Annotated in this window: 54 protein-coding genes; 30 read left to right on the top strand and 24 right to left on the bottom strand. The window is 41.8% G+C overall.

The genetic code is table 11. The features are described from left to right. Window positions 1-924: 924 nt before the first annotated feature. The 3 genes from AAEO56_RS00005 to rho all read right to left on the bottom strand — a co-directional run bounded on the left by AAEO56_RS00005 (window position 925) and on the right by rho (window position 3,961). Window positions 925-1,203, bottom strand: a complete 279-nt coding sequence (locus tag AAEO56_RS00005; RefSeq protein WP_341694950.1) for a hypothetical protein — start codon at window positions 1,201-1,203, stop codon at window positions 925-927. Window positions 1,204-1,663: 460 nt separating this feature from the next. Further along, window positions 1,664-1,948 carry a hypothetical protein gene (locus tag AAEO56_RS00010; RefSeq protein WP_341694951.1) on the bottom strand — a complete coding sequence of 95 codons (285 nt, stop codon included), beginning with the start codon at window positions 1,946-1,948 and terminating at the stop codon, window positions 1,664-1,666. A gap of 111 nt (window positions 1,949-2,059) precedes the next feature. Next, complete coding sequence (rho, locus tag AAEO56_RS00015; RefSeq protein WP_341694952.1) at window positions 2,060-3,961, bottom strand: transcription termination factor Rho; 1,902 nt, start codon at window positions 3,959-3,961, stop codon at window positions 2,060-2,062. A 186-nt stretch (window positions 3,962-4,147) separates the two neighbouring features. On the opposite strand from rho, the gene AAEO56_RS00020 reads away from it, so the two are divergent. The 3 genes from AAEO56_RS00020 to AAEO56_RS00030 all read left to right on the top strand — a co-directional run bounded on the left by AAEO56_RS00020 (window position 4,148) and on the right by AAEO56_RS00030 (window position 5,948). Then, window positions 4,148-4,570, top strand: coding sequence for a DUF4293 domain-containing protein (locus AAEO56_RS00020; RefSeq protein WP_341694953.1), 423 nt, complete (start codon window positions 4,148-4,150; stop codon window positions 4,568-4,570). Between the two features lie 132 nt (window positions 4,571-4,702). Then, window positions 4,703-5,338 (top strand): hypothetical protein, encoded by a 636-nt coding sequence (locus AAEO56_RS00025; protein WP_341694954.1) that lies wholly within the window; start codon window positions 4,703-4,705, stop codon window positions 5,336-5,338. 1 nt (window position 5,339) lies between these two features. Beyond that, entirely contained in the window at window positions 5,340-5,948 is a 609-nt protein-coding gene (locus tag AAEO56_RS00030) for a hypothetical protein (protein ID WP_341694955.1), read from the top strand. Here the strand turns inward: AAEO56_RS00030 and AAEO56_RS00035 are convergent. Then, the gene (locus AAEO56_RS00035; RefSeq protein ID WP_341694956.1) at window positions 5,945-6,439 is read right to left on the bottom strand and encodes a metallophosphoesterase family protein; all 495 of its coding nucleotides are present in this window, start codon (window positions 6,437-6,439) and stop codon (window positions 5,945-5,947) included. The two genes, AAEO56_RS00030 and AAEO56_RS00035, sit on opposite strands and share 4 nt — an antisense overlap. Before the next feature lie 167 nt (window positions 6,440-6,606). Continuing rightward, window positions 6,607-6,867 (bottom strand): CPCC family cysteine-rich protein, encoded by a 261-nt coding sequence (locus tag AAEO56_RS00040; protein ID WP_341694957.1) that lies wholly within the window; start codon window positions 6,865-6,867, stop codon window positions 6,607-6,609. A gap of 113 nt (window positions 6,868-6,980) precedes the next feature. Between AAEO56_RS00040 and truA the strand changes: the two genes are divergently transcribed. From truA to AAEO56_RS00095, 11 genes are all read left to right on the top strand, one after another. Beyond that, the gene (truA, locus tag AAEO56_RS00045) at window positions 6,981-7,715 is read left to right on the top strand and encodes a tRNA pseudouridine(38-40) synthase TruA (RefSeq protein ID WP_341694958.1); all 735 of its coding nucleotides are present in this window, start codon (window positions 6,981-6,983) and stop codon (window positions 7,713-7,715) included. Window positions 7,716-7,730: 15 nt separating this feature from the next. Continuing rightward, window positions 7,731-9,482, top strand: coding sequence for an ABC transporter ATP-binding protein (locus AAEO56_RS00050; protein ID WP_341694959.1), 1,752 nt, complete (start codon window positions 7,731-7,733; stop codon window positions 9,480-9,482). A gap of 127 nt (window positions 9,483-9,609) precedes the next feature. After that, complete coding sequence (locus AAEO56_RS00055) at window positions 9,610-9,906, top strand: hypothetical protein (protein WP_341694960.1); 297 nt, start codon at window positions 9,610-9,612, stop codon at window positions 9,904-9,906. A 109-nt stretch (window positions 9,907-10,015) separates the two neighbouring features. Beyond that, complete coding sequence (locus tag AAEO56_RS00060) at window positions 10,016-10,690, top strand: hypothetical protein (protein ID WP_341694961.1); 675 nt, start codon at window positions 10,016-10,018, stop codon at window positions 10,688-10,690. 133 nt (window positions 10,691-10,823) lie between these two features. Then, window positions 10,824-12,212 (top strand): dihydrolipoyl dehydrogenase, encoded by a 1,389-nt coding sequence (gene lpdA / locus AAEO56_RS00065; RefSeq protein WP_341694962.1) that lies wholly within the window; start codon window positions 10,824-10,826, stop codon window positions 12,210-12,212. 139 nt (window positions 12,213-12,351) lie between these two features. Further along, window positions 12,352-12,627: a hypothetical protein gene (locus AAEO56_RS00070; protein ID WP_341694963.1), complete on the top strand. Its 276-nt coding sequence runs from the start codon at window positions 12,352-12,354 to the stop codon at window positions 12,625-12,627. A 182-nt stretch (window positions 12,628-12,809) separates the two neighbouring features. Beyond that, on the top strand, window positions 12,810-13,385 hold the full coding sequence (locus tag AAEO56_RS00075) for a hypothetical protein (RefSeq protein ID WP_341694964.1): 576 nt from the start codon (window positions 12,810-12,812) through the stop codon (window positions 13,383-13,385). An 88-nt stretch (window positions 13,386-13,473) separates the two neighbouring features. Next, the gene (locus AAEO56_RS00080) at window positions 13,474-15,024 is read left to right on the top strand and encodes a serine hydrolase (RefSeq protein WP_341694965.1); all 1,551 of its coding nucleotides are present in this window, start codon (window positions 13,474-13,476) and stop codon (window positions 15,022-15,024) included. A gap of 218 nt (window positions 15,025-15,242) precedes the next feature. Further along, on the top strand, window positions 15,243-16,064 hold the full coding sequence (locus tag AAEO56_RS00085) for a class I SAM-dependent methyltransferase (protein WP_341694966.1): 822 nt from the start codon (window positions 15,243-15,245) through the stop codon (window positions 16,062-16,064). A gap of 112 nt (window positions 16,065-16,176) precedes the next feature. Then, on the top strand, window positions 16,177-16,713 hold the full coding sequence (locus AAEO56_RS00090) for a nuclear transport factor 2 family protein (protein ID WP_341694967.1): 537 nt from the start codon (window positions 16,177-16,179) through the stop codon (window positions 16,711-16,713). Between the two features lie 77 nt (window positions 16,714-16,790). Beyond that, window positions 16,791-16,985 carry a hypothetical protein gene (locus AAEO56_RS00095; RefSeq protein ID WP_341694968.1) on the top strand — a complete coding sequence of 65 codons (195 nt, stop codon included), beginning with the start codon at window positions 16,791-16,793 and terminating at the stop codon, window positions 16,983-16,985. 55 nt (window positions 16,986-17,040) lie between these two features. Here the strand turns inward: AAEO56_RS00095 and AAEO56_RS00100 are convergent, their stop codons facing one another. Continuing rightward, complete coding sequence (locus AAEO56_RS00100; RefSeq protein ID WP_341694969.1) at window positions 17,041-17,655, bottom strand: porin family protein; 615 nt, start codon at window positions 17,653-17,655, stop codon at window positions 17,041-17,043. 66 nt (window positions 17,656-17,721) lie between these two features. Further along, on the bottom strand, window positions 17,722-18,861 hold the full coding sequence (locus AAEO56_RS00105) for a cysteine desulfurase family protein (RefSeq protein WP_341694970.1): 1,140 nt from the start codon (window positions 18,859-18,861) through the stop codon (window positions 17,722-17,724). A 108-nt stretch (window positions 18,862-18,969) separates the two neighbouring features. Between AAEO56_RS00105 and AAEO56_RS00110 the strand changes: the two genes are divergently transcribed. Beyond that, window positions 18,970-19,968, top strand: coding sequence for a hypothetical protein (locus AAEO56_RS00110; protein WP_341694971.1), 999 nt, complete (start codon window positions 18,970-18,972; stop codon window positions 19,966-19,968). A 59-nt stretch (window positions 19,969-20,027) separates the two neighbouring features. On the opposite strand, the gene AAEO56_RS00115 is transcribed toward AAEO56_RS00110, so the two are convergent. Together AAEO56_RS00115 and AAEO56_RS00120 are read right to left on the bottom strand one after the other, a co-directional pair. Beyond that, the gene (locus tag AAEO56_RS00115) at window positions 20,028-20,588 is read right to left on the bottom strand and encodes a Smr/MutS family protein (RefSeq protein ID WP_341694972.1); all 561 of its coding nucleotides are present in this window, start codon (window positions 20,586-20,588) and stop codon (window positions 20,028-20,030) included. Further along, window positions 20,575-20,772, bottom strand: a complete 198-nt coding sequence (locus AAEO56_RS00120) for a hypothetical protein (RefSeq protein WP_341694973.1) — start codon at window positions 20,770-20,772, stop codon at window positions 20,575-20,577. Before AAEO56_RS00120 ends, AAEO56_RS00115 begins: the two co-directional genes overlap by 14 nt. A gap of 263 nt (window positions 20,773-21,035) precedes the next feature. On the opposite strand from AAEO56_RS00120, the gene AAEO56_RS00125 reads away from it, so the two are divergent. Further along, window positions 21,036-22,028, top strand: coding sequence for a hypothetical protein (locus AAEO56_RS00125; RefSeq protein WP_341694974.1), 993 nt, complete (start codon window positions 21,036-21,038; stop codon window positions 22,026-22,028). 643 nt (window positions 22,029-22,671) lie between these two features. Here the strand turns inward: AAEO56_RS00125 and AAEO56_RS00130 are convergent. The 4 genes from AAEO56_RS00130 to AAEO56_RS00145 form a co-directional block, all read right to left on the bottom strand. Continuing rightward, complete coding sequence (locus tag AAEO56_RS00130) at window positions 22,672-23,139, bottom strand: hypothetical protein (protein ID WP_341694975.1); 468 nt, start codon at window positions 23,137-23,139, stop codon at window positions 22,672-22,674. Between the two features lie 25 nt (window positions 23,140-23,164). Next, the gene (gene rocD / locus AAEO56_RS00135; RefSeq protein ID WP_341694976.1) at window positions 23,165-24,409 is read right to left on the bottom strand and encodes an ornithine--oxo-acid transaminase; all 1,245 of its coding nucleotides are present in this window, start codon (window positions 24,407-24,409) and stop codon (window positions 23,165-23,167) included. 166 nt (window positions 24,410-24,575) lie between these two features. Next, complete coding sequence (locus tag AAEO56_RS00140; protein WP_341694977.1) at window positions 24,576-25,547, bottom strand: helix-turn-helix transcriptional regulator; 972 nt, start codon at window positions 25,545-25,547, stop codon at window positions 24,576-24,578. Between the two features lie 235 nt (window positions 25,548-25,782). After that, window positions 25,783-26,199 carry an OsmC family peroxiredoxin gene (locus AAEO56_RS00145; RefSeq protein ID WP_341694978.1) on the bottom strand — a complete coding sequence of 139 codons (417 nt, stop codon included), beginning with the start codon at window positions 26,197-26,199 and terminating at the stop codon, window positions 25,783-25,785. 146 nt (window positions 26,200-26,345) lie between these two features. Between AAEO56_RS00145 and AAEO56_RS00150 the strand changes: the two genes are divergently transcribed. Beyond that, complete coding sequence (locus tag AAEO56_RS00150; RefSeq protein ID WP_341694979.1) at window positions 26,346-27,248, top strand: S41 family peptidase; 903 nt, start codon at window positions 26,346-26,348, stop codon at window positions 27,246-27,248. A 1-nt stretch (window position 27,249) separates the two neighbouring features. Here the strand turns inward: AAEO56_RS00150 and AAEO56_RS00155 are convergent, their stop codons facing one another. Next, window positions 27,250-27,804, bottom strand: a complete 555-nt coding sequence (locus AAEO56_RS00155; RefSeq protein WP_341694980.1) for a DUF1697 domain-containing protein — start codon at window positions 27,802-27,804, stop codon at window positions 27,250-27,252. 2 nt (window positions 27,805-27,806) lie between these two features. Then, window positions 27,807-28,658 (bottom strand): tetratricopeptide repeat protein, encoded by an 852-nt coding sequence (locus AAEO56_RS00160; RefSeq protein WP_341694981.1) that lies wholly within the window; start codon window positions 28,656-28,658, stop codon window positions 27,807-27,809. A gap of 110 nt (window positions 28,659-28,768) precedes the next feature. Here AAEO56_RS00160 and rlmD point away from each other — a divergent pair, with 110 nt between their 5' ends. The 5 genes from rlmD (at window position 28,769) to AAEO56_RS00185 (ending at window position 33,194) form a co-directional block, all read left to right on the top strand. After that, complete coding sequence (gene rlmD, locus AAEO56_RS00165; protein WP_341694982.1) at window positions 28,769-30,184, top strand: 23S rRNA (uracil(1939)-C(5))-methyltransferase RlmD; 1,416 nt, start codon at window positions 28,769-28,771, stop codon at window positions 30,182-30,184. A 19-nt stretch (window positions 30,185-30,203) separates the two neighbouring features. Beyond that, a complete protein-coding gene (locus AAEO56_RS00170; RefSeq protein WP_341694983.1) occupies window positions 30,204-30,755 on the top strand; it encodes a DUF6452 family protein in 552 nt (183 codons plus the stop codon). Continuing rightward, complete coding sequence (locus AAEO56_RS00175; RefSeq protein WP_341694984.1) at window positions 30,727-31,452, top strand: DUF6048 family protein; 726 nt, start codon at window positions 30,727-30,729, stop codon at window positions 31,450-31,452. Before AAEO56_RS00170 ends, AAEO56_RS00175 begins: the two co-directional genes overlap by 29 nt. Before the next feature lie 207 nt (window positions 31,453-31,659). Further along, a complete protein-coding gene (locus AAEO56_RS00180; RefSeq protein ID WP_341694985.1) occupies window positions 31,660-32,730 on the top strand; it encodes a hypothetical protein in 1,071 nt (356 codons plus the stop codon). A gap of 146 nt (window positions 32,731-32,876) precedes the next feature. Beyond that, entirely contained in the window at window positions 32,877-33,194 is a 318-nt protein-coding gene (locus tag AAEO56_RS00185) for a hypothetical protein (RefSeq protein ID WP_341694986.1), read from the top strand. A gap of 174 nt (window positions 33,195-33,368) precedes the next feature. On the opposite strand, the gene AAEO56_RS00190 is transcribed toward AAEO56_RS00185, so the two are convergent. Both AAEO56_RS00190 and AAEO56_RS00195 read right to left on the bottom strand, forming a co-directional pair. Then, window positions 33,369-35,774, bottom strand: coding sequence for a T9SS type A sorting domain-containing protein (locus tag AAEO56_RS00190; protein ID WP_341694987.1), 2,406 nt, complete (start codon window positions 35,772-35,774; stop codon window positions 33,369-33,371). Window positions 35,775-35,915: 141 nt separating this feature from the next. After that, window positions 35,916-36,557 carry a DUF4294 domain-containing protein gene (locus tag AAEO56_RS00195; RefSeq protein ID WP_341694988.1) on the bottom strand — a complete coding sequence of 214 codons (642 nt, stop codon included), beginning with the start codon at window positions 36,555-36,557 and terminating at the stop codon, window positions 35,916-35,918. An 80-nt stretch (window positions 36,558-36,637) separates the two neighbouring features. Between AAEO56_RS00195 and AAEO56_RS00200 the strand changes: the two genes are divergently transcribed. Next, window positions 36,638-37,726 carry a M42 family metallopeptidase gene (locus tag AAEO56_RS00200; protein WP_341694989.1) on the top strand — a complete coding sequence of 363 codons (1,089 nt, stop codon included), beginning with the start codon at window positions 36,638-36,640 and terminating at the stop codon, window positions 37,724-37,726. Window positions 37,727-38,062: 336 nt separating this feature from the next. Here AAEO56_RS00200 and AAEO56_RS00205 read toward each other — a convergent pair whose 3' ends face one another. From AAEO56_RS00205 to AAEO56_RS00220, 4 genes are all read right to left on the bottom strand, one after another. Further along, window positions 38,063-38,452 carry an ankyrin repeat domain-containing protein gene (locus AAEO56_RS00205; protein WP_341694990.1) on the bottom strand — a complete coding sequence of 130 codons (390 nt, stop codon included), beginning with the start codon at window positions 38,450-38,452 and terminating at the stop codon, window positions 38,063-38,065. 212 nt (window positions 38,453-38,664) lie between these two features. Further along, on the bottom strand, window positions 38,665-39,618 hold the full coding sequence (locus AAEO56_RS00210; protein ID WP_341694991.1) for a phosphoribosylaminoimidazolesuccinocarboxamide synthase: 954 nt from the start codon (window positions 39,616-39,618) through the stop codon (window positions 38,665-38,667). A gap of 47 nt (window positions 39,619-39,665) precedes the next feature. Beyond that, window positions 39,666-40,094 (bottom strand): hypothetical protein, encoded by a 429-nt coding sequence (locus AAEO56_RS00215; protein WP_341694992.1) that lies wholly within the window; start codon window positions 40,092-40,094, stop codon window positions 39,666-39,668. A 153-nt stretch (window positions 40,095-40,247) separates the two neighbouring features. Further along, complete coding sequence (locus AAEO56_RS00220; protein WP_341694993.1) at window positions 40,248-41,195, bottom strand: PhoH family protein; 948 nt, start codon at window positions 41,193-41,195, stop codon at window positions 40,248-40,250. Window positions 41,196-41,299: 104 nt separating this feature from the next. Here AAEO56_RS00220 and AAEO56_RS00225 point away from each other — a divergent pair, with 104 nt between their 5' ends. From AAEO56_RS00225 to dnaN, 6 genes are all read left to right on the top strand, one after another. Next, window positions 41,300-42,130, top strand: coding sequence for an SAM hydrolase/SAM-dependent halogenase family protein (locus AAEO56_RS00225; RefSeq protein WP_341694994.1), 831 nt, complete (start codon window positions 41,300-41,302; stop codon window positions 42,128-42,130). Window positions 42,131-42,362: 232 nt separating this feature from the next. Next, complete coding sequence (locus AAEO56_RS00230) at window positions 42,363-42,659, top strand: putative quinol monooxygenase (RefSeq protein WP_341694995.1); 297 nt, start codon at window positions 42,363-42,365, stop codon at window positions 42,657-42,659. A 10-nt stretch (window positions 42,660-42,669) separates the two neighbouring features. Beyond that, window positions 42,670-43,500 carry a class I SAM-dependent methyltransferase gene (locus AAEO56_RS00235; protein ID WP_341694996.1) on the top strand — a complete coding sequence of 277 codons (831 nt, stop codon included), beginning with the start codon at window positions 42,670-42,672 and terminating at the stop codon, window positions 43,498-43,500. Continuing rightward, window positions 43,497-44,222 carry a gliding motility-associated ABC transporter permease subunit GldF gene (gldF, locus tag AAEO56_RS00240; protein WP_341694997.1) on the top strand — a complete coding sequence of 242 codons (726 nt, stop codon included), beginning with the start codon at window positions 43,497-43,499 and terminating at the stop codon, window positions 44,220-44,222. Before AAEO56_RS00235 ends, gldF begins: the two co-directional genes overlap by 4 nt. Beyond that, window positions 44,222-46,048 carry a gliding motility-associated ABC transporter substrate-binding protein GldG gene (gldG, locus tag AAEO56_RS00245; protein ID WP_341694998.1) on the top strand — a complete coding sequence of 609 codons (1,827 nt, stop codon included), beginning with the start codon at window positions 44,222-44,224 and terminating at the stop codon, window positions 46,046-46,048. The genes gldF and gldG overlap by 1 nt, the downstream gene beginning before the upstream one ends. Before the next feature lie 92 nt (window positions 46,049-46,140). After that, on the top strand, window positions 46,141-47,259 hold the full coding sequence (gene dnaN, locus AAEO56_RS00250; RefSeq protein ID WP_341694999.1) for a DNA polymerase III subunit beta: 1,119 nt from the start codon (window positions 46,141-46,143) through the stop codon (window positions 47,257-47,259). Between the two features lie 362 nt (window positions 47,260-47,621). Here the strand turns inward: dnaN and AAEO56_RS00255 are convergent, their stop codons facing one another. Further along, complete coding sequence (locus AAEO56_RS00255) at window positions 47,622-49,415, bottom strand: MutS-related protein (protein ID WP_341695000.1); 1,794 nt, start codon at window positions 49,413-49,415, stop codon at window positions 47,622-47,624. Between the two features lie 53 nt (window positions 49,416-49,468). Then, window positions 49,469-50,305: a universal stress protein gene (locus tag AAEO56_RS00260; protein ID WP_341695001.1), complete on the bottom strand. Its 837-nt coding sequence runs from the start codon at window positions 50,303-50,305 to the stop codon at window positions 49,469-49,471. A gap of 193 nt (window positions 50,306-50,498) precedes the next feature. Between AAEO56_RS00260 and mnmE the strand changes: the two genes are divergently transcribed. After that, window positions 50,499-51,896: a tRNA uridine-5-carboxymethylaminomethyl(34) synthesis GTPase MnmE gene (gene mnmE, locus AAEO56_RS00265; protein WP_341695002.1), complete on the top strand. Its 1,398-nt coding sequence runs from the start codon at window positions 50,499-50,501 to the stop codon at window positions 51,894-51,896. A gap of 59 nt (window positions 51,897-51,955) precedes the next feature. On the opposite strand, the gene AAEO56_RS00270 is transcribed toward mnmE, so the two are convergent. Beyond that, window positions 51,956-57,472: a choice-of-anchor Q domain-containing protein gene (locus tag AAEO56_RS00270; protein ID WP_341695003.1), complete on the bottom strand. Its 5,517-nt coding sequence runs from the start codon at window positions 57,470-57,472 to the stop codon at window positions 51,956-51,958. Window positions 57,473-57,671: the final 199 nt, after the last annotated feature.

Genomic DNA, 57,671 nt, shown 5'->3' on the forward strand with positions numbered 1-57,671 from the left:
TTTATTTTCGCTTCCCTTCTTTGCCTTGCGACTCTCTCGGTAAGCGGCTGCAAAAGTACAACTTCTTTTTATTCCCGCAAGCTTTTTGAAAACTTTTTTTAATTTATTTTCTCCGGCTTATTTTTCAGTATTTTCAGAACTTGTTTTGCTTCCCTGTCCTCTCGGTTAGGGAGGGCAAAGATAATTTCTTTTTCCCTTACAATCCAAATCTTTTTTTACTTTTTTTAAGCTTTCTTTTTTAACAATTACTCTCCTATATAATAGTAAAGCTCCCGTTTTAAAAGGTAATTTGCGGTTTCAATATGTAAAGAACTGTGCCGTTATTGCGGGTGCAAAAGTAAGCACCTTTTTCGCTTTTCCAAACTTTTAATCACCTTTTTTTGCATTTATTTCTTAACGTTTACTTAACTTGTTGACGCTTCGCTTTTTGAAGATGAAAGTTTTTTTGAAGTTTTTTGGAGGCCGCTTATATAAGGAAGCTATTACACGAAGATTCGCAAAGAAGACGCAAAGATGCGCAAAGGTTTTGCTATTATACATAAGTTAAGATCACAGAGGTTTTTTGTACCTGCGGTGCAAACGGAGAAGTCCTCTCCCCCGACCCCTCTCCAAAGGAGAGGGAGTGAGGACGGTGCTCATCATATATATAAGGATGACGCAAATGGAGTCTGAATAGTCCTCTCCCCCGGCCCCTCTCCCAAGGAGAGGGGAGCGAGACGTGCTTACTCGGATGAAAACTGTAGCGGTAATTATTTACAGGACATTACAAATATGCGGATAGATAACCCCCTAGCCCTGATAGAAGCGGCATCCCCCGCTTATTTTCGGCGGGGATAGAGCGGATAGCAGGAATTGCCATGGCTGAAAATGAAACGCCCTTTGGCTCCTTATATATATAGTAAGGATCGATAGCATATTATAAAATCATATCTTGCTGAAATCCTCAATACATTTTTTAGCATATAGCTTTGTAATGGTCAGGATTCTTTTCTTTGCTTCGCTGTCTTTTTCAAGATTATACTTTTTAAGGAAAGCCATAGCGGTTCCTTCGAATTCTTTTTGAAGATCGTTTATAAAACTTTCCAGGCGTGCCCCTCCGGCAGATATATAGATATCACTATTGAATCTATTGAGAAAATCCTGATGTACCTCATTGCACGAAATTGTCAACTGCTCTTCTAATTCTTTATAATCGAAACTCATTAGTACTATTTAATTTTGAAAATTTAAAAGCGTAAAATAAATAAATTGATTCAATATGAAGTTATGATATTTAACTTAAAATTAATAAAATTTTTCGTTCAAATTCAGGGATATTACAACTATTATAATTTTTAAAACTGATTAACAGAAAGATAGAATTTGAATCAATAATAAAATTATATAAGTGCGCTTACATGGGTAGTTTTAAAATAAAAAATGAGAGGTAGATTCGGTACGATTATCGGTTAAATATGGATGGGAAACTGTATCATAATCGTAAAAATGGCGGTACCGGTTTTTATATCAAACTAGCGCCTATAAATGCCCCCAAAAATAAAGCTGTTCAAAAAGCTTTCCCGCCAATTTCGCATCAAATATATTATAAATTAATGTATGTTTAACCTTAAGCTGCTATTAAAAATTATTTTAACACACTTAAGTATAAACCGCATAAACTTAATTATTTTGTAGCTATTTTTCCGTAATCATCAATACACCTTTTGGCATACGTTTTTGCGATTGCGCGTATTGCATGCAATGCGCCAGGATCTGAGCTGACCTTATTTTCACGTATAAACAACATTTCGACAGCATCAAACTCTTTTTGTATAAGCTCAAAAAAAGTTAGGAGCTTTTCCGGGCCGTGAGACTGATAGTCCGATTTATACATGGATGATAAATTAGTCACGACATCTTTACAGGCGCAGTCAAACCTGTTCTCAATATCTGTATAATCAATTTCCATAAGTCATATTCGTTAACTTTAAAGATATTCAATAATTTGTAAAATAAGAGCCCTATCCGGGCTCCTATTCTATAATTTAAGTTTATAAAAAACTATATATAAACATCTGCCCTAATCGTTCATAGAAATAAGAAACTCTTCATTATTCCTGGTTTTCTTGAAACGTTCGTTGATAAAATCCATTGCCTCAACAGGATTCATATCCGCAAGATATTTTCTCATGATCCACATACGCTGGATGGTTTTTTCATCAAGCAGCAAATCGTCTCTACGCGTACTTGATGAAGTAAGATCGATAGCAGGGAAAATACGTTTGTTGGCAATTTTTCTGTCCAACTGCAACTCCATGTTACCGGTACCTTTAAATTCTTCAAAGATAACCTCATCCATTTTAGAGCCGGTATCCGTAAGCGCTGTTGCAATGATACTAAGCGATCCGCCGCCTTCAATGTTACGGGCAGCGCCAAAGAATCGTTTTGGTTTTTGAAGTGCATTGGCATCAACACCACCGCTCAATACTTTACCTGATGCGGGCTGAACCGTGTTGTAAGCCCTTGCAAGACGTGTAATTGAGTCCAGCAATATAACCACATCGTGGCCACATTCTACAAGGCGCTTGGCCTTTTCAAGCACTATATTCGCCACTTTTACGTGACGGTCAGCAGGCTCATCGAAGGTAGAAGCAATAACTTCTCCCCTCACACTACGCTGCATATCGGTAACCTCTTCCGGCCTTTCGTCTATAAGCAGTACAATAAGGTACACTTCAGGATGGTTTGCCGCGATAGAGTTGGCAATATCCTTAAGAAGCATTGTTTTTCCTGTTTTAGGCTGCGCCACAATCATACCCCTCTGCCCTTTTCCTATTGGTGAAAACAGGTCGATGATCCTTGTGGATATAGTACTCTGCCTGTCGGCAAGGTTAAATTTCTCTTCCGGGAAAAGTGGTGTAAGGTGCTCGAAAGACACCCTGTCACGCACCACCTGTGGGTCATGCCCGTTTATTTTGTTCACTTTTACAAGCGGGAAATATTTCTCGCCTTCTTTTGGAGGGCGGACAACACCTTTAACAGTGTCGCCTGTCTTTAAGCCAAAAAGCCTCACCTGGGAGTTTGACAGGTAAATATCATCCGGCGATGCGAGGTAATTATAATCCGATGAGCGCAGGAAGCCATAACCGTCGGGCATCATTTCAAGTACGCCTTCACTTTCTATTATACCTTCAAATTCATAGTCCGGCTCACGGAAATTCTGTTTTTTATTTTGCACGGGGGCTGTCCTTTCAGGAGCAGGCCTGTCGTTGGCAGGTTTTATTACTGCAGGCTGGTCATCTGTATTTTGATTACCATTATTCTGCCTTCCTTTATAGCTTGGATGGTTCGGGTTGTTGGCATTGGCCCTTTCTATCTGCGCCAGCCTTTCCTCTTCCGTAAGTTGTCTTTTTGCCCTATTCTCTGCCGACTCCGGTTTAGGCCTGCTCTCTTTAGCAGGAATAATAACTTTTTTAGCCGTTTCATCCTGGGCGGCTACCGTTTTTGCCTGAGGTTTAACAGGTTTTTCAGCAACAGCATCAGCATCAGGCTTAGCCACCTCTGTTTCCTTAATTATATGGGGTTTGGGCTGAAACTCTTTTTTCTCTTCAACTGGCTTTTCGCTGGCCGCCGGTGTTTCGGGCTCATTGGCTACGGGCAATTCTTCGGCCACTACAGGCTGCGGAGCTTCGTTTACAGGCTTTGCTTTCGGCCTGATAACTTCTTTCGTGTCATCAGGATTTTTGGCTATCCTTAACCTCTTGCCTTTTTCGGCAGGTTCAGCAGGGGTTTCTTTATCTTCTACAGGAGAAGCTTCTTCAAAAAGGGGCTTTATAATGGCAGGGTTTGCAGCCTGGTGGTCTAAAATCTGATAGACAAGCTCATCTTTTTTTAAACCTCTATATTTATTAATTTTTGCTTTTTTTGCAATTTCCTGAAGCTCAGGAAGCTTCATTTCTTTCAATTCGGAAATATCAAACATGAATAATCTTTGGGTTAAATTAAATATCGTAAATCAAAATGCAGGTAAGGAGATTTCTTTGGGAATGGCATACTTCGCAGAATGAAGTATTTATGATTTTGTAGTGCAATATTACAAATTTATTTTTACTATGCAATAGTATTTTTTTAAAAAGAAAACATATTTTTGTGCTGCGAATAAACAAGTATGTTACAAAGAATACAAACCATATACCTGATAATAGCTTTAATTGCCACCGGCGTGCTGCCCTTTGTTTTTCCGTTATGGACTACAAAGAACGGTGAGCATTATTACTTCATAAAGAACCTGGCTTATGTAGCCCTTTTCGGAATGAGTACGACACTTACAGTTATCAGCATACTTACATTTAAGAAGAGGAAAAAACAGTTTGTCATGGGCAGGCTGAACATAATATTAAATTTAATTTTATTAGGGTTATTTGTTTATCAGTCACTAAATGTATCCGGAGAAACCGATCCTGCGTTGGTCGTTTCAGAGAAGGGTATTGGGATCATCCTCCCGATTGTTTCTATCGTTTTTTTAAGCCTCGCCAATAAGGCTATCAAGAAGGATGAAGATCTCGTAAAATCAGTAGACAGATTGCGATAAACCTTAACTTAGTTTATTAGTGCGTAAGAATCCGGGTCCATATAGCCCGGATTTTTTATTTATATTGTTTTTCATCGCCATAGAAGCAACCCTATACGTTTTTTGGTATCTTAGTATTACAAACCAACTGTTATGAAAAAACTACTACTGGTAATAACCATTGCCGGGCTACTTGCAGGATGCGGCATTGATTATGACGGCACAACCAAACTAATCTTTAAGGGCCGCGTTACTACACCTGAAGGAACGCCCCTGGAAGGAATAAAGATCAGCACTTTTATATCCAATAGCTATCACACCGATGAGATAGGCTATGATTATACTGACAGCAACGGGTACTATCTTATGATATTCCCGAAAGCCCATGAAAAGGTAAATGTAGAAGTAGACATAAATTCTGCCGGCGAGGATAGTGCGCTTTCCAGGACCCAAATCTTTAATATCGGGCTCGATGAAGTGAATGACTATACCATCGATTTCGGCGCGCAGCCCCTTTACGAAAATGAAGGTTCGGTACTGTTGCACATTGACCTGCCCGAAAATTCAGCCTCAATATTAAAAATAGGCCTCACCGGACTCGTGGATAACCACAGGGTGGATCACAATTTTTCTGAGCTCCCAGAAGACCCAAACGAATGGGCGCACGACCAGGACTATCTTGTTGCACCTAACCAGGTAATAACATTGCAATACTTACTGCAAGACGGAACACTACATGAGGTGCAGATACCCATCGGTGAAGAAGAATTAACCTATACCCTGCAATAACATGAAGAAGCTATTGATACTACTTGCTATGTCGGCATGCTGTTCGGCATGGGCACAGGATACACTGATGAAACCGATGGAGCGTAAAAAACCGGAAGGCAGAAAAGAATATTTCAGGATGTACCTGGTGCGGCCAAATGGTATTGGCAACAATGTCCTGGCAAAAGCTAATGACGGACAAGGGGGATTGGGCCTTGCAGTAACATTTTATACAATAGATAAAATTCATATTATTGGCGGCTATGACTTTATCCAGTATGAGGTAACCGACCCGTCATTAGCAGGAAATATACAAAACACGAACCTTGCTACTTTTTACCTGAAGGTACTATATAAAATCCCGGTAATACGGAATGTGGATTTCAATCCCGGATTTTCGGTGGGGAATACTACTGTACACCAAAAAACGCACACAACGAGTTACGGAAAGCAGAATGGTGTAGCCGTCAGTCCAGGTTTTGACATTGATTACAGGATAACAGGAGGATTCCGCATATTCGCAGGGCTCAATTATTGTATAGCATTTCCTAAAACGCATACCAATGAAGAATACAAATCCTTCTATAGCACGTTACAGCAACTGAACATAGTGTTTGGCATAAAATTCTAAGCCCTCTTCCCTATTTCTATCACTTCGAGGTTCTGTATCTTCTCGCCTTCAATTTCGAAGCGCAGCATGGTACGTACCTGATGGAAACCGCTTACTCCCGCCGCTCCCGGGTTCATGTGCAGCAAGCCGAGCTTTTGGTCGAATTGCACCTTTAGTATATGCGAATGTCCACAGATAAATAATTTTGGCGGGTTAAGCTGCAATTCACTGCGTACCGCCTGGTTGTACTTTCCGGGATAGCCGCCAATGTGGGTTATCCAAACATCTACCCCTTCGCAAAAAAAACGGTTGTTGAGCGGAAATTCCAGCCGTGCCTCATTGCTGTCGATATTGCCATATACTGCACGCAGTGGTTTTTCCTTTTTAATAGTATCGGTAACGGAAAGGTCGCCAATATCGCCTGCATGCCATACTTCATCAGCCATTCGTACATATTTCATAATAGTATCATCGATATGGCTGTGGGTATCGGAGAGGAGGAGGATTTTCATTTTTGGAGTTGCAAAGTTTCAGAGTCGCAAAGTTACAAAGTTTAAGCTTAAGGTTGCAAAGTTGCAGAGTAGCACAGTCTTAAAATTTTCACGATCAATTCTTTTTATAGGCGGTCAATCCTATCTCAACGAACACGCATTTTATTTATGATTTATCAAAATGTAGTTTACAATTCATTTTTAAAAGGTTCACGCACATATTCTTTCAGGCACTCTTCGCTGGCGCCATGTCTCCTAAAGTTTTCTCTTGCCTGGATAAGACTTGGTCGATTTGCTCCTCCTTCATAATTACAATCATTAAGCTGTATGCCATCATTTTCCCAATAACACACATCACACATTTCAAAAGAATTTTCAAAATCACTTTTTAGCGTGTAATAATCGCAGCAGGGGCATTGGAATTTTCCAAAATTATTCTTTTTAAACATAGGACAAAATAATAAAAAAACTTGGCTAAATGGGTTCTGTGAATTAAACTTGCTACTTTGCTACTTTGTGACTCTGCAACTTTGCAACTAAAATCTTATCTTTGTCCCCTGTTATGAGATATTTTATAGAGTTTGCTTACAATGGGAAAAACTACTGCGGATGGCAGTACCAGCCGCATAGCCCATCGGTACAGGAAACAATGAACAAAGCCCTTTCCCTACTCCTTAGAAAAGAAATAGACGTTGTTGGTGCGGGCCGTACCGATGCCGGTGTGCACGCACGCCAGATGTTTGCGCATTTTGACTATGATGAAGCCATTGATTCGGAACGGCTTACCCAAAGGCTGAATTCATTTTTACCGGCAGATATTGTGGTGTACCGCTTTATCCCGCTGCACGATGATGCCCATGCGCGTTTTGATGCCGAAAGGCGCACCTACGAATACCACATCCACACCTATAAAGACCCATTTAATAACGAGGGGAGTTGGTACCATTTCCAGCCGCTGGATGTGGATAAGATGAACGAGGCGGCTCAGGTACTGTTTGAATACACCGACTTCAAATGCTTTTCGAAAACCCATACAGATGTGCGGACCTTCAATTGCAAAATAATGGAAGCGAAGTGGGAACAGGACGGAACCAAACTCGTATTTACTATAAGCGCCGACCGTTTTTTGCGTAATATGGTGCGCGCTATTGTGGGAACGCTTGTCAATGTAGGATTGGGAAAAATAAGCACAGACGATTTCAGGAAAATAATAGAAAACCGCGACCGTGGCCTCGCAGGCTTCTCGGTACCCGCGCACGGACTGTACCTCACCAGGGTAATTTATCCGTACCTTTAAGCCATTAAAATTACTATGAAAGCCAGGAAAACGACATCTTTAAAAAAGGTTATGCAGTTTGCAAAGCCTTACAGGGCCCGCTTTGTGTGGGTTATTATATTTGCCATAGCACTCTCTATATTTGCGGCCGTGCGGCCTTACCTGCTGAAACAAACCGTAGACGAATATGTATTGCACAAGCACGAAAGTGGCCTGCTTAATTTCGTTGCGCTTATGGCGGCTGTTTTGGTTTTTGAAGTAGCATCGCAGTTCTACTTCGTGTATTGGGCCAACTGGCTTGGGCAGGACATTGTCAAGGACATCCGCGAAAAGCTTTTTGGCCACATCAGCAGCTTCCGGATGAAATTCTTTGATAATGAGGCGGTGGGCAGACTGGTTACACGTACGGTATTCGATATTGAGTCGATTGCCAAAATATTCAGCCAGGGATTGTTTATGATCATCAGCGACCTTCTTAAAATGCTTGTGGTGCTATGTGTAATGTTCTACATGAACTGGAAGCTGACCCTTATTGTAATGCTTGCCATGCCTATACTTGTTTTTGCTACGCGTATTTTCCAGAAAAAGATGAAAGGCGCATTTGAAGAGGTTCGGGCACAGGTAGCCAACCTCAACACCTTTGTGCAGGAGCGCGTTACGGGCATGAAGATCGTACAGCTTTTTAACCGTGAGGAAATAGAATACGAAAAATTTAAGGATATCAACAAAAAACATAACGATGCCTGGCAGAAGAACATATTGTACAACTCCATCTTCTTCCCGATTGCCGATACGATTTCACAGTTGACGTTAGGCCTTATCATTTGGTACGGGAGTACAAGCATCCTCAATGGGGAAAGTATCACCTCGTCGGGGGACCTTTTTGCCTACATCTGGTTTATAGGCATGCTCTTTAACCCGCTAAGGCAGATTGCCGATAAGTTTAATGAAATGCAAATGGGCATCATCGCTTCCGACAGGGTTTTCGAACTGCTGGAAATGGAGGAGCTGATACAGCAATCGGGCACTATAGAGGCCGGCCATTTTAAAGGCGAGCTGCAATTTGATAATGTTCGCTTCAGCTACCTTGAGGGCGAGGAAGTAATAAAAGGCATTAACCTTAACGTAGATGCCGGGGCAACCATAGCTATTGTAGGTGCAACAGGTGCAGGAAAATCGACCATTATTAACCTGCTGAACCGCTTTTACGAAATTGACAGCGGGAGAATTAGTATTGATGGAACTGACATCAACGAGTTTACGCTTGAAAGCCTTCGCAGGCAGATAGGGATTGTGCTTCAGGATGTATTCCTGTTAGCCGATACCATCCTGAATAATATCACGCTGAACGATCCTTCCATTTCACGTGAAAATGTAATTAATGCTGCCAAAGCGATTGGTGTCCATGACTTTATCATGAGCCTGCCGGAAGGGTACGACTATAATGTAAAGGAGCGCGGCGTGATGCTGTCGTCAGGGCAAAGGCAGCTGATAGCGTTCCTGAGGGCATACGTGAGTAACCCAAGCATCCTTATTTTAGACGAAGCGACATCGTCTATCGATACGCATTCTGAAGAGATGATACGCACAGCAACCGATAAGATTACCAAAGGAAGGACATCTATCGTCATTGCACACAGGTTGGCAACGATCGTAAATGCCGACAAGATCATCGTGATGGACAAAGGCCTTATCGTGGAGTCGGGTACACATTATGAGCTCATCAACCGTGAAGAAGGCTATTATAAGAACTTGTATTACTCGCAGTTTGCGGTGGAAGCGCCGTAAACTGCTGTAAATATTTAAGTCATTCCGGTTAAACCAAATCGATGTTTTTAAGTCTTACGCAAGAGGCGCCGTATTGCAATGCGCCTATGAAAGAGTATAAGTAAGTCAAACATTAAATTTGGGAAAAATGAGGCTGTTCTTAAGAATATTCGTATTGGTATTTATTGCGGAGGTCTTTTTGGGCCTGCTATCGTTGCTTTTGGAAACAGAAAGCTATGATTACCCGGTTACAGGCACTATAGGGAGTATTATTATGTTTTTTCTATCCCTGCCCTTTAACCTTGTAGAACCCGAATATCCTTACTATCCCCCGGAATCGGAATCAGGCTTTGTAGTTGCTGTACTGATAGCTTTGACATTGATAATACATACGTCGGTAATTTATTTGTTTTATAAAGCGGTTAAGAGGCCGGAAATGAGATAAGGCACAATTAACTATATCTACAGATTTAGGCAAATAACTGGCTTTTTTGTGAAAGCATTAGAAACGCAATCCAAATTTAAAATTAGTGTTTACCAATAAAAATCATATTATGGAAGATCAGATCAAATCACTACAAAAACAGGTACATCAGTTGCGCGTTATTTTATTTGTGATAATCTCGCTTTTTTTACTTGCAGCGCTGGTTTCATTTACAACCGGTAAAAGCGAAATCATCAGAACCAAAGGTATTATTATAGAAGACAATCAGGGCAAACCGTTTATTATAATGGGCAATCCGCTGCCACAGGATAAGCTAAGGAAAAGAAAGGATCCGTTGGGAGGCCTTGTATTTCTGGATGATAAGGGCACAGATCGCCTGTTTATCGGAAAAGACGGAAAGTTGCAGATGGGTGGTGAACTCGTCGACCGCAATTCCGAAGGATGGTCATACATTATTAACGATACCGTTGGCGATGAAAGGGGCGGGTTCGGTTTCTCCGACGAAGAAGACCGGATAGGGCTTGGCCTGGATTATGGCGGTAAAGACGGGCTGGAAGCCATTTACCTTAATGCTTCACAGGAAGGCGCATACATCCTTGTAAATGCGAATGTAGCCAAAGGCGTAAGGGACAGGATCGTACTTTGGCACGATACCCCGAACGACCTGACCCAAATAAAGGTGGGTGATAAATTAAGCGACGACCGTATCCTGCTAAGGGCCACCGGAGGAAAACCATCTCTTGTACATAAAAAGAACGGAGTGCGAAAAGACATCACCGAATAGCGAAGTATCTCTCTTGTACTTTGCAGTAATATGCATCTTTGAAAAGACATGGCGCAAATAACCTTCGATATTTTACTATAACCAAATAAATACTTATTTTCGTAGCGCAAATTAAATAGCAAATTATATACTGATGAAATACGATATCATTGTTTTAGGCAGCGGCCCGGGCGGTTATGTAACTGCCATAAGAGCATCACAGTTAGGATTTAAGGTAGCCATTGTAGAAAAAGAAAGCCTTGGCGGCATCTGCCTTAACTGGGGCTGTATCCCCACCAAAGCGCTACTAAAAAGTGCCCAGGTTTTTGATTACCTGAAACATGCTTCTGATTACGGCCTTACAATAAAAGAATTTGACAAGGATTTTGGGGCGGTTATTGCCCGCAGCCGTGGTGTTGCTTCGGACATGAGCAAAGGCATCCAGTTCCTTATGAAAAAGAACAAGATCGACGTTATTGACGGCACGGGCAAAATAAAACCGGGCAAGAAGATGGACGTTACCGATAAAGACGGTAAAACAACCGAATACAGTGCCGACCATATTATCATTGCTACAGGCGCACGCTCACGCGAATTGCCGAACCTTCCACAGGATGGGAAAAAGGTGATAGGCTACCGTCAGGCAATGGTGCTTCCGGAGCAGCCGAAGTCGATGATCGTTGTAGGCTCAGGAGCTATAGGCGTTGAGTTCGCACATTTTTACAACGCTATGGGAACGCAGGTTACCATTGTTGAATTTATGCCGAACATCGTTCCTGTTGAGGACGAGGATATCTCAAAACAATTTGAGCGTTCGCTGAAAAAAGCAGGTATCAATATCATGACCAATTCATCTGTTGAGAAAGTGGATACTTCGGGCAATGGTGTAAAAGCTACCGTTAAGACTGCGAAAGGTGAAGAGATCCTTGAAGCTGACATCCTTCTTTCAGCTGTGGGTATCAAATCGAATATCGAGAACATCGGCCTTGAAGAAGTAGGCATTGCTACTGACAGGGATAAAGTATTGGTAAACCCATACTACCAGACCAACATACCGGGTTACTACGCTATAGGCGATATCGTTCCGGGCCAGGCTTTGGCACACGTTGCTTCTGCTGAGGGTATCCTTTGCGTAGAGAAAATAGCAGGCCTGCACACAGAGCCGCTTGATTATGGCAACATACCGGGCTGTACCTATGCTACCCCTGAGATCGCTTCTGTTGGGCTTACTGAAAAGCAGGCGAAAGAGAAAGGATACGAACTTAAAATAGGTAAGTTTCCGTTTAGCGCGTCAGGAAAAGCAAAAGCATCAGGTACGCCTGACGGTTTTGTAAAAGTGATCTTCGATGCGAAGTACGGCGAATGGCTGGGCTGCCACATGATAGGTGCCGGCGTTACTGACATGATCGCAGAGGCTGTTGTAGCACGGAAACTTGAGACTACAGGCCACGAGATCATTAAGTCGGTTCACCCCCACCCTACTATGAGCGAGGCGATAATGGAAGCTGCCGCTGCTGCGTATGATGAGGTGATCCATATCTAATTAATTGAAAGATTTAAGGTTGCAGATTTAAAGATTTGCTTACTCATATAAATATCCGCTTTGAAATTTTCAGGGCGGATTTTTTTTAGTTGCTAATATTTTTTTTACATTTACTACAATTGTACCTAATTAGCACTCTATGGCCGTCAGGAAAAAACCATCAACCGACAAACCCTCTACTAGCGAAGATAATGCAACTACCATAAATCCCCTTGTATTTATAAGTCATGACACTAGAGATGCAGAATTAGCCGAAGAATTTAGTAATCTTCTTAAAAGCGCAAGCGCGGGGGCACTAAAATCATTTCGTTCTTCAGATAAAAAAGGTACACAAGGAATTGAATATGGTCAGGAGTGGTATCCTGCAATTATGGAGAAAATTGATGAAGCCTCGGATGTCGTGTATGCCTCTTAACTCAACATAGCGTTGATAGGCCATGGATTCTTTATGAGGCAGGTGTTGCAAAGGGAAAATTAGATAAAAAAGTTATTGGAATAGCTTTAGGAATTTCTTTAAGTCAAGCCATATCCGGCCCATTCGCTCAATTTCAAAATAATGATGGAGACTCTGAGTCAATAACAAAACTTGTATTGGAATTGGTTCGTAAAGTTCCTGGACTTGACCCAGACATATCTTTGGTTAAGCTATTAGTTGATAATTTTATAACTAAAGCTAGTGATATTACAGATAAATTAAATAAAGAAAATTCTCAGGTACAAAAAACTGAAAAACCCGACGAAAATTCTGTTGCTAAGCTTTTTGAAGAGGTGAAAATTATGTTTGATAATCTACCTAACAGGATAGAAAATAGAATTGATCCTGATTTAAGACGTAAAAAAAAGAGATTTCATCCTATGCTATTTGAAGAACTGTTACATTATGGAATAATAAACGAAAATCCATACTTTGGACTATCTTTATTTTTAAGCTTTTATAAAGATGATTTTCCTTGGTTTTATGAAATTGGTTTAGAAACCATTCGTGATCTAAAAAAGGTAAAAACACATTCTGAAAGACTTAAATTGATTCATAATTTAGAATGGGCTATAGAAATGATTGGTCATCCTATGATTCGGGAATTTTATGGAGATAGAGAAGATATTTACCTTTTGAAAGAATCACGACATGTACTTATCAAACTACTAGATCGATTAGGTGAGTTAAAGAATTGAACCAAAATTAGTTAGATCCGCTTTGAAATTTTCAGGCGGATTTTTTATTTTCTATATATTTACAAAATCATCAATCAATACCTACAAAATGAAAATCAAGCTGCTCCTTTTATTTTTAGTTTGCCAAAGTGCATTTGCCCAAATGACCTCTACGGAAGTGGACCACCTTGTGGAAGATGCCATGAAAAAGTTCAATGTTGCCGGAACTGCCGTGACCATTGTAAAGGATGGAAAGGTGATTCACTGCAAAGGCTATGGCATCAAATCCATTACGACAAAGGAGAAGGTGAATGAGCACACTAACTTTGCCATTGCATCCAATAGTAAGGCATTTACCACTGCTGCGCTTTCCATTTTGGTAGAAGAGGGCAAACTGTCCTGGGATGATAAAGTTATAAAGTATATCCCTGAATTTACAATGTACAATGATTATGTTACGGCAAACTTCAATATACAAGACCTGCTCACACACCGCAGCGGACTTGGCCTTGGTGCGGGCGACCTGATGTTCTTTCCGACAGGGAGTGATTTCACAATGAAGGATGTGCTTACGAGTTTTCAATATTTTGAGCCAAAATCGGCATTCCGGACAAAATGGGATTATGACAACCTGCTGTACGTTGTGGCCGGGGAAGTAATTGAAAGGGTGAGCGGCATGACCTGGGAGCAATTTATCCAGACACGCATCATGGTCCCTCTGGGAATGGACAACTCCTATGCAGGGCTGTCAATGATGAAAGACAAAAGCAATCTGGCCTCGCCACATGCCGAAGTAAAAGGCACCTTAAATAAGCTTGAAGACTTTGAAGAAATGGTGAATGGAGCTGCCGGTGGTATCTATGCCAATGTAGACGACCTTAGCCAGTGGTTATTGGTTCACCTAAATAAAGGAAAATACGGGCACGGACTTAAGAGCCAGCTCTTTTCGCAAAAAAGCCAGTGGGAAATGTGGAAGATACATACCGTTACCGATGTTGACAGGAACCCGCGCTACAACTCACATTTTGCAGGTTATGGCCTTGGTTGGGACCTTGAAGATATCAAAGGGAACATGAGCGTATCGCACACGGGTGGCCTGCCGGGAATGTTGTCGAAAACGATTATGATACCCGACCTGAATCTTGGCATCGTAGTACTTACAAATACTTCTGAAGGCGGCGCGGGCGTTTTCATGTCGGTTACCAACAGCATAGTTGACAGCTACCTCGGGCTGGATGATCATAAATGGACCGATTATTATGCTCCGCTTTTTAAGGAATATTATGGAAAAGCTGATGACGTATCTGAAAAAGTATGGAAAACCGTAAAAGCCAACGAAAAGATAAAAGTAAAAGCCGAAGATTATATAGGTATCTATGAAGACAAATGGTTCGGGAAAGTAGAGGTATTCATGAAGGACAAGCAGCTTTGGTTGAGAAGCCTTCGCTCACCAAAACTTAACGGGCCGATGCAATATTATAATGCCAACACTTTTGCCCTAAAATGGGAATACCAGGACATGAATGCTGATGCTTTTGCTATTTTCAGCCTTGATGAGGAAGGAAAAGCCCAAAGCATAAAGATGAAAGGCATTTCACCAAACATAGATTTCAGTTTCGATTTCCAGGATCTTGATTTAAAAAGAGTTATGACAAAATAAGCAGAATTTAAGGACGAATAATTTACTTAATACACAATACTACTTTAAAAGATCAAAAAAACACAGACAGTAATATTATTTTGATTTCCTCACACACCCTGTAAACACTAACGAAAATTACGAAAAATAAAAAAATCAACATTCATAAAAAGTAATTTTGCATAAATTTATGATAAATATCGTTTTTTTCTTACTTTAGCTATACCAAATTATTAGCTATGGAACTGAAAAAAAAATTATTTAAGCAGTATTGGCTTTTTCTGGCAAAGAAAAAACTAAATAAAATAAAAACAATTTCAACCAATGCGAATAACCTTATCAGTGGCAGTGGTATTGACCTGAAAGGAATTTTTGGAGATGCTGAAATTGCAAAGCAGTGGGAAGACGCTAAAGAAACATTAAGCAAATTTGACTTTCCTGCCACATCCGGTGGTGTAAATAAAGGCGACAGGAAGGCATTGTATTACCTTATGTGTAAATTTAAGCCTGCATCGGTGTTAGAGATAGGCACACATGTAGGCGCTTCGACTTTCCATATTGCCGCAGCGCTCAACGCTATCCATGTTAGCAAAGGAGAGAAAGCAAAGCTTACGACTGTTGATATTGTAGATGTCAACTTCGGTGAGGACAGGCCTTGCCTGAAATTCGATAACCAGCCCTCTCCTTCTGAAATTATGGACAAAATGAATTTCAATTTTGTTTCGTTCGTAGCAAATACATCGATGGCATTTTCAGAAAGCTGCCAGGACCGCTTTGACCTTATATTCCTGGATGGCAGCCATGATTCTAATATGGTTTACCAGGAAATACCTATAGCCCTGAAGCTACTCACAGCGAATGGCATCATCGTGCTTCATGATTATTTTCCGGCTATGAAGCCTTTATGGCAGGACGGCCATGTTATTCCGGGACCATACCTTGCGGTAAAAAGGCTTGTGAAAGAGGGAATGCAGGCCCATGTAATGCCTTTTGGCGAGCTGCCATGGGAAACAAAACTCGGCTCCAAATATACCAGCCTTGCCCTTCTCGTAAAAAATTAATCAAATCACATCTCAATTTATAAAAAATGTAATGAGACCCAGGGCTAAATGATGCTGCAAAATAATGAGTGAAAAGTAAAAATCATTATTTTAGCCTTATAATAAGCACCTGATGAAAAAATCCTTTTCCATAATCGTCCTGATTTTACTGGCTTCAATAAGCGGATGTGAAAAAAAAGAACCTTTAAAGACAGTCACCGAAACCACCGGGAAGGCCACCCCGGAAGACATGGCAAAGAAAGAGGTTATAGCATTGATGGATACTTTTCATAATGCGCTTAAAAACAAAAAGGGTGATGACTTCAAAAACCTTCTTGACAGCAATGGCCTGTATTGCGGTACAGATCCTACCGAGATCTACAACCGGGATACGTATGCAGAGAACATGGCAGAGGCACTTAACGACCCCACACTCGGAACTATTGCGTATACCGTGGATACGCGCGAAATAAGGATTGACGGGAGCGGTACCACGGCAACAATAATGGAACAATATAAGATCGACCTTTTCAGCCCTGAAATCCCGTGGAGGCTGGTAAGCCATGCCGTAAAAAAAGACGGGACATGGATAATTGATTTTTTAAGCTTTACGCTGGTGCCGACAAATGCCCAGCAGGAGAAAATGAATAAAGTCATTCTCGCAAAGTAGTAAACAATTCTTACAGGAAAGTTATAGTCTTTTTGCAGGTAGATCATTTGCAATATCTTTATTGTAAATAGCATACTATGAGCCGTAAACTTAAAAAGAAAGCCAGGAAAAGCAGCCATAAAAAGAACAAGCTGGGCGTGAAGAATTCCCTGGTCAATAACATCAACTCAAGGAAAAGAAAAGGCATCTCAAGAAAAAAGAAAAACTCCACAGTCTCTAAAACATCCTATAAAAAGATGAAAAGGAATTGGGGCCGAAAGAAGAAAAAATAATTTTAAGGTATAAAAAATCCGCTTACGCGGATCTTTATATAGTACATCAGGAGTATTACAGTAAAAAATTGATCCCAACGTTTATAGCACTTCGGGAGTTTAAAACGGGATCATAGTCATTATTTTTAAAAACATCGATAACACCTGCCTGCTCCTGGTATTCGATAAAAATCTTTATAAAATCAGAAACCGGTATCTTCACGCCCAATCCCAGTGCAAGCCCGGCATCGGTAGTATTGAATACATGCTTTATATCGGTGTCAAACCTGGTTTCTTTAGCACTCATTAAAAAACCAACATAACCTCCAAAATTAAGGTACCAATTGTTAGTACGCCCAAAATGCCAGCTCGCCATCACCGGTATGGTCAGGTAGTCAGCATTGATATCAGTGGTATATGTGCGTCCTAGTTCATCATCAATAAGGTCGTTATCCCATCCCTTCCTGTCGTAGGTCAGCTTTGCCTTTATACCCCAACTTTCAGAGAAAAAATATTCTGCCGATCCGGCAAAATTATAACTGTAGTTTGTATCCATACTACCATAATCGCTTGAAGTGGACGTGCTGAAATTAAGTCCTGTATTAAGCCCAAATTCGAAATTTCCTTTTGACTGGGCATTTGTCGTAATACATCCTGCTATGGCAAGCAGGCTGAAAATAATTTTTTTCATGTGTTTAATTTTTTTTACAAACGTAGCAAAATACATGCCACCAAATCAACGATAATGTTTCTTATTTTACACTGACTTCAGGGCCTCAATAAGCATGTCGATATCTTCCCTGTCATTATAGTGGCTGAAAGAAATACGCAGCGACGGTTTCCCTATTTCTTCGGCTGGCAATATTTCCCTGAGCACATGCGATGGCTTTATACTTCCCGACTGGCATGCGCTGCCGCGTGAAACAGCAATGCCTTTCATATCAAGATGGAACAATATCATTGATGTTTTCTCTTCCGACATTGGCAACAGGACATTTACGATATTGTAAAATAATCCCGAACTATCGCTACCTGTTTGTCCGTTAACTTTAAAATCGGGATAATGGATAGCCAGTTGCTCAACGAGATACTGCTTTAAGGAGGTAATATACTCCCTATCTTTTTCAAGTGTGCTATAGGATAGTTTCAGCGCTTTTGCCATACCTGCAACCTGGTGTATGGCTTCGGTACCTGCCCTCTGCCCCTTTTCCTGTTCCCCGCCGTATAGCATAGGGCGAAGCATTATATTTTTCCTGACGAATGCGAAACCAACACCTTTTGGCCCGTGGAATTTATGCGCGCTTGCCACTAAAAAGTCAACCGGGAGGTTTTGCATATCTAACTTTTCTTTTCCAACCGACTGCACTGCGTCCGTATGGAACAATGCCCCTGCCTGCCTGCAGATACGCCCCGCCCTGTCGATATCCAGGATAGCGCCCGTTTCATTATTTACATGCATAAGGCTTACCAGTGTGGGAACATTATCCGATAGAAGCGCCACCAGGTGCGTAAGGTCGGCAGCGCCACTCGGCAGCAAACGCACAAAATCCAAAGTAACGCCATACTCTGCGCTTATTGCTTCAACAGAATTCAAAACTGCGTGGTGCTCGCTACGGCTGCTGATGATACGCTGAACTTTTAGATCTTTTACCGCACTGCGAATGATCCAGTTATTTGCCTCAGTACCGCCCGATGTGAAAATAATTTCGCGTGCTTCGGCGTTAATAAGCGAAGCGATGGTTTTACGGGAGGTTTCCAGCACCACTTTAGCGCTCCGCCCGGTGGAGTGGGTGGAGGAAGGATTGCCATAATTTTCTGCCATTACCTTCATCATTTCCTGAAGCACTTCGGGATGTATGGGAGTAGTGGACGCGTTGTCGAGATAAACTTTTTTCATCACCGCAAAATTACTGAAAAATGGCTTGCAATCATATTTTATGGGAATGCCATGTAAAACCTTTCGGAAACTCGCTAAAAACGTTATTTTTGTTGAAAATTACTTTATATGAAAAAGATTTTTGGACTTATCGCCCTGTTGGTATTAGCTATGGGATGTGATGATGGCGAAATGACATTTAACTCATTCAACTTTGCAGATGGTGCTCCTGCCCGGTGTGGAGACAGCAATATATATTACAAGATCAATGGTACCGAAGTGCTGATGATCAACTTTGGGTCAACCCCATTGGTCAACGTGCCTACAGGTGAAGACGCGGAAGGAAATGATATCCCGACGTTGATACCCATCGCCGGCAGTAATACCATTACCTACAGGAATTACAGTGGCACTCCCAATGCTAATTCACTGTGTTCCTTTCCGGCGCCGGCTTCTCCTTCTGTCATTGAGGAATGGAGTGGCCAGGGTACAATATCGGTGGTTACCGACGTGATAAAGAACACCAATAATATAATTACAGGTTACAGCCACAAAATTACACTCGTGGATGTGTCTTTTACAAAGGATGGGCAAACAACACGGATTGTTGATAACGAGTTCGGTTCTATAATAACCCCGATAGGCCTTTCTTTTGATTTCATTACGGATGACAATGAACTTCCTTTTGTTCGTGATTGCCCGGAAAACACTCTGATTTTTGAGAGAAACGCCCGCGAAGCGCTTATAATCGATTTTGTTCCCGGCACATTTCCTACAGTTGCGGGTGGGCCTGATGTTACCATAGACCTGGCAACGCAAACGGATCTAAACGAAGTTTTATTCCTGGTATATGATGGTTCTATTACCGAGGCCCATATATGCGACGTGATAAAGCCGATATCACCTGTTATTACAGAGCGTTGGTCGGCACTATCCGGCACGGTAACTATAAAAACTGTAACAGCATCCGGTCCTGCTGGTATAGAGCATCAGATCCGCTTTAATAACGTTGTTTTTGGAAAAGATTCTGATGAAAGCGGCCAGACATTTGCTATATCCGACCTTCTAGTAGGCGACCCACTTTTCCCCGGGGAATATTATTTTGGCAACTATGCGCCTACACCTTAGTACATAGTTGATTAGTGTGCCCGGAATTAAGGTTGCTATCTTGCATTAACGGGATGCTTCTATCTGTCAGGATTCTGTTTAATATACACTTCTGTAGCGCCGAGGCCGTATTTTTGGTAATCGGCATCCTGAAATGTAATCCCGTCATACCTGCCTAACAGGAAGTCGAGCTCGGCTTTAAGTATACCCTCGCCTACCCCATGGATGAGGACAACCTTAGGCATCCTGTTACGTATGGCAAATTCTAACTGGCGTTTGGCAGTATCCGTTTGGAGTGTAAGTATATCGTAATTGGACATCCCTTTTTTATTGGGAACCAGTTTCTCTATATGGAGATCGACTTCCAGTACGAATCCATCCTTCTTCGATTTCTTTTCTTTTACAAAACTCCTTCTTTTGGGAAGTTCTTTTTCTTTAAGGACTGAACTTAAGGACTGGGAAGAAACAAAAGACTTCATGTCATTTGTATTATGAAGTTTAACAAGCTCATTTTCTTCAAACTGCAGTTCAAATCCTTCTGTAGTTTCAATTATGACCGTAATGCCTTTGATCCCTTTTACGCGCCCGCTGAAGGAATCATCAAGTACGGCTACTTCGTCACCAATTTTAAATCGTGCCATCGCTTTCCTCCCCTTCATTTTGATGCTCATCCTTGCCTGGCACTTTTGCCATTAGCCGCATAAGGCCTATCATAAATGCAGCCATAGCCACGATCATTATAATCATATTGGGCTTTGCCTGTGACTGCTCGAACAGCGCCAGGAAAGCAGCCCCGAACAGCAAAATGATATAAATTGTTTTCATAGTGCCAAATGTAATAAATTATATAAAATGGTCGCTTTAAAACGGGGATGGATTTATATTCATCTATAACCTGCCTGAAAAATTGATTATTAAATATCACTATTTGAAATTTAATTATAGTTATTAAAATATAGATATAATTACAAATAAATTAAATAATACCGTTTATTTCAAAACATTAATTATTATTTTAACAAATTGTTAGCATTTACTGATTGCTATATTTTTTTATATTGCACACTCAAACCATAAAAATTTATAAAATGAAATTAAAATTTTCCTTACTTTTTGTAATCATTTCCGCATTGACGATTACGCTAAGCTGTAACAGAGAAGATACAGCCGAAGAAAAAACATCCATAAATAAAAGAATAGGCACGAGCGCTGCCTATAACATTATTTATGATGACGAAGCAAGAGATCTCGAAGTTTCTGTAGACAAAGACGGATCTGTTTACACAACCTATTTTACGTACAGTGATACTAAAAATGATGTGACATTCTTTTCTTTAGAATATTCCTTTGATAATTCAAAAGAAGGCTGGAAATATTTCGAGCAAAAGAAAGCCCTGGAATTTGCAGAGAAACTAAGGGACGTAAACATGTCTGAAGAAGAATTAAGAATACTGGAACTTATGCTGGACCAAAGCTACCAGGACCTTGTGCATGAAGTTATCGACAAGAATCTGGATATGACATCCTATTCAGGTATTTCTTACTTAAAATCAGCTGTGGGTGCTAACCTGAGGGCTATAGCAGCGCATTCTACTGTTATAGAAGGTACATTGAGCCCTACCTTTCTTGTGGACAGGACATTTTTTATGTTCCAGGAAGATTTAAAAGTTAATATTGCGCCATTAAAAGAAAATGTTGAACTTTTGGAATCAGAAATGTCAAAATATAATTTTGCTTCTGACCTGAACTTGCTGAATTTCATCCGTAATACAGATAGAGAACAAATTACCTATGATGAATTTTATTCCTTTTATGTTCCGGCAGATGACTTTCATGATTTCGTTGAAGGTGCCACTGTAGCCATGAATGCAGGAGACTGCAGCGGATGGTGCCCGATTGGATGCGGCAGTGACTGGGGATGCTGCGGAAACTACACAGGATGCTGTGTTTACTCCTCTGGAGCCTGCCTTGCACATGATTTGGCCTGTACTGAGTGTACACCCGCATGGTTCTGCTTAAGTGGCTGCAAACCCGATCATGGCAATAACAGGCCTGTTAAGTTTTTAATGAGCGCTATATAGGCGAACCGGTTTAGATAAGGCAACCGAAAATTATTTTAAATTAAAGCCGGGAAATATAGTGTTTCCCGGCTTTTCTTATTTATTAATAAACCTATTGTCGTATCATCGTAAGCAGGGACTTACCTTCACTACTAATTATTTGCATTATACGTTTATTGCCAGATTTGAAAAAATCGCAGGATCTAATGTCATCAGGATTATATTTATTATTGCGAATACAAGGTGAAGTGATAAACGGATATTATCCTTCTTATTTAATATCCCTTTGTTTTTAAACCAATATACTAGTATAAACACAGGAACTGCAATAGTAAGCACAACAAAAAGCAAAGAGGACATTTCATACAACGCGCCAACCAGATGGTTTTCTGATATATTAATGAACTTACTTACCAGCCAGTATACAAACAGGGCTGGATGTATAAATTTTAAGAATCTGACAATAGTTACCATTATCTATAAATTTTGTTGCGTATACTCAAATATAAAAAATTAAACGACAGGAAATGAATTTGCTTGCTGATACTTCAATATCAGTATTAATACAAAATGACCAAGAGGAAAACCTGAACGACGGAAAACGAATTTCTTATAATAAAAAAATGCCCGTTTAAGCGGGCATTTTATATAGTTTGTGTTTAAATTACATATTGCCGCTTACTGCTGCTACGAACATAATGCCAAATGCTATAAAGGCGATAATTATCAGGATGATGGATATTACAACGCTCATAAAATGATTCTTGAGATTCCTGAAGGAAGCAGAAAGTTTACTGGTGTTATTTTCATTGAGCGCCTGCTTTGTTGCCGAGGCAAATTTTATAAGGTACAGCATGGGGATAAAATACATAACCGCCATGAGCAGGTACATTAATGCCAGGGAAGATACCGACATGCCGTTCATGGCCCGGTTCATTTCCTGCGAACTTCCGGCGGCAAACATTGCTAATGCAGCCAGTAACATAAACCCGGAGCCTATGAACCCCATAATAGCAAGCCCGGTGGCCCAGCTGGAGGCACCGCGTAAAAAATCTTTTGCATCACTATTCAGTTGCAGTTCAAAAGAATCAAAAGAAGAATTGTACTCAGAAAATGACTTTTGGTCGTCCATATAAATTCCTGTTAATAGCTATGTCTTATTTTTCAAATTGTTTAAGTGTCCTTGTGATAATGCTTACACAGTCAAGAAGCTGCTCTTCGTTCATGACCAATGGCGGCGCAAAACGGATTATATTACCGTGTGTTGGTTTTGCCAGGAGGCCATTATCCTTCATTGCCATACAAATATCCCATGCCGTCGAACTGTCCTCGGTGTCGTTTATTACGACGGCATTTAGCAGGCCTTTGCCCCTTACAAGGGTTGCAATACTGCTTGTTGCAATATATTCATTCATTTTTTCACGGAAAAGCTTTCCAAGTGCTTCAGCATTTTCTGCTAAACTCTCGTCTTTTACAACTTCAAGCGCAGCAATAGCTACTGCTGCTGCAATAGGGTTCCCGCCAAACGTAGAGCCATGCTGGCCCGGTTTTATGACATTCATTATTTCATCGTTCGCCAGTACTGCTGAAACAGGATAGGAACCGCCTGAAATTGCTTTACCCAAGATCAATATATCCGGCTGTACATTCTCGTGGTGTACGGCAAGCAGCCTGCCTGTACGTGCTATGCCTGTCTGTACTTCATCAGCAATGAAAAGAACATTATGGTTGGTACATAATTCTTTGGCTTTTGCCAGATAACCTTCGGCAGGCACATATACACCTGCTTCACCCTGTATAGGCTCTACAAGGAAACCTGCTATATTTTTTTCGGTCTTCAAAACGTTTTCAAGCGCTTCAATATCGTCGTATGCAATTTTGATAAAGCCGGCTGTGTAAGGCCCGAAGTTTTTCCTTGCATTCTCATCATTGGAGAACGAAATGATTGTGGTCGTCCTGCCATGGAAATTGTTCTCACAAACAATGATTTTCGCTTCATGTTCTGCAATTCCTTTTACTTCGTACGCCCATTTGCGGCAAAGTTTAATGGCCGTTTCAACAGCTTCGGCACCGGTATTCATTGGCAATACCTTATCAAACCCAAAGTAATCGGTTATAAATTCTTCGTACCTGCCCAGCTGGTCGTTGTAAAATGCACGCGATGTAAGTGTAAGCGTTTGCGCCTGCTCCATCATCGCATTGATAATTTTCGGGTGGCAATGCCCCTGGTTGACAGCTGAGTAAGCCGAAAGAAAGTCATAATATCTTTTACCTTCCACATCCCATACATACACGCCCTCACCCCTGCTTAAAACCACAGGCAGCGGGTGGTAGTTGTGCGCCCCATATTTCTCTTCCAGCATGATGGCATCTGCCGAACTTAATTTTTCTAAAACTGACATTGTAAATTCTGTTTATATTTTTAATCAGCCATTCCTGCTTTTGGAGAGAAATCATCCATTTGAGTGAGTAAAATTACTAAAAATAAAATTATTGCTTATAAAATTTAAAGAAAAGGCAATTTTAAAAGAAATTCCAAATCACAAATTCCAAAATACAAATAGCTTCCTACACCTCTGCATTTTTCGGCAGCCCGTGTTTCTGTACTATATTTTCAAGGAGCAGGGCAATCTGATCCCTGAGTTCCTGTGGTTCTATAATCTCGGTTTTATCGGCAAACATTAATAGCCAACGGGCAAGGCCTTCTTCGAACGACTGGCAAAGAAATGTCATCTCGATGTGATCTTCAGCCACGATTTCCGATATGAAACCGAAGTAATGCCGTTGCTGTTCCATGTATTTGGCAACGTCTTTTTGCACGCGGATAACTACTTTTTGCAGCGCGATTTTATCTCTTACTTCCTGGTGCTGCTTGTAATATTCCTTCAAAGATGTGCGTTCCTGCTGTGGCTGTTCCGTAAGGCGTACATTTATTATGCGGTCGGCCCTGAACTGCCGGTAGCTTTCCCTAAGATGGCACCAGGCTATAGTGTACCAATTATCGTTCTCATGGAAAATTCCCAGTGGCTCTATTAGGCGTTCACTGTTCTGCTCGTTTCCAAAAGCCCGGTACACCAGTTTTACGACTTTCTTTTCGGCAGTGGCTTTCAGCAATACATCCAGTATATTGACCGGTGATTTGTTATCCACTCTCCTGTCCAAAACAAGAATGTTGTCTTCCAGCGTTTCCACCATATCTTTCTCGCTTACGCGCAAAACCGCCTTGACCTTATACATCGCGGAACCAAAATGCTGCTGGAGGCTGCCATCGGTAAATTTTTCCATGAGCTTTTCGGCCGTAAGGAAAGCCATAGCTTCTTCACGGGTAAACATGATGGGAGGCAATCTGTAACCATCTACAAGCGAATATCCTATACCCGCCTCGCCATATACAGGCACACCTGCTTCCTCAAGGGAGCGGATGTCGCGGTATACCGTACGCAGGCTTATGCCGAACCTATCGGCCAGGTCCTGTGCCTTTACTACCCTTTTGGATTGCAATTGTATTAAGATGGCGGTAATCCTGTCGAAACGGTTCATAGTGGAAAATTATATCCAAATATAAATTTTATGGCTGAATAATTTACCACAAAGTCCACAAGGTTTTGCACAGGGTTCGCAAGGCTGCGCAGATAACGCCTTGTGTATTTGACAATTATAGCTTTGTAAACTTTGTGAAAAATCTTTGTGCCTTTGTGGTAAAATTCGAACTATATTCATTAAAAAAGCCCCGAAAAATCGGGGCTTCTCAATTAATATGAAATCTGATTTTAACTTAACTCCGTACCAATGTTGCATTCGATGAGATTGCAGTATTAAGCAGCCTTGATATAGGGCAGGTTGTTTCTGCCTTAGTAACGAGCTGTTGGAATTCATCCGTTTCTATTTTATCGATCCTTGCTATAACCGAAAGATGTGAGCTTACAACACTACCGTCCTGGAAGTCGATATCGCACTTTGTTTCTATAGAAGCTACATCATAACCGGCTTCATTAATGTAAGCAGTCAATTGCATCGTAAAACAGCCGGCGTGTGCGGCAGCTATCAACTCTTCAGGGTTGGTGCCATTTCCATCTTCAAAACGTGTTTTAAACGAGTATTGTGTGTTGCTCAGTACATTGCTTTGGGTAGTAAGCTTTCCTGCCCCTTCCTTAAGCGAACCTGCCCAAACAGCAGTTGCATTTCTTTTCATGTTGATTTGTTTGTGTTCCATAAAATTAATCAATTCATTTTGAATACAGTAATAATTTTATATTTTTAACAAAAAAAGTAGTTTACCTGTATCGATAGATAATAATGAGCAAATATTTACTATTACTTATATTTTCACTGGGATGTATGCCCGATAAAAAACATACCTCTCCTGAAGTTACGGCTTATATAGAAGAAGTGGTGGCCATCCTTGAAAAGAATTCTGTGAATAGAAAAAAGATTGATTGGACTGAATTACGGCAAAAGGTAAGACAAAAAGCCGGTGATGCAAAAACGATTGCTGACACCTATCCTTCCATACATTATGCGCTAAAGTTGCTTGGCGACAGCCATAGTTATTTTGCTCCAATTACAGATCAATCTGAAGATACTAAAGGAGCTCCACCTGTTTTGCATGACGAAAAAGTACCTGGCACTATAGGCTATGTAAGAGTAAGATATTGTATGGGCAATGCCAAACAGAAGCAGCAATATATTGATAACCTACTAAATGATATACGAATCAGGGACAAGCAGGGGCTAATCGGTTGGATAATTGATCTAAGGGGGAATTTTGGAGGGGATATGTCGCCTATGCTGGCAGGCATTGGCCCTGTACTTGGTAATGGGATCATAGGATATACGCAATACCCTGATGGAAAAGAAAGTACATGGCGTTATGACAAAGGAAAATTTTTATTCGATGGAGATAGCGATACTATACTAGAGGAAGAATATATCCTTAAAAACAAGGATCCTTACGTTGCCGTGCTGAAGGATACGCTTACAGCCAGTTCGGGTGAGGCGGTTACAGTTGCTTTTCGCGGAAGGCCTAAAACAAAAAGTTTTGGAACCCATACCTATGGTGTGCCAACAAGCAACCAGCGGTTCGACCTTTCGGATGGCAGTAATATCCTGCTTACCGTAGCGGTTTTTGCCGACAGGAATCACAAGCCTTACCAAGGGCCAATACATCCTGACACCGAAACTACTGCTGGTAAAGCATTGTCCGAAGCTGTGAATTGGCTGAAACAGCAAAACAGGCACTAACTTATCTGCTTTCCAGTAGTTCGATCAGTTTTAATGTAGTGTTCCAGTTTCTGGTTGTAGCCTTCAGTTTTAATTTACTTTCAATAAGGTTGTTGGACAGCTTCGAATCGGCGGCGCCAGTGGCCAGTTTAAAATATAATATATCCTCATACAGTTCGATAACATCATCCCCTATCGGCGATTGCCTTAGTTTTTCCATGCTTTCTTCGGATGGTACTTCACTCAGGAAAGTAACATACAACTTTTTTGTGCCGGACTCTTCGGGTATTTTCCCTTCAATAAATGGGTTATTATCAACAGCCTTATACAGATCGCCCTTATCAACCACAAATACCGAAACTTCAAAGCCATACTGCACCTCAATTAGTTTTTCAATAACTTTAGAGATTTTCTCTTTTGATTTTTCATCACTGGTAAAGATCACATTGCCACTCTGGATATAAGTTTTTACATTTCCGTATCCGGCTGCCTCCATCAGCTTGCGGAGGTCTTCCATTTTGATAATCTTTTTTCCGCTGACATTGATGCCGCGAAGCAGGGCGAGATAGGCTGGCATAATTATTTATCGAATTTAGATTCTAAAAGTAAAAGGTTCTTAAAGTAAATAGTATCTTCTTTGGCATATTTTCTTGTGATAGCAACCCACTCATCGAATTTTTTCTTATCCTTCAACCTGTAATATGCACCCGCCATATTGAAAGCCATTTCTGCCTGCTGATATGCGTTGTCTGACATTGCAATGCCTTTTTTGTATGTTTTTTCAGCATCACCAAATTTGTCTGCAAGTATGTAAGAATAACCGAGCTCACGGTAAAACATATAATTTTTCGGATCATTCTTAATTGCTTTTTCTAAAACCTCTATAGCTTTAGCAGGCTGTTCAATTGCATTGTAGGCATACGCAAGCTCAAATTCAAGCCCTTCAGCATGTGGTTCCTTAGCGTAGGCTTTTAGCAGTATTGGGATAGCTTGCAGGCTACCTCCAATATGGTTAAAATGAAAACCCCGTTTTACCTGGCTTTGCACTTCATCCTCTCCTTTCCTGTAAATTGGGAGCCAGTCAGGTTCAGTTGGCAGGTTCATTTCCTGCACTTTGGCATCTGGTATAATAGCCATTTGGGTATATTCTTCCGGTATCCTATAGATCATCCTGTTTGTCCTTGGTGACTCTATATGGGACCTGTATTTATCCGTAATAGTCATCTTGCCCTCATAACCAAAGGTAAATCCTGCCTGTTCATCAAGGTAAACCACACCGATCATATACGCCGTATCCTTTTCTGTAAGGGGCAGCGCCACCCACTTGTTTTCGCACTCATAATATTTTTTATCGAATTGTAGCAGGCTTTCCTGGGCATTAATCGAATGCAGCGCTGTAATACAGCAAAGTAAGAGTACTATTTTTTTCATAATAGGTGAATTATATGGGCTAAAATACAATTTTTCTTTTGCTTCATGCCCACCTACTCTGAGATGAAAATATTTTCTGATTTTTAATTGCAAAGGTTTATTTTTGCCGCATGGGAAAAAGGAAGATAACCGATAAGATCGTATTCGATAATGTAGCCGTGCTCGATGCAGGTGCAAAAGGCGTTTCGGTAGCTAAGGCACCGGACGGCAAAGTAATTTTTATACCTAATGTAGTACCCGGGGACGTTGTGGATGTACAGACATTCAAAAAAAGGAAGGCCTACTACGAAGGCAAGGCAGTGCATTTCCACGAATATTCGGCCGACAGGGTGATCCCTCCATGCCAGCATTTTGGAGCCTGTGGCGGCTGTAAATGGCAAAACATGAATTATGATAAGCAGCTTTTCTATAAAAACCGCGAGGTGTACAACCACCTCAAGCGCATCGGTAAGGTGGAGCTTCCTGAATTTGAGCCGATAAAAGGCAGCGAAAAGCAATTTTTCTATCGCAATAAAATGGAGTTCTCTTTTTCAAATGCCCGTTGGGTCACCGAGGAAGAAGCCCGCAGCGGTGAAGAAATAGATAACCGGAATGCTCTGGGCTTTCACATTCCGCGCATGTGGGACAAGATCCTGGATATCACCAAATGCCACCTCCAGGAAGATCCAAGCAATATGATACGCAATGCCGTACGGGATTTTGCAAATGAAAACGGTCTGGAATTCTTCAACCCCAGGGAGCACTCGGGGCTGTTGCGTACACTGATGATACGCACGGCATCTACCGGCGAGATCATGGTACTGATACAGTTCTTCGACGATAATAAAGAACAAAGGGAACTCCTGCTGGATTTCCTTGCACATAATTTTCCTGGCATTACCTCGCTGCAATATGTGGTGAACCAAAAGGCCAATGATACCCTCTACGATCAGGAAATCATTCTTTATAAAGGCCGCGATTATATACTGGAATCGATGGAAGGCCTTAGCTTTAGCATTAATGCCAAGTCATTCTACCAAACGAATTCTGACCAAGCCTATGAGTTGTACAGCATAACCCGCGACTTTGCAGATCTTACAGGCAATGAGGTAGTGTATGATCTATATACCGGCACCGGAACAATAGCGCAGTTCGTATCGCGCAAGGCTAAAAAAGTAATAGGCGTTGAAGCCGTTCCCGAAGCTATTGCCGATGCATGGGAAAACGCAAAGCGCAATAATATTACCAATTGCGAGTTTTTTGTGGGAGACATGAAAGTGGTTTTCAATGAGGAATTTATTGCCACGCACGGCAAGCCGGATGTAATTATAACCGACCCGCCTCGCGACGGTATGCACAAGGATGTTATCGAACAGATATTACGTATCGCACCTGATAAGGTTGTGTACGTAAGCTGTAACTCGGCGACACAGGCGCGTGACCTCGCATTGATGGACGAGGTATATAAAGTCACCCGTGTCCGGCCGGTAGATATGTTCCCGCAAACGCATCATGTGGAAAATGTTGTACTTTTGGAAAAAAGATAATTAAAAAGGCATTGCCGCTATGAAAAGATTAATTGCATCCATAACCCTTTTACTGGTAGTGACGTGTTTTGTACTGAGCTGCGAAAAGGACGATATTTGTCCTGAAACCACTCCTACCACTCCAAGCATTATTGTGGAATTTTACGACAAGGATAATACCGAAGAGCTGGTGAATGTGGTTAATTTTAAATATTATGCGGTAGGAGAAACGGACACACTCCCTGCTGTTGCCGATGATGTAACTACTACATTCAACAATATAAAGTTGCCGCTACGCACAAATGCCACAACTACAAAATGGGGGCTTATGTTTACCAGGAGGCTATCGAATGGGCAATTTACCCCTTACAATACTGACTTTTTAGAATTTAACTATACTACAAACCAGTTCTATGTATCCCGTGCCTGCGGATATAAAACCACTTTTACGCTTAATCCAGACCAGCCGGCTGGCTCTAACCCGAAACTGACCGATTCCGATGCTGCTGACGGATTATGGATAGATAGTTTTAGCGTTGAGACCACTAATATTGAAAACGAAAATGAAACACATCTCAAGATTTTTTTATAGCCTTTTGCTGCTGCTTTCGTTTTCCGGTTTTTCGCAAGAGAAAAAAGCCACGGATACGATTGCGCCGCCTGTTAAAACGGACCGCTATGGCCTTCGCGTAGGCGTTGACCTGCACCGGCTGACCCGCTCCTTTTATGATGACGGCTTCAGGGGGCTCGAGGTGGTAGGTGACTACAGGCTTACCAAAAAAATCTATGCGGCAGCCGAGCTTGGCAATGTTGATTATACTGTGAATGATGCACAGCTGAACTTCACGACCAAAGGAAGCTACCTCAAAATAGGATTTGACTACAATGCCTACGATAACTGGCTTGATATGGAGAACATGATCTATGTGGGCCTCCGTTATGGTTTTGCAAGTTTCAGCCAAAACCTGAATTCGTATAAAACCTACGAAAGCTCCGGCTATTTTGATGAGGTTACGATTTATCCTGACACCAGGTACAGCGGGCTTACAGCACACTGGATTGAAGTTGTGGGCGGCCTTAAAGCAGAAGTTTTTGACAACCTTTTTATAGGATTTAGCTTCCGGCTGAACAACCTGCTGACCGATAAGAAGCCGGCCGGTTTCGACAACCTTTATATACCCGGCTTTAACCGCACTTATGACGGTAAATTTGGCGTAGGCTTTAACTACACGGTTTCTTATTTTATACCGCTTTATAAAAAACAGGCTGTACCTAAAGAGAAAAAATAAGTTACTCCCGAAATTTGTCCCACAGGAGGCGGGATTATATAAATTCTAGTTTCTTTTTATCATGACTCTCTCCCTTCAAACTATAATTAGGATTAGGATAGCTAAAGGGATTTAGATTTCCTCTAAAACATCAATTGAATTTTGATTTAAAAATACGAAAATATACACTATATGAGGTGCTTAGGTATCTTTTTTTATAACTAAAAAATGACTAAACAAGAAGCAATTATAAATATCAGTACTATTTTTAATAGAAAATCCTCTTTAGATGTTGAGACATCTTATTTTACAAATAAGAAACATGATGATCTGTTAGATTTGCTTCTAAGATATATTGAAAATTCAAGCGCACTGATTGGAAATCCCAATGTATTTAAAACACAAGCATTAAATGACCATGGTGTGGATCTGATAATTGAATATCCAAATGAGTGTAAGATTGGTATACAAATTAAAAGTCACTTTGATGTGACGGAAAAAGATTTTGCCGTAAAAGTAAAAGCACAGTTTGCGGAAAGCCAATTTCACGGATTAACCAAATGGTACTTATTAATTTGTTCACCTTTAACGGAATTTGACGGAAAAAGCTATAGCAGTAAGATCAGCCACTTAATCAACGAGCTCAGTAGTTATAAAACATCTTATCACGTTGTTCATAATCCACAGCAGATGGTAAATATTTTTACCGGAGGCATTATGGCGGACATGGAATTCAGGAGTATTAAGAATCAATATTATTGCGAAGAGATAAACTGGGCTGAGATAATTAAAGAACTTTATTCAGGCAATAAGCAAAAAAGTTATCTTGATGTAGAACCTGATGCTAGCGAGAAAGCAACAAAGAATGCCGGTTTATATAATAGTTACCTGAATATGACAACCGACGAGGAAAAACAATCGTCAATTGATGATTTAAATGATCTTCTTGAGTTATTAAAAAAACTTTCAAAAATGACCAGAGGTTTTTTGAGTGTATGTATTTCCAGAGGACGAATTACAAACCATGGAATGTTTGATAGGATAGTTGTGTTATGTCATGATATTGAAAATTACCTCAATATTCGCAGTAACACATTAAAAAAAGAGGTTGCAGTTTTAGATAGTCACGGCATAGCTTATTTAGATAATATAGATGGTGATAACAATTATTACGTTGTTGTACGAAATACTAATTCTAATTATAATATTTTAGCTACAGTAAAAGAGTTCTGCACTAATAAAAAAGTAGATATGAAACAAATTATTATAGACCTTGATTTTAGTCTTTTTGATGATTGACTTGTAAGTTGCAACTTTATAACCGAGAAATTTTAAAAAATAAAAATGGACAATATAAAAGAAGCTAATTTTAGGATTATAATGCGAATTTATAGTACTGCATATAATGGCTTGGCAAGTCTGCAGAAAGCAATATTGGTTTTGTAATGGCTTTGAAGAGACTTATAAATAGCTACGAAAAATTTGTAGAGAGATATTCAGAAGAAGAAAAAGAAATTTATAATGAATGTTACGCTGAAAATCTGTCAATTTTTAATCCTGATATTTATCTTAACAAGTTAGGGGATAGTCTTGTATGTATTGATATACACAATAAAAGTATTCTGCATGAGACTTATGGTACTGAAACTATATGTGGCAAATACCACGGGTTAGTGAATGGACATACTACCAAAATATTAGGAGAGGATGGGGACCACAGAGATGAATACAGCAACGTTGCTTTTGAATTTGGTTATCCTTAAATAGAAAATCGTTTTATTGTAACACTACTAGATTTAAAACATGTAAGTGATTTCTAATATATCCCTGTGACCCAAATAAATTCTACCATTTATGTATCAAATATTAGTGATATATATAAAATAAAAAATGCCGCAGACTATCAACTGCGGCATTCTTATCATAATCACTGTTACTTATTTAATAACCAATTTTTTGGTAGCCAGTTTGCCATCTGCATTAAGCGTTATAAAATATACTCCGCTTTTCAATGATGACACATCAATATCTGACTGTGTGGCGTGAACAGTAGTTTTAACTATTATTTTCCCCAATACATCGGTAACAGTTACGCTAGCATTATTTGCTGTACCGCTCTGCATTTCCAAAGTTACTTTCGAAGATGCAGGATTTGGATACATTACGAAACCTCCAGCGTTAAAATCATTATTACCTGCTGTGTCCATTATGGTTGTAGTAATGCTATTAGTATTCACAACCGGATTAAAGTCAAAATAGATACCGGCCTGTGCTTCAAAAACATCCCCTATTTCAACATTCGCTTTGGGCTTTATCCTGTATTCGATAAAACCATGGCTTTCAGGTTCATTATTTGTGCCCGGGAGCTCAATACCTGTAAACCTGAATTCTACCTCGCTACCGTTGCCGCCGCGGTTTGTCTGGAAACTATGGCTGGAAACCATTGTCTGGAAAGTAGTCCAGTCAAGATTGTCATCGAGTATAGTAAGCACTTTTACGTTGTGAGCGTTGGCATTCCCCATATTCTGGAAACGGATGGTGTAATGCAGGTAACCGTCGGCCTGCAATTCGGTGATCTGCTCGCCTTCACGCACATTAATGTCGTTGGGATCCCATGAGTTTGTCGCAATATGGGTCATTTCATAAGTATTATTAGCTGTATTGGCATCACCGGATAGCGGCGTTACAGTAGCAGTAAATGAAAGTACGTCGCCCAGGTCTACAACTCCAGGCATTCCCACTGTGAAATTGACATAGATATAGGATGTCTGGTAAGGCTGTAATGTACCATAATTAAATGTCAGGACGTTACCGGACTGAGCTGCCGCAGGAACTGAGGATGTATAATCCAGCTGTGTATCATTAAATTGCAACGATACAGTACCGTTTGCAGGAGTATTTCCGTAATTGTATACAGCAACCATGTAGCCCGCAGCAAAGCCCGGCTGTGCAGCTGTCATAGGGTATACATATACAGCTACATCGGTTACTGGTGCCGGAGGCATAAGGCAGAAGTTTATGTCATTAAAATTGTCATCAACTGCCAGCGGATAATTTGCAGGTGAGGAAATAAGATTCGTAGGATAATAGGTGTTTACATATACGGTGATCTCTGAAGTAGGGACATTATAAAAAGTATAATTCCCGTTTGCATCAGTATAGGCATAGTTTCCATAATTTCCGGATATATAATACACCTGCACCCCTGCTGCGGGTGGGTCATTTTCATCGCACCCGTTGCCATCTGCATCATAAGCTACGTGGCCTGAAACAGTAAAATTACCTTCGCATTGTGTCACAACGAGTTCAAGTTGGCGAACCACTACCCCATTCTCGGTTACGATACCTACATAAAGCACCTGCTGTCCGGGATTTATATTCGTATAGGAATTTATATCTCCAATAGCATTAGTACCATTCTGGGCATCCAGATATGTTTCATAAATACCCATATTCAATATGCCCGGCGTACTGTTATAAACAATCCCGAATATCGGCTCAAGGTCGAACGCAGCTACACCATCACCATTAACATCACATGCTGTGAGTGGCTCGAGAGAAGAGTTACAGTCAACACCGTTTGTTATTGTTATATAGATATCATATTCTGCCACACAGCTCCCATTCGAACCCATTATATAGACTACCTGCGACGTAGTTACAACATCGCCTGCAGAAAGCTGTGTCCCAGTGCCACCCTGACCTGTATAGTAATTAAAAGGTTGCGGCAATGCTGGCAGCGTGTAGCTCTCGCAGGAAACTACTTCCGGGAAGAAGCCAGTTTCAGGGCTATTGAGTATTGTTACAGTAAAGCTGCTTTGATTACTACATGAGCCGTTGGAAGCATAGATATATAGCATTTGAGAGTCTACAACAACAGTGCCCGCCGGTAGTACTGCACCCGAGCCACTTGGATCGGTATAATAATTACCACTCTCAAGTGCAGGAAGTACAAAACTGTCGCATACAGCTATATCACTTACGTCGGGAACGAATGGGGCTGGCCAAAAACCTACTACAAAGCTCGTTGTATCAAAGCTGCCATCGTTAGTATTTGTAACCCTGATGTACAGCGCCTGCTCAATATTCCCTGTGGTTATCATAAACGCAGTAGGGTTTGTAATAGGGTTAGTGTTATCCTCAGCATCCTGCCAGCTGAGATAATAGTTAACTGTGAAATTGAGTGGGTCCTGGTTTCCCAAAGTAATGGGTGTCTGCGCAGTAAGGTCAAAAACCTCACTGTTACACTGCACTATGTCCTGTACAGGATAGGCTTCGGCCTGGGCAAATGACTGAAAACTGAACAAAGTGAATAGTGCCAGCAAGAGTAATTTCTGTTTCATATAGAAGGTAATTAATTGGTTTAGTATATAACAGGACAAATGTTAAATTCCCTACCCAGATAGCTAAAACAATAGTAATACCTTAAAAGATTGCATATACAGCATTAAAAAAGCCTTGTAAACAAGGCCTGTGAAATCATTTTATTTTTTTCGCCAAGTATCGGTTATGGCATCATAATCTATCTTAAATGCCGGGTCCTGTTTTATAAGGCGCTTTTCATCAAAAGCCTTGATCAGGTATCCCTCTATCATATAATCTTCGACAATGGTGGCAGGACTGTATTTTGCTTTTAAATTAATATCAAAAAGCCGTGCCATGCGGTTGGACCAAAAGGCTTTCCATCCGCTTTTATGCTCCTTTATAAGATCGAATGTAGAATGGCCCGTTTGCCTGTATATCAGCTTTACGAGAATTTGCCCTTCTTTCCTCGTCAGTTTTTTCAGCTGTGCCTCGAACTCGTCCTCCAAATATTTTTCAACGATCTTGGAATATTTTTTCCTTTCCCTGTCGGTCTTCAGCTTCTGCATATTGTCGTGCAGCATAGTAAGCCTTTCGGCGGCTATTTTCGCATAAGGGTACACCTTCAGCACCCTTTTCCTCAAAAGGAGCAACTGTTTCTTTTCGTCGGGCGATATGGAATCTTTTACATTGGATATGACAATCTCCCGCAGCTCCGTGCTAAAGGTTATCGTGTCATTTTCTATCGTATCAGTAACCACAACCTGGGCACGTGCGCCCATGCTTAAAAATACCAGGAATATAAAGTATATCCGTGCTTTCATTGTTAAGAAATTTATGCCAAAATTATGCATTATTATATAACTCTGTAATCTAATTTATATTTTAGCCGAAAATTAAATTCATGGCCTCAAATTCTATACTTACCGACAGTTCAATTGCCTTTTTAGAAAAATATTTAAACAACCCCTCACCTACCGGCCACGAGTCCGGCGGCCAGAAAATATGGATGGACTACCTGAAGCCATACGTAGACACTTTTATTACCGATACCTATGGTACAGCTGTTGGTGTCATTAACCCTGATGCTCCCTACAAAGTGGTCATCGAAGGCCACAGCGACGAGATATCCTGGTATGTAAATTATATCACCGAGAACGGACTCATCTACGTTATCCGCAACGGTGGGTCAGATCACATGATCGCTCCATCCAAGCGTGTCAATATCCATACCAAAAATGGGATCGTGAAAGGTGTTTTTGGGTGGCCGGCCATCCACACTCGCAACCGCAGCAAGGAAGAGCCTGCGAAGATCGAGACTATCTTTATAGACTGTGGCTGCGCTACCAAAGAAGAGGTAGAGAAACTGGGGGTACACGTTGGCTGCGTTATTACCTATCCTGATGATTTCATGATCCTGAACGAAAATAAATTCGTGTGCCGTGCTATCGACAACCGCATCGGCGGGTTCATGATCGCCGAAGTAGCACGCCTGCTTCACGAAAACAAAAAGAAACTGCCGTTCGGGCTTTATATTACCAATTCCGTACAGGAAGAAGTAGGCCTTCGCGGCGCAGAAATGATCACTAAAACCATACGCCCCAATGTAGCAATCGTTACCGATGTGTGCCACGACAGCACCACACCGATGATCGACAAACGCATTGAAGGCGAAACCCAGATAGGCAAAGGCCCGGTAATTACCTACGCCCCTGCTGTACAGAACAAACTGCGCGAGCTTATAATCGATACTGCCGAAAAGAACGAGATACCTTTCCAAAGGCTGGCTTCATCTCGCATTACCGGAACCGACACTGACGCTTTTGCCTATAGTAATGGAGGTGTGGCTTCGGCGCTTATATCATTGCCGCTGCGCTATATGCACACCACCGTTGAAATGGTACACCGCGACGATGTGGAATATGTGATAAAACTTATTTATGAAACATTGCTGAATTTGGAGAACGGAGAAACTTTTTCGTATTTTAAATAGTGTATTTTTCGCGAAAGAACTACCACAGAGGTTCACAGAGAGGCATAGAGTCACACAGAGTGATTTGAGTTTGCAAGTTCCTTGCGAGAACACAGAGCAGGGTGTTATCGTTCGTCACGCTCTGTGAACTCTCACCAAAGGTGTTGTCTAAATAAAACCTCTGTGAAACTCTGTGATATAGCTTTTTAACTTAAAATGGTCAAAATCAAATTACACTTTCAATAATTCAATTTGTGCTAATTCGTGGAATTCGTGGCAAAAAAAAATCTTTAGCATGATTCAACAAAAAAAGCATCTGCTGCTGCGGATGCTTTTCTTCTTTAAGGTGAAAACGTTTTACGCGTTCCTGGCCGCCTTTAACACTTCCAAAGCTTCTGTGGCATTGGAAAGTTCAGCATACCTTTGGGCTGTAAATCCTTTTTCATCCTTAACCTTACAATCGGCACCTTTCTCAAGTAACAGTTTGATGATCTCCACATTGTTATAGCGCGCTGCAATCATAAGGGGCGTCATACCGTTAGATGTTTCAGTGATGGATGCACCATATTCAAGGAATTTCTTTACGGCTGCAACATCTCCTTTAGAGATCGCTACACCAAGCGGCGTTGTGTTCACATACGTCCTAACTAACTCAAATTTGCCGGAAGCAGTTTCAACATTCGAAGCCATTGCTACATTACTAAATGTTACAAGAGCCAGTCCTAAATAAATGATCGTTTTTTTCATGATGATGATGATTTTAATTGATGATTGTTGTTTTTATTTTTTGTTACCGGATGATTAGCCCGTTTAAAGTAATAGACGCATACAACCATGTAAACGTTACGGTGAAATTTAATTTTAACACATATTTAACAAATACAATCTTACTATGCATGCCTATTAAAATGAAAAAACCACCTGCGATAACAGGTGGTTCAACGTATTCTTAGTCTGAATTATTTATTTAAATAATCGAGTACATTTTTTTCAATTCTTTTGTGGATGTCATTGATATCGGCCTTGCCAAACTTTTCACCGATGATATTTTCGTAGAGTTCAATGTAACGTTCGGATACGCTTTCTACATACTCATCTGTCATATCTGGGATCTGCTGGCCTTCCTGCCCCTGGAAATTATTAGCGATAAGCCACTGCCTTACAAACTCTTTCGACAGCTGCTTTTGTGCCTCTCCCCTGTTCTGGCGCTCACCGTAACCATCGGCGTAAAAATAACGCGACGAATCCGGTGTGTGTATTTCATCGATAAGTACAATCGTACCATCCTTCTTACGCCCAAACTCATACTTGGTATCTACCAGTATCAGTCCACGCGACGCAGCGATTTCGGTGCCTTTTTCAAAAAGCGCGCGGGTATATTTTTCGAGCACGGTATAGTCCTCTTCCGAAACGATGCCTTTGGTTATGATATCCTGGCGTGATATATCTGTATCATGCTCGCCATTATCGGCTTTGGTAGTCGGCGTGATGATTGGTGAAGGGAATTTATCGTTCTCCTTCAATCCTTCCGGAAGCTCCACTCCACACAATACCCTGCGCCCGGCAGCATACTCACGTCCGGCATGTCCTGACAGGTAGCCGCGTATCACCATCTCTACCTTAAAAGGCTCACACAGGTGTCCTACGGCAACGTTGGGATCAGGTGTATCGATGAGCCAGTTAGGAACTATATCTTCGGTAAGGCGCATGAATTTGGTCGCGATCTGGTTCAAAATCTGCCCTTTGTAAGGGATGCCTTTGGGGAGCACCACATCGAAAGCAGAAAGCCTGTCGGTAGCCACCATTACAAGCAGTTCGTCGTTGATGTTATACACTTCCCTAACCTTGCCGCGGTAAACGGACTTCTGTCCCGGGAAATTAAAATCGGTAGTCGTTATGGTCTTTTGTGCCATGTGTCGTTGTTGTTTTGTGTAGTTGAGGTGCAAAAATAAGAAAGATATTATCTTCCTCCTTGTTTATCTTTCGATTTATATAGAATTGCAAAAACAGTATTTATTATTAAAGATATTATCACTCCGGCTGCTGTTAAAAAAGTGAACATGTATTCATCCCTGAGATGCTCTATTGCCCAAACCACCGGCAGGAAAAGTAAAATGCATAAATTAACAATCGAAATTATCTTGTTCACCCGTAAACCTACTATCCATAATAAAATATACCCGAAGACGAATAATACAAATGAAATTATTGAAAAGACAGATACTATTTCTCCGATTTGCCAAGCCCAGCCAATAGTTTTGTTTACTCCATAAGTTCCCACTGAACCGTTACCTGCTAAAAAAATAAAATCTATCAAAAACACAGCAAATGATGCAGCTATAACGATCAGCGGTGATAACAAAAGCGTTTTAGGTTTTCTAAAATCCATATTTTAAATTCAAACACCTGACAGGTTTTAATACCTGTCAGGTGTAATATAATAATACTTATTTAAACCTACAAGGTTCTAAAAACCTTGCAGGTTGGTAACCTGTTTAAAATCTCAGCTTCTAAGAACCCCAGTCCCTAAGCACCTCTAAAATTAATCATTATTCTCAATGCTCTTATAGGCATCAATAATTTTCTTAACGAGGCGGTGGCGAACAATGTCTTTATCATCAAGGTAAATAATGCCCACGCCCTCTACATCTTTCAGGATAAGTATCGCCTCTTTAAGACCGGATATCGTGCGGCGCGGAAGGTCGACCTGGCCGGGATCGCCGGTGATCATGAACTTGGCATTCTTGCCCATACGGGTCAGAAACATCTTCATCTGAGAGTGAGTTGTATTCTGCGCTTCATCGAGGATCACGAACGCATGGTCCAGCGTACGCCCCCTCATAAAGGCAAGCGGCGCAATCTGTATGATGCCTTTCAGTATATAGTCTTCCAGTGTTTGCGGCGGAAGCATATCACGCAATGCATCATATAGTGGCTGCATGTATGGGTCGAGCTTCTCCTTCATATCACCCGGCAAAAAGCCCAGGTTCTCCCCTGCCTCAACAGCGGGGCGGGTAAGGATGATACGTTTTACCTGTTTTTCCTTCAGTGCTTTTACGGCAAGGGCAACACCTGTATAGGTTTTTCCCGTACCGGCAGGGCCAATAGCAAATACCATATCATTTTTGGCCATGTAGTCCACAAGCTTTTGCTGGTTTGGGGTCATGGCTTTTATCAGCTTTCCGCCAATGCCGTGTACCAGGATCTTGTCGCTAGGGTCCATTTGCTCCACCTGCGAGTCGCTTTGGATAACCCTTTCGATAACATTGTCATCAATGGTGTTGTACCTTGTAAAATGGAGCATCAGCCTCTTAAAGCGGGTCTCGAATTCATCCAGTATCTCTTTTTCACCGAATGCCTTCAATGTAGTGCCGCGGGCAACGATCTTCAGTTTGGGATAATATTTTTTTATGGTTTCAAGATGGGAGTCCTGAGCGCCCCAAAAATCTTTCGGGGCAATATCGTGCAGTTCAATTATTCTTTCGTTCAAAAGCAAGTTTTTTTAATTAGAGAAATAAGCCATATAATTATTAGCTTTGCATTCAAATTTAGTGAAATTTAATCTCGCTTTTTGTAAAAGTTTTACACAATTTTATGTCAATAATTACCCTGACGACCGATTTCGGGCTCAAAGACCATTTTGTGGGCGCACTGAAAGGAAAAATCCTTTCGGAGTACAGGGAAGCCACTATTGTTGACATTTCCCACCACGTCGACCTGTTTAATGTTTCCGAAGCCAGCTATATTATCGGGGCCGCATATAGCAGCTTCCCGCAGGGAACGGTACATCTTATTGGTGTGGACTGCGAGCTCACCAAAGAGTGTAACCATGTTGCCATGCTTTGGAACGGCCACTATTTTATATGTGCCGACAATGGCATCCTGAGCATCCTTACCCAAAAGATAGTCCCTGAGAAAATAGTACAGATAAATATTCACAACCGCCTGCCTGAGGGTTCGTCAGATACAGATGTATTCGTTACCGTGGCCTGCCATCTGGCTAAAGGTGGCCTGCTGAACGTTATTGGCAAAGAGATTACAGAAATAAAAGAAATAAATGAGCTGCAGGCTGTTGTAGCTGCCGACAATAAATCCATAAAAGGTTATGTCGTATACATCGACCATTTTGGTAACTGCGTGACTAACATTTCAAAAAGGATGGTAAAAGAAGTAGCCAAAGGCCGTGACTTTGAAGTGGCTTTCAGTAACAAAAATATTAAATCGATTAACACCGGCTATTCTTATTTTGCAGCAAAAGAGCGGACGATGAAAGATTATGAAGGTGAAAAGCTGGCAATATTTAACGAGGCCGGATTCCTTGAGATAGCGATATACCGCAGCAATCCTCTGACAGTAGGTACGGCAAAAACATTGCTGGGGCTAAAGTTCAGGGATGTAGTGAATGTGGTGTTTAGGGCGCCTTAATTTCGAAGGGGAATTAGCGAGGGCAAACGCACCAATTGCGTTTAGGAATGTTTAGCCACGAATTACACTAATTCCCACAAATTTTCATTCTCTTTCCGGTAAGTTAAGAGACAAGTAAAATTCACCAATTTTAAATTTGTGAAAAATTAGTGTAATTCGTGGCTTATTTTTTATGATGAGCTTTGACCTGGGGAATTATCCCGGGTATTAAAATATAAAAACAAAAAACAGTATGTTTGTACGGATAGTAAAAATGGGATTTCAGGAAGATAAGGTTGCTGCCTTTCTCGATAATTTTGAGCAGGTGAAGCAGGATATACGAAACTTTCCGGGAAACCGTTTTTTAGAGCTATACAGGGACAGGAACGACCCGTCGGTATTCTTTACCTACAGTTATTGGGAAACCGAGGATGATCTGGAAAAGTACCGAAAGTCCGACCTGTTTTGCGAAACATGGGCCATTACAAAACCAATGTTCCGCCAAAAAGCCGAGGCATGGAGCGTTGATAAACTTGTAAGCCTTCCTTAAATTTGAACTTATGAACCCGCTGATACGAAAACTTTTTTATGCATTGCCTGTAGGCCTGAGATACAAAGCCCGCAGGATACTCTACTTTCCTGCCGACCTGTTCCGGGACAGGAAAAGCCTTGTGCCTCCAAAAGGAATGATATTTACCGGCCGTGGCGATTTTATCAAAGGAGGCACTACAATGTTTGCCCATTTCAGGAACTATACGGGGATAACACCCAAAAGCAGGATACTGGATATTGGCTCGGGGATTGGCCGGATGGCAGTGCCTTTCACAAAATTCCTTGATAAGGATGGATCTTATGAGGGCTTTGATATTGTAAAGCAGGGCGTGGACTGGTGTACTGCCAATATAACGTCCAGGTACCCGAATTTCCATTTTACCCTTATCCCACTAAAAAACGATCTGTATAACCTTAGTACCGATAAGAAGGCATCAGGCTTAGTTTTTCCTTATCCTGACAATGATTTTGACCTTGTATTCCTTACTTCGGTATTCACACACATGCTACCGGATGATGTAGCACATTATATAAAGGAAATAAAAAGAGTGCTTAAACCCGGAAAGTCCTGTTTTGCAACGTTTTTTATATTGGATGCAGAAAGCGAAAGTTCTATGTTCAAAAAAGGCAGCAAGACGTTCCCGCACAACTACGGAAATTATTCGCTTATGGATAAAAATGTAAAAGAAGCAAATGTAGCCTACCAAAAAGAGTATATCTTTGGACTCCTTGAGGCCGGGGGATTTGAGATAAGCCATCACTTCAGGGGATATTGGTCTGGTATGGCTCCGGGAAAAATAAATGAGCATCAGGACGTTATTATATTTAAAAAAGCATGAAAGCATTATTATTAAGGGAAATAAAATCCTTTTTCGGGTCGCCGATAGGATACCTTGTCATCGCAATTTTCCTTCTGCTCAACGGGCTGTTCCTGTGGGTATTCGAAGGTGAATTCAATATACTCAACAGCGGTTTTGCCGATTTGGCCCCCTTCTTCACACTTTCACCGTGGATATTGATCTTCCTTATCCCGGCAGTGACCATGCGTAGCTTTTCTGACGAAAAGAAACAGGGAACCATTGAACTTTTATTCACCAAGCCCCTGAGCATCTGGGAGATCGTGAACGGCAAGTTTTTCGGTGCGCTAGTGCTTATTGTACTGGCAATTGTTCCTACACTAGTATATGTAGTGGTACTTTCCTCTTACGGTAACCCTGAAGGAAACATCGATATGGGCAGCACGCTTGGCTCCTATTTCGGACTGTTGTTCTTAATCGCAGGTTATACATCCATTGGGATTTTTACCTCTACTTTTTCAGACAACCAGATTGTTGCCTTCATCGTTTCGGTATTCCTGTGCTTTTTCATTTATTTCGGGTTCGAAGGGCTGTCCGGTTTTGCGGGTGGCTTTGCCGGTTTTATTGCTTCTTTGGGAATGGATTACCATTTCAAAAGCATGAGCCGCGGCGTGCTCGACACAAGGGATATCATTTATTTCCTGAGCGTGACAATACTGTTCTTATCACTGACTGTTTACAAACTTAAATCACTCAAAGGGTAATGGAAACAGCAGCAGAAACAACGACAAAAAAACCAAAGGAAAACAAAAACCTGAAACAGCTTGTTATTACAATAATAGTATTGGTAGCGCTCAATTTTGCAGGCAATTACTTCTTTAAGAGGTTTGACCTTACTCACGATAAGCGCTATACCCTCTCGCAGGCATCACTCAATATTATTAATGAGTCGGTTGATCCTATATATGTAGAAGTTTTCCTTGCGGGAGATGTGACCGACGATTACAAACGCCTCCAGGACGAGACCCGCCAGTTATTGCAGGAATTTGAAGCCTACAGTCCTAATGTAAGGTTCAGTTTGTTTAACCCTATCGATGAGGATAAAGGCACTGATGCCGCCAAACGCGACCTTATATACAATATGTATATTATGGAAAATCCGCAATTCAGGGCAAATGAAAAATCCATAAAGAAGAGTATGTCCGGGATTACGAATCTGGACGAAGCTGTAATTGAAGGGTTTATAAGGGCGGGAATGCAGCCGGCAAGCGTCTCTGTCATAGATAAAGGCAAACAGTCGGAAACCGTTATATTCCCTTGGGCCATTGCTACCTGCAATGGCAAAAGCGTAAAGATCCCATTACTGAAAAACCAGCGTGGGGCATCGGCACAGGAGAATGTGGAAAGCTCTGTACAAAACCTGGAGTATGCCTTTGCAGATGGCTTTAATAAAATTATAAAAGAAAAACAGAAAAAAGTAGTAGTGTTGCAGGGCAACGGCGAAATGCCCGGACAGAATATGGCAAGCTTCCTGAAACAGTTGAAAGACAGTTACTATCTTGGACCTTTTACGCTTGATTCTGTTGCTAAAGATCCACAAAAGACACTGAAAGCATTACAGCATTACGACCTTGCCATTATTGCCAAACCGCGCGAAAAATTCACCGAAGAGGAAAAACAGGTTATCGACCAATACATCGTAAATGGCGGGAAAACGCTTTGGATGATAGATCCCGTGCAGGCCGAAATGGACAGCATCAACGATAACGGTACCATGCCTGCCCTTCCAATGGATTTGGGACTCAACGATATGTTCTTTAAATACGGTTTCCGCATTCCGCCTGTACTGGTAAAGGATGAGATGGCAACGCCTATAAAGCTTGCTACGGGCGGCGAAGGCAATAACACGCAGTACCAGCAATACCTGTGGAAATTTGCACCATTCGTCTATCCTGATTCTATCAACCAAAACCCAATCGTGAAAAATCTGGGAGGAATAAAATTTGATTTTGCAGGTGGTATTGACACACTGAAGAACGGCATTAAAAAGAACATCCTCCTTGCTACATCGCGTTATTCAAAAACCGTGGGCACACCTACGGCAATAAGCCTGGATATGGTCAATGAGAAATTTGACCCGGCAGAGTACCAAAAAGGTGGTTTTATACCAGTTGCAATATTGCTGGAAGGCAGCTTCCACTCTATGTATGAGAACAGGATATTGCCTTTTAAAGATGCTGATTACAAAACTGTTGGCAAACCCGGAAAAATGATCGTGATCGCCGATGGTGATGTGGTTAAGAACCAATTCGACAAAGAAGGCCGCCCGTTGGAACTGGGCTTTGACAAATGGACCGGAGAGGTTTATGAAAACAAGGATTTTATGCTGAACTGCGTTAACTACCTGCTTGACGATACCGGACTTATCAACATCCGCAGCAAGAATGTGAGCCTGCCCATGCTGAACATGAAAAAAGTGCATGACAACTATACTACGGCACAGCTGATAACTGTCGGGTTGCCAATAGTACTGCTGCTGGTTTTCGGGCTGCTGTTTACATGGCTAAGAAAAAGGAAATATTCAAAATAGTGTTAATAAAAAATTTTCACTATTCAATTTGATTACGATATATTTGTGCAACGTAAAACCATGCGGTTTTGCCAATAAACTAAACTAAACACATGAAATTTATAGTATCCAGCTCCTATTTGCTGAAACAACTTCAGGTATTGGGAAGCGTTATCAACAGCAGCAACACCCTGCCGATCCTTGATAACTTCCTGTTTGAATTAGACAGCACCGAACTGAAAGTATCGGCTTCCGACCTTGAGACCACAATGTCTGCAATGCTGGAGATCGATTCTGAAAGCAAAGGAAGCGTGGCTGTACCTGCAAAACTGTTGCTGGAAACCCTTAAGACGTTCCCGGAGCAGCCGCTTACTTTTACGGTTGAAGATAATAACACTATTGAGATCAGCTCGAATTCCGGTAAATATGCATTAGCGTATGCATCCGGTGATGAGTTCCCTAAAGCCGTGACGCTTGAAGACCCGTCGGTAACTGTTGTGCCAGCCGAAGTACTGGCGACAGCTGTTAGCAAGACCATCTTTGCCGCCGGTAATGATGATCTTCGCCCGGTAATGTCGGGTGTGTTTTTCCAGTTCTCGCCACAGGGGCTTACATTTGTAGCTACTGATGCGCACAAGCTGGTCAAATATGCAAGGACTGATGTAACTGCCTCACAGGTTGCTGATTTCATAATGCCTAAAAAACCTTTGACTATACTTAAGGGTATACTTGGCACATCGAATGCAGAGATCAAAATTGAATACAACGATTCGAATGCTACATTCTCTTTCGATAATTATGTACTTACCTGCCGCCTTATTGATGGCAAGTACCCTAACTACGAAGCAGTTATTCCAAAAGAAAACCCCAACAAGCTACTGATAGACAGGACGCAGTTCCTGAGCTCAGTACGCCGTGTGGCTATTTTCTCTAATAAAACTACGCACCAGATACGACTTAAGATCGCAGGTACCGAACTGAATATTTCTGCTGAGGATATCGACTATTCGAATAAAGCCGAAGAGCGTTTGACGTGTGATTACCAGGGAGACGACATGCAGATAGGTTTCAACTCAAGGTTCCTTACCGAAATGCTGACTAACCTGCAGAGCGATGAGATCATGCTGGAAATGTCGCTGCCTAACCGTGCAGGTATATTGACCCCTATTGACGGCCTTGACGAAGGTGAAACAGTTACCATGCTGGTAATGCCGGTAATGCTGAATAACTAAATTTTTTAAATTCCAAGCACCAAATCCCAAATAACAAACAGTTGGAATTTGAGATTTGGAACTTATTATTTGGAATTTTAACTCCGCTATTTAATCGACCCTTTATAAAGAAACCCGTAACGCTTGGCTTTACGGGTTTTAATTATTTAATGAAACTTACCCAATGTTTAAAATTAATTTAACCACATAGGTACATAGCTTTTCATAGAATTTAAGAGTGAACATAAGCGACACAATAGCATGAAGCATAGCTTCAAAGACTATGCTTGACTAAAGCTGGAAATATTTGTGACCTTTGTAAGCTATTTAAAGCTATGTTTCTCCTATGTGGTTAAATTGAAATCGGATAGTACTTAGCGATATTATAGTTCCCGCTCTATAACACCCATCTTTTCCATAAGGAAAGTAGCGCTTTTGTTCTTGCAGATGCCTTGACGTAATTGGTAGTCGAAATACAATTCGTCATCAACGATCTGCGATTCAAAGCAATAATTCGAAACATGATCAGGATATTGCAATGCTATATTGCATACTTCAATATCGTGTGTAGCAATGGCCCCGATAGCTTTCAGGGACACCATCTTATCTATGACTTTCAGGCTTCCGGTGCGTTTATCTTCCGAGTTCGTACCGCGTAATATCTCATCCAGCAACACAAACGCCCGCTGTTCCTGCAGTCTGTCCATTATATAACGCAGCCTTTTCACTTCGGCAAAAAAGTAGGATTCGCTATCGGACAGGGAGTCTGACAATCGCATCGAAACCAAAACCGGAAGCGGGTGTATAGTGGCTTCGGAAGCGCATACCGGAGCTCCCGCGCCCGCAAGCACCATATTAATGCCAAGGCTGCGAAGGAAGGTGCTTTTACCCGACATATTAGAACCTGTAAGGATCATATAATGCTTTTTAAAATCGACATCATTGCCTACCCTGCCCTCTTCTTTAATAAGCGGGTGCGAGAGGTTTTTAAACCGGATAGTATAGGTGTCATTGAGTTGCGGGAAAGAAAAGCCCGGATTGTTATAGGTAAGATTTGCCAGACTGGAAAGCGCTTCAATTTCCGCCACAGCATCAAGCCATTTTACGATATCCTGTGCATGGCGCTTTTTCCAGTCCAGCAGTGAGCGCAGCGTATGGAAATGAAACAGTGAAAGCCCGTTGAAAAGTATAGCGCCCGGTACATTGGCTATACTGTCTAGCCTCGAGAAAAGTACCGATAGCCTGATAATGGCATCACCTGCTTTCTGTTGCCCATCCACAAGTTTACCCCGAAGCTCCCTTAGCTTTTCAGAAGTGAACTCCCGGCTCTCAATTTCCTTTATGATAAGCCCGTAGCTCTCTATTATATTGTGTATTTCGCTCGTATCGGCAGTTTCTCTTTTTATAATTTTAAGGTAGCCTAACAGGAAAAGCAGGTTCCATGCGAAAAGATATTCTGCAACATTCGAAAAAAGTCCGTTGCCTGTAATAAGGTAAGCGCCAAAACAAAGTAAAAGCGCAATGGGAGAAGCTATTGAAACAAGTTTGGCTATTGGCGAAAAAGCTACTCCTTCCCTGTTTGCCCATGCTGTCAAACGGTTGTATATAAGCCTACTGTCTTTGTTGATTTTTCCAAGCGCCATGATTTCCTGCCTCCATTCGGGCCTCGCTGCGACCTCTTTTACCGCTTCCTGCCGCTTTAGTATTTCGCTTTGGCTGCTGCTTTCCAAAAGCATTGAGGCAAGCTTCTCTTTCCCTTTGAAAGTCTGTGTCCGGTTCAGGTTATGGAACAGTGACCTTTTCCCGAAAATATCAAGGTCATGTGAATATGCATGGGTAGTATCGTGAAATTCGGAGCCGTCTTCAAAGGGTATCTCCTTCCCTGAGAGGTAATCCAGTTCTTCATTGTTAACCGACAAAAGCGCTTCTGCCCGTTTTTTCTTTCGAACCACTTTTGTATGGTATTTCATTAAAATAAAGAAAACCACACAGCATACTGTCATCCCTAAAATGAGATACAAAATATCATTGCTTACAAAGGTGTAATATCCGAGTACCAAAAATACCAACGCAACGGCAAAACGTGCAGTGCTGACAGTGTTGTATTTACGGCTGCAGGTTGCCGATTCTTCCTGAAAAGCCTTCTGGCGGCTTTTATAAAATTCAATTTGTTCCATAAACCGGTAAATATAGGAATAAAAAATCCCGATGTCGCCATCGGGATCAATTGCTATTCTTCGTGGAATACCAGTAGCGGTACTTTGCTGTGGTAGGCCATTTTCTTTGTCAGGCTGCGATGGAAAAGCCCTTCGAAAAAGCCGCGTTTATGGGCACGCATTACAAGGAGCCCTACATTTTGGCTTTCTATAAAATCAAGAATTGATTGTTCTATATGATCGCCGGCAATATTGAAAAAATCAATATTGTTATCCCTGTAATATATTTTCCATTCATTGATCCGTTCCTCAATATCTTTTGGGTCATCAGTATTTGTAATATAAAGGCACTGTATCCGTGCACCGAATTTCTCTGCAATAGCAATCGCACGATTCAATGCATCATTATCTTTATCTTTATATTGTGTGGTAAAAGCAATATTTTTTATCGGTTGGTATTCGGCCTCGGCAGGGATGCCAAGTACAGGCACCTTTACATTAGCAATGACAGCTCCGGTAACCGAACCTATAAATGTCTCTTTGATGCCGCTAGCCCCTTTGGTTCCCATTACAACCATATCTATATCTTCATCGGTGCAAACCTTATTGATATTGTACACAAGGTCGCCATACAAAAGAATATTGCGCATTTGCACATGCCCGAGGTTATTGCTTTCTGCCAGATTATGCAGCTTTGGCAACTCGTCTCTGAAACTTTCGAACTGGTTCATCTCGACAATATCAAAAATCTCGGTAGCTGTTTCGGGCAATTCCGGAGTTTCCACGATAGGCAGGTCATAGACATGCAGTATGACAAGTTCGGCATTAAAGGAATCGGCAAACCGCAATGCATATATAAATGCAGTATTTGCTGCTTCAGAAAAATCGGTTGGGAAGAGTATTTGTTTCATGGAAAAAAGGTTCTGTATTAGGCTAAAGATACAAAAAAGGATGAACTTTTCTTACTTTTTATAGTAGCCTTAACACAACGATAAAGAAAGGAGGCTGAAGTTCTGAGAAACTGAGGTTCTGAGAATCTTAGAGCCTAAGTAACTAAGCATCTAAGTCCCTCACAAAATACTATCTTTGCAAAAAGAATTTAATATGATCCCACAGGATACTATAGTTGCGCTCGCTACGCCTTCGGGTGCTGGTGCAATAGCAGTGATACGGATATCGGGCAATGATGCCATAAACATAGCAGCAGGCGTGTTCACTTCTGTTTCCGGCAAGGATATTACAAAGCAAAAAACGCATACATTACACCTCGGCCATATTACTGATGGTCCCAAAATATACGACCAGGTACTTCTATCCCTATTTAAAGGAACCAATTCCTACACAGGAGAAAATACTGTAGAAATTTCCTGTCACGGGTCGATTTTTATCCAGCAGCAGATCATCCAGCTCCTGCTTCGTAAGGGCTGCCGTATGGCGAATGCAGGCGAATTTACCCTGCGCGCTTTCCTTAACGGGAAACTCGACCTAAGCCAGGCAGAGGCAGTAGCGGACCTGATAGCATCGGATAATGAAGCCTCCCACCAGATTGCAATGCAGCAGATGCGCGGCGGATTCTCCAACGAAATTGCGAAACTTCGGGAAGAACTCCTGAATTTTGCCTCGCTGATAGAACTTGAACTTGATTTTGCTGAAGAAGATGTGGAATTTGCCGACCGTACCCAGTTCCATGAACTGCTGTCACGAATTGAATTTGTACTTAAACGACTCATCGATTCTTTTGCTGTGGGTAATGTAATTAAGAATGGCATACCGGTCGCTATTGTTGGCGAACCGAATGTAGGCAAAAGCACCCTGCTCAATGCATTGCTCAACGAAGAGCGCGCTATCGTGAGCGATATTGCCGGCACTACACGCGACACTATTGAGGACGAACTTGTAATCAACGGCATCGGGTTCCGTTTTATTGATACCGCAGGCATTCGCGAAACGCAGGATGTGGTGGAAAGCATTGGTATCAAAAAGACATTCGAGAAAATGGAGCAGGCACAGGTGGTGATTTATTTGGTTGACGGTTACCAGTTGACGGTTGACGGCTCCCAATTGGAACGCCTGAAAATTGAGATCGAAAAAATAAAAAACCAGTTTCCGCTGAAGCCTTTGGTGATCATTGGCAATAAGGCAGACAAACTAAGCAAAGACCAGACAAATGACATACTCAGTTCAATACCCGAATTATTCCTGCTCTCCGCTAAACAAAACACGGGCGTTGAAGAACTGAAAGAAAAGCTGCTCTCTTTCGTAAATACAGGCGCACTTCGCAATAACGAAACCATCGTAACCAATACCCGCCATTACGATTCATTGCTAAAAGCATTGGAAGAAATACAGAAAGTGCAGTTCGGCCTCAACTCAGGCGTCCCTGCCGACCTTATGGCTATCGACATCCGCCAGGCATTATATTACTTTGGCGAAATTACCGGACAGGTTACTAACGACGAATTGCTGGGGAATATCTTTGCGAATTTCTGCATCGGTAAATAGATAAAAATAAAGCCAAATCCTTTCAGGTCCGGCTCTTCTATAATATCTAAAGTGTTGAACTAAAAAACTATTTTCCTGCCGGCTTTTACGCCTTCCACAGTTATTACCTCCACAATAAGCATCTGATCCTGAGCTTGTAAATTGGTAATGGAAGTTGTAGCCGAATTGATGTCATTAGCACTATATAACAATCTGCCACGAATGTCATACACAGCAACTGACTTCATATCTACATTTCCAGTACTAATGTTAATGGCGCTGCCCTTCTTGTAAACGATAATGTTGTTACTATCGAATGCCGGGATATCCGTAACCAAAGTCTCTGCATACACCACGTCAAATCGTCCAGTTATGATTCCGGCATCTGTTGTGAACTGATATGGACTTTCCAAATTATGGGTTATTCCCAAAACATTATCCCTCAGGAATATCTCCTGCCCTTCGGTAAATACCCCATCGAAATGGTCAAGTGATATGGTATAGTTGCCTGCAACGGTTATTTTACATTCTATGGGAACCTCATCGGCAGGGTCGAAAGCAGGTCGTGCCTGTATACCGAACTTATTTTCTCCCGCAAGGGAATAAATAGCAATCTCGCCATCAGTCAATGCCTTACCATCCCAGCCAAAATCGCGGCCCAAAGTAGTAAATGGTGTGTAGGCAATTGTCGCCTGCCCGAACGAGTCATCGCTATTGGTAAGATTCAGCCACAGCCTCGACTTGTCACCCGAATCCTGTGCTGTACGGAACATCTGGCCGTTGTTTACCGCTACACGCATTTCGTTATTAAAAGTAACAGTGCTTCCTGTTGCCTGCACGATAAAACCCTGCCCCGGATTGATAACCCAGTTCCCGCTGTCATTCGGGTTATCAAACACACCGTTGCTGCTGTCGCCAAAGGCATTGCCTGAGTTTTGGTTGTAGCCTGCAAGGGTCAGGGAGGCATAGCTGGAGGTGCCTGCGTCATTCTTTTTTCTCCAGAAATAGATGGGGGAATCTTCGGCTAAATTATTTTGGTTGGCTTCAAAGAAAGCCGCTATATTTATTGATGACGGATAAGGGTTCCCTATCCCGTTGTAACCGTCTATATCATCTGCCATGCCCGTTACCGACACATTTACATTACCGTTATTCGGGACACCGGTGAAGGTTCCTTCCCACGGTGTCGGCGCAATAGCATCGCTCACATAGGCCGGATGGGTATTGTCTACACGGATAAGGTAGCTTTTGCCTTCGATAAAATCAGTAGCGGCAGGAGCAGCCACAGTAGCATAGGCATCGCTTAAAGGATTATAGGTATAGAACCTGTTATCCAGTGTTTGCGGTGAGAAAGTCTTTAGCTTCTGCCCTGCCACCGGAGAAGACCATAAGGCATAATCAAGTCGGTACATCGGGGCGCTTTCTTTTATTACATGGATCGTGCCTGTATTATCTACATCATCGATCTGGATAAGATTGGCGTTTTGCTGTACCGTGAATGTTGCGTTGTTATTATCAATGGTTACAGCACCCTTTATTTTGAAGTTATTGCCTGCTTCAATTACGACATCGCCACTATTTACTATAATTGAGCAGGCGATTATTTCACCATTATCGGCTGAATCGAAATCACCGTTAATGATGGCGCTGTATTCATAGGACGCGGGTGTGCCATTGCTCCATGAAGTTCCGTCCCACTCGGTGGTTACAGCGCATTCAGGCTTGTATTCATAAGCCCCTACATCAATACTTTCGCCAAAGAGCCTGAGGCCGCCGGAGAGGTCGATCGCAGTGTCCGCATTGGCAAAATAGGAAATATTTCCTGCATCTACACCGGGGCTGATAGCCTGAAGGGTGTAATCGCCATTTAAGGCATCGGTAAATAATGGCGTGCCTCCAACACTGTTATTGGACGAAAACTGGTTGTAAAAAGCATTGTTGCCTCCCATGACCATGCTGTAGTAAGATCCAGCGGTGCTTTGGTACCCCACAAAGACCTGGGTTGCGTAGCCATAGGCCATGTTATTATGCAGTATACAATTGTAAAACTGTGCATATGCGTTACTAATAGTATACACCGCCCCGCCATCGCTAATAGCAAGGTTATCGACAAGCGTTGCATTTATATACACCGTGTGTGCATTTTGGGTTTCATACACAGCGCCTCCCCTACCTGCCTGGTTTTTATAGAACAGGCAATTGGTAACACTGGTATTTCCGTTGCCACTGTTAAGTAGTGCTCCTCCCCAGTTATCGGCTGTATTGTTCCTGAAGATACAATTACTTATAGCCGGGTAGCTGTTACTGTTATACATGCCGCCACCGTTGTACGCATTACCGCCCTGAATGATAAACCCGTCCAGCAATGCGGTATTGGTAAGCCCATTACCATTGTTGTTAATAACACTGCTGCCATTGCCGTTAAGGACGGTTTGATAAGTACGGATATTTCTGGCAGACATGCCCGGATTTCCCAAAGCAGGGAAACCGCCATATAGTTTTACACCGGCTTTCATGCTGAACGATCCGCCCGATTGAGGCTGGTACTGCCCCCCTGCAACCCAAACCTGCTGTACGGCCGGGGCATTGATCATTGCCTGGAGATCGGCTGAAGCATCAGCCCAACTCGTACCATCTCCTGAGCCCGAAGCCACGGCTTTTACGTAGCGTATAGGGGGATAATCAACAGTTATGGATACCGGTGTGCGCGCGCTTTCGCAACCGTCTACAGTTTGTGATACATAATATGTGCCCGACAATGCCGGGGTATTTCCATCCAGCGGTGCGCCGCCAATAGGTGCGGCATACCATCTGACGTCTGTTCCTGTTGCAATGAGGTTTGAAATTGTAGCCCCATCATCAAAGTTTTGCGCTTCCGCTCCGGGGGCAGGAGGAACCGTATGGGCATTGAACTGGCATTCATAAGCGCCAAGGTCAACTATGGCACTATAAATCCTTGGGTAGCCTTCCAGGTCGGCACTGATATTCGAAGCATACCCGTTATTACCTGCGTTAAGCACAGGACTGCAGGACTGCAGCCTGTAATCGCCTGACGTAAAGGGTGCCATTGTGTACGATGGAGCATAGACGAACAGCGGATCTGTAAACCCATTAAAATTGCCGTTTGAAGAATTGTCCGCGCCCTGCACCAGGCTGTAGTTTATGCTGTAATTGCCCGTAGTACCATATTGGTTGCCATATACCAGCGTATTGTACAATGCCGCAGTACCGTCATTACGGATGCCATAACTGCCGTTACCGCTTATGGTAACATTTCTTAGCTCGATGGTTCCTGATAAATTATAAATCCCGTCGATAAGATTGCCGGTTATTGCTGTATTGGTAAGATTGCATGTAGAAGCGTAACTATATAATGCCGTACGATTATTGCCGCTGAATATCGCATCGGTTAAAAATAAAGTAGATAAATTAATAGCTACAGTACCGTAGACGCTCTGATTTCCTGTATTATTGCGTACACTAAGCTTTGAAATTGTTACCGTGGAATAATTTGAAACAAACATAGCCATTCCGTCATCGCCCGTATTTTCAGACAAGATAATGTTGCCGAATAGCGGGGCAGACCCGGTACAATATATACCGCCGCCGTATTGTTCAATAGTATTACCATTAACAGTATGCGTTAATGATGGGGTATGATACCTTGCGTAGCCGTGGCTTACCGTAAAACCGTCCAGTGTCGCAGTACCGATATAACCGGAACAGATAACCACGTGGTAAGCATTGTCTGACGTATTACCCTCTATACCAAGATCACCGCTTAATATGCTACTATTTGCAGCCGGGTCCCGTTGTTCCAATACTGTTTCGGTACCTGCAAAACCACCGTATATTTTTACATTGCTCTTCATTACAAATGCCTTATGCTGCTCGGTGGTACCGTTACCGGCCTTTATAGCTGGCTTATATGTCCCTGCTGCCACCCAAACCTGCTGTACCCCGGTAGCATTGACCATGCCCTGGAGATCGGCTGACGCATTTTCCCAGTTGGTGCCTGAGCCGTTGCCCATAGCTATAGGTTTTACAAATACAATTTCCGGATAATTAATGGTTACATTTACATGGCTGCGATATCCTTCACAGCCGTTTAGTGTCTGGCTTACATAGTAGGAACCTGTAGCCAGCTGTGCCTGGAGTGCCAACGGCTGCCCCCCTGTAGCGGTTCGGTACCATTTCAGGTTACTGCCTGTAGCCTCAAGGTTTGAAACTGTTGCGCCTGCTATAAACTGCTGGGTAGTTGGTGCAGAAGGCTGAAATGTAATACTTGAAGATTGTGGCTCCTGTAGCTCAAAGGCACCGAAATCTACATTTTGCCCATAAATTCGTGGGTTGCCTGCTATATCTGTTGCGAGGTTCCCCGCATAGTTGTTGTTACCGTAGTTGACCAGGGTGCTGCAAGGCCTCAGGTTATAATCTCCATCCGAAAATGGTGCACTGGTATAGGGTGGTTCATATTCGAATAACGGATCTGTTGCCCCGTGAACGTTGCCATTTGTGGAACTGGAATCATTGTTGCCCTGCACCAGGCTGTTGTACATTAATTTAGAGGAAACAACATCGTATTGGTTACCACGGATTATTGAATTCCTTATCGTGATAAAAGACTGGCTATTATTATTAAAAATGCTGTAACCTGCGTTGCCGGATATGGTAACGTTATCAAACATATGGCTATACCCGCCAACCTGAGATAAGTATACAGCATCTCCTGCGTTCCCGTTAACGAGAATATTTTTAAATGTAGATGAATTAACATTTGCATAATATATGCCCTTGGTATTGCCGCATACGGTTACATTTGTAAGATCAGGTATCGCATATTCGCACCTTATGCCTGTTCCTGTATTAGCGCTTACGGTTGTGTTCCTTAATATGGCTGACAGCCCCGTGAAATATATCGCACCGTCGTTTGCGGTATTATTACTTATCGTTACATTATCAAATACAGACAGTGACTGCCTGCTATAAACAGTATAAGCCCCGCCTTTGTTATTTGTAATTTTCAGGTTGCTGTAGGCCGGCGATGACTCCCAATTTAAAATAGCATTTGTATACCCCTTGAATATTTGTACGTCATTAATATAAACCCAGGTAGCCCCGTTGGCATTCCCTTTTGTAATGGTAAAGCCATTCAGCTCAGCAGTGCCTGCGTTTCCAAAACTTGTCACAACCTGGTACGCATTGTCAACATCATTATCCTGTAAGCCCATATCTCCGCTCAGTACGGTTACGTTATCCGTCCAGTTCCTTTGGCTGGCAGCCGTTTCATTACCTGCAAAGCCCCCAAATATTTTCACATTGATTTTCATCAGGAACGATTTATGTCGGTCATTTGTACCCGTACCCACAATCAGAGTTGGCTTATAGGTACCGGTGGCCACCCAAACCTGCTCGGTGTTAGCGGCATCAATCATACCCTGTAAATCGCCGCTGGCATTGGCCCAAGAAGTACCGTTGCCCGTGCCACCCTGCTTTACATAGCGGATGGTTTGTCCGGACATGGACACACCAAAAAGCAGGAGTAGTAAAAAACCCGCAGACTGCGGTTTGCAAAATTGGAAATAATGTGAAGTCATAATTGTGGTAGATTTAGTGGGGATATCTACCGGCAAAAATAGTGGCCTCAAAACTTAAACAAGAACTTTGGGTATAGACTAAAGCGGGACATTTAAAAATAATGTATTAAATAAATCTACTGATTATCAATGCATTATATAAATTTATTATCTAACGATTAATTTAGACGGAATAAATTGGCAATGTCCTCATATATAA

The organism is Flavobacterium arundinis (assembly GCF_038289855.1).
Taxonomy (GTDB): domain Bacteria; phylum Bacteroidota; class Bacteroidia; order Flavobacteriales; family Flavobacteriaceae; genus Flavobacterium; species Flavobacterium arundinis.

What these genes read in the sequence shown, in the direction of transcription:
- AAEO56_RS00005 (WP_341694950.1), bottom strand. Translation starts at nt 1,203, where the DNA reads ATGAGTTTCGATTATAAAGAATTAGAAGAGCAGTTGACAATTTCGTGC.
- AAEO56_RS00010 (WP_341694951.1), bottom strand. Translation starts at nt 1,948, where the DNA reads ATGGAAATTGATTATACAGATATTGAGAACAGGTTTGACTGCGCCTGT.
- rho (WP_341694952.1), bottom strand. Translation starts at nt 3,961, where the DNA reads ATGTTTGATATTTCCGAATTGAAAGAAATGAAGCTTCCTGAGCTTCAG.
- AAEO56_RS00020 (WP_341694953.1), top strand. Translation starts at nt 4,148, where the DNA reads ATGTTACAAAGAATACAAACCATATACCTGATAATAGCTTTAATTGCC.
- AAEO56_RS00025 (WP_341694954.1), top strand. Translation starts at nt 4,703, where the DNA reads ATGAAAAAACTACTACTGGTAATAACCATTGCCGGGCTACTTGCAGGA.
- AAEO56_RS00030 (WP_341694955.1), top strand. Translation starts at nt 5,340, where the DNA reads ATGAAGAAGCTATTGATACTACTTGCTATGTCGGCATGCTGTTCGGCA.
- AAEO56_RS00035 (WP_341694956.1), bottom strand. Translation starts at nt 6,439, where the DNA reads ATGAAAATCCTCCTCCTCTCCGATACCCACAGCCATATCGATGATACT.
- AAEO56_RS00040 (WP_341694957.1), bottom strand. Translation starts at nt 6,867, where the DNA reads ATGTTTAAAAAGAATAATTTTGGAAAATTCCAATGCCCCTGCTGCGAT.
- truA (WP_341694958.1), top strand. Translation starts at nt 6,981, where the DNA reads ATGAGATATTTTATAGAGTTTGCTTACAATGGGAAAAACTACTGCGGA.
- AAEO56_RS00050 (WP_341694959.1), top strand. Translation starts at nt 7,731, where the DNA reads ATGAAAGCCAGGAAAACGACATCTTTAAAAAAGGTTATGCAGTTTGCA.
- AAEO56_RS00055 (WP_341694960.1), top strand. Translation starts at nt 9,610, where the DNA reads ATGAGGCTGTTCTTAAGAATATTCGTATTGGTATTTATTGCGGAGGTC.
- AAEO56_RS00060 (WP_341694961.1), top strand. Translation starts at nt 10,016, where the DNA reads ATGGAAGATCAGATCAAATCACTACAAAAACAGGTACATCAGTTGCGC.
- lpdA (WP_341694962.1), top strand. Translation starts at nt 10,824, where the DNA reads ATGAAATACGATATCATTGTTTTAGGCAGCGGCCCGGGCGGTTATGTA.
- AAEO56_RS00070 (WP_341694963.1), top strand. Translation starts at nt 12,352, where the DNA reads ATGGCCGTCAGGAAAAAACCATCAACCGACAAACCCTCTACTAGCGAA.
- AAEO56_RS00080 (WP_341694965.1), top strand. Translation starts at nt 13,474, where the DNA reads ATGAAAATCAAGCTGCTCCTTTTATTTTTAGTTTGCCAAAGTGCATTT.
- AAEO56_RS00085 (WP_341694966.1), top strand. Translation starts at nt 15,243, where the DNA reads ATGGAACTGAAAAAAAAATTATTTAAGCAGTATTGGCTTTTTCTGGCA.
- AAEO56_RS00090 (WP_341694967.1), top strand. Translation starts at nt 16,177, where the DNA reads ATGAAAAAATCCTTTTCCATAATCGTCCTGATTTTACTGGCTTCAATA.
- AAEO56_RS00095 (WP_341694968.1), top strand. Translation starts at nt 16,791, where the DNA reads ATGAGCCGTAAACTTAAAAAGAAAGCCAGGAAAAGCAGCCATAAAAAG.
- AAEO56_RS00100 (WP_341694969.1), bottom strand. Translation starts at nt 17,655, where the DNA reads ATGAAAAAAATTATTTTCAGCCTGCTTGCCATAGCAGGATGTATTACG.
- AAEO56_RS00105 (WP_341694970.1), bottom strand. Translation starts at nt 18,861, where the DNA reads ATGAAAAAAGTTTATCTCGACAACGCGTCCACTACTCCCATACATCCC.
- AAEO56_RS00110 (WP_341694971.1), top strand. Translation starts at nt 18,970, where the DNA reads ATGAAAAAGATTTTTGGACTTATCGCCCTGTTGGTATTAGCTATGGGA.
- AAEO56_RS00115 (WP_341694972.1), bottom strand. Translation starts at nt 20,588, where the DNA reads ATGGCACGATTTAAAATTGGTGACGAAGTAGCCGTACTTGATGATTCC.
- AAEO56_RS00120 (WP_341694973.1), bottom strand. Translation starts at nt 20,772, where the DNA reads ATGAAAACAATTTATATCATTTTGCTGTTCGGGGCTGCTTTCCTGGCG.
- AAEO56_RS00125 (WP_341694974.1), top strand. Translation starts at nt 21,036, where the DNA reads ATGAAATTAAAATTTTCCTTACTTTTTGTAATCATTTCCGCATTGACG.
- AAEO56_RS00130 (WP_341694975.1), bottom strand. Translation starts at nt 23,139, where the DNA reads ATGGACGACCAAAAGTCATTTTCTGAGTACAATTCTTCTTTTGATTCT.
- rocD (WP_341694976.1), bottom strand. Translation starts at nt 24,409, where the DNA reads ATGTCAGTTTTAGAAAAATTAAGTTCGGCAGATGCCATCATGCTGGAA.
- AAEO56_RS00140 (WP_341694977.1), bottom strand. Translation starts at nt 25,547, where the DNA reads ATGAACCGTTTCGACAGGATTACCGCCATCTTAATACAATTGCAATCC.
- AAEO56_RS00145 (WP_341694978.1), bottom strand. Translation starts at nt 26,199, where the DNA reads ATGAAAAGAAATGCAACTGCTGTTTGGGCAGGTTCGCTTAAGGAAGGG.
- AAEO56_RS00150 (WP_341694979.1), top strand. Translation starts at nt 26,346, where the DNA reads ATGCCCGATAAAAAACATACCTCTCCTGAAGTTACGGCTTATATAGAA.
- AAEO56_RS00155 (WP_341694980.1), bottom strand. Translation starts at nt 27,804, where the DNA reads ATGCCAGCCTATCTCGCCCTGCTTCGCGGCATCAATGTCAGCGGAAAA.
- AAEO56_RS00160 (WP_341694981.1), bottom strand. Translation starts at nt 28,658, where the DNA reads ATGAAAAAAATAGTACTCTTACTTTGCTGTATTACAGCGCTGCATTCG.
- rlmD (WP_341694982.1), top strand. Translation starts at nt 28,769, where the DNA reads ATGGGAAAAAGGAAGATAACCGATAAGATCGTATTCGATAATGTAGCC.
- AAEO56_RS00170 (WP_341694983.1), top strand. Translation starts at nt 30,204, where the DNA reads ATGAAAAGATTAATTGCATCCATAACCCTTTTACTGGTAGTGACGTGT.
- AAEO56_RS00175 (WP_341694984.1), top strand. Translation starts at nt 30,727, where the DNA reads ATGAAACACATCTCAAGATTTTTTTATAGCCTTTTGCTGCTGCTTTCG.
- AAEO56_RS00180 (WP_341694985.1), top strand. Translation starts at nt 31,660, where the DNA reads ATGACTAAACAAGAAGCAATTATAAATATCAGTACTATTTTTAATAGA.
- AAEO56_RS00185 (WP_341694986.1), top strand. Translation starts at nt 32,877, where the DNA reads ATGGCTTTGAAGAGACTTATAAATAGCTACGAAAAATTTGTAGAGAGA.
- AAEO56_RS00190 (WP_341694987.1), bottom strand. Translation starts at nt 35,774, where the DNA reads ATGAAACAGAAATTACTCTTGCTGGCACTATTCACTTTGTTCAGTTTT.
- AAEO56_RS00195 (WP_341694988.1), bottom strand. Translation starts at nt 36,557, where the DNA reads ATGAAAGCACGGATATACTTTATATTCCTGGTATTTTTAAGCATGGGC.
- AAEO56_RS00200 (WP_341694989.1), top strand. Translation starts at nt 36,638, where the DNA reads ATGGCCTCAAATTCTATACTTACCGACAGTTCAATTGCCTTTTTAGAA.
- AAEO56_RS00205 (WP_341694990.1), bottom strand. Translation starts at nt 38,452, where the DNA reads ATGAAAAAAACGATCATTTATTTAGGACTGGCTCTTGTAACATTTAGT.
- AAEO56_RS00210 (WP_341694991.1), bottom strand. Translation starts at nt 39,618, where the DNA reads ATGGCACAAAAGACCATAACGACTACCGATTTTAATTTCCCGGGACAG.
- AAEO56_RS00215 (WP_341694992.1), bottom strand. Translation starts at nt 40,094, where the DNA reads ATGGATTTTAGAAAACCTAAAACGCTTTTGTTATCACCGCTGATCGTT.
- AAEO56_RS00225 (WP_341694994.1), top strand. Translation starts at nt 41,300, where the DNA reads ATGTCAATAATTACCCTGACGACCGATTTCGGGCTCAAAGACCATTTT.
- AAEO56_RS00230 (WP_341694995.1), top strand. Translation starts at nt 42,363, where the DNA reads ATGTTTGTACGGATAGTAAAAATGGGATTTCAGGAAGATAAGGTTGCT.
- AAEO56_RS00235 (WP_341694996.1), top strand. Translation starts at nt 42,670, where the DNA reads ATGAACCCGCTGATACGAAAACTTTTTTATGCATTGCCTGTAGGCCTG.
- gldF (WP_341694997.1), top strand. Translation starts at nt 43,497, where the DNA reads ATGAAAGCATTATTATTAAGGGAAATAAAATCCTTTTTCGGGTCGCCG.
- gldG (WP_341694998.1), top strand. Translation starts at nt 44,222, where the DNA reads ATGGAAACAGCAGCAGAAACAACGACAAAAAAACCAAAGGAAAACAAA.
- dnaN (WP_341694999.1), top strand. Translation starts at nt 46,141, where the DNA reads ATGAAATTTATAGTATCCAGCTCCTATTTGCTGAAACAACTTCAGGTA.
- AAEO56_RS00255 (WP_341695000.1), bottom strand. Translation starts at nt 49,415, where the DNA reads ATGGAACAAATTGAATTTTATAAAAGCCGCCAGAAGGCTTTTCAGGAA.
- AAEO56_RS00260 (WP_341695001.1), bottom strand. Translation starts at nt 50,305, where the DNA reads ATGAAACAAATACTCTTCCCAACCGATTTTTCTGAAGCAGCAAATACT.
- mnmE (WP_341695002.1), top strand. Translation starts at nt 50,499, where the DNA reads ATGATCCCACAGGATACTATAGTTGCGCTCGCTACGCCTTCGGGTGCT.
- AAEO56_RS00270 (WP_341695003.1), bottom strand. Translation starts at nt 57,472, where the DNA reads ATGACTTCACATTATTTCCAATTTTGCAAACCGCAGTCTGCGGGTTTT.